Raw genomic sequence first — 50,519 nt, 5'->3', positions numbered from 1 at the left:
CCGCGATGTCATCGGCGCGCTGCGCCAGTCCGCGGAGAGCGCCACCGGCCTCGCAGCCCAGATGTCGGGCTATCGCGCCGGCCTGCTGGGCTCGATCGCGGCCGCCTGCACCGCGGCGTGGCGGGTCGCCCTGGCGCCACCACCGAAGGAGACCCCGTGACCTCGGTCGAGCCGACCCCGGATCGCGACCTGCCGTCCCGCCCCGCCGACGGCGCCGACGGGGCGCTCTACGCCGCGATCGCCACCGAACACGCGACGATCTACGGATACGGCCTGGTGTCGGCGCATTCCACGCCCGAGACGAACTGGCTGGTCTCGGCGTCGATCTCCGAACACCGGAAACGTCGGGAGGCCGCGATCGCGCTGCTGGAGCAGCGGCAGGTGTCCCCGCCGCTGCCGGCGGCCGGCTATCAGGTGCCGATGCCCGTCGACGATCCGCGCGAGGCCGCCAAGCTCGCGGTCCGGATGGAGGAGGACGGCGCCGCGGCGTGGCGGGCGGTCGTGGAACAGGCGACCGGCACCGAGGACCGGACCTTCGGGCTCACGGCGTTGACGGAGTCGGCGGTCGCGGCGGCGCGCTGGACGCAGATCGTGGGCACCGATCCGGTCACCGTCGCCTTCCCCGGCGGCAACGAGTAGCGCTACCGCACGGCGGCCAGGATCTCGGCCGCCGCGCCGTCGACGCCGATCTCGCGCTTCTCGCCGGTGAACCGGTCACGCAGCTCGACCACCCCGTCGCCCCAGCCGCGGCCCACCACGACGATCCACGGCACGCCGAGCAGTTCGGCGTCCTTGAACTTCACCCCCGGGGAGGACTTGCGGTCGTCGAGCAGCACCTCGAGTCCCAGCCGGTCGAGCTCGCCGGCCAGTTCGGTCGCGCCGGTGCGGGCGCCGTCGTCCTTGTTGGCGATCACGACGTGGACGTCGAACGGGGCGACCGCGGCGGGCCACCGCAGGCCCAGCTCGTCGTGCTGTTGTTCGGCGATCACGGCCACCAGGCGGGACACGCCGATGCCGTAGGACCCCATGGTCAACCGCACCGGCTTACCGTCCTCGCCGAGGACGTCGGCGCTGAACGCCTCGGTGTACTTGCGGCCCAACTGGAAGATGTGGCCGATCTCGATGCCCCGGGCACTGACCAGCGGGCCGGCCCCGTCCGGTGACGGATCACCGTCGCGCACCTCGGCGGCCTCGATGGTCCCGTCGGCCTGGAAATCGCGGCCCGCGAGCAGTCCGACGACGTGCTTGTTGGGCGCGTCGGCGCCGGTGATCCACGCCGTGCCGTCCACGATCCGCGGGTCGACGAGGTAGCGGACCCCGTTGTCCAGCAATGCTTTCGGGCCGACGTAACCCTTGACCAGGAACGGGTGCCTGGCGAAGTCGGCGTCGTCGAGCAGCGCGTACTCGGCCGGTTCCAGCGCCGCGCCGAGCCGCTTCTCGTCGACCTCGCGGTCCCCCGGCACCCCGACGGCCAGCAGTTCCCATTCGCCGCCCGGTTCGCGGACCTTGAGCAGGACGTTCTTCAGCGTGTCGGCGGCCGTGACCGCGCGCCCGGCGAAATCCGGCAGGTCGGCGCCGTTGGCCCAGTCGACGAGCGTCGCGATCGTCGGGGCGTCGGGGGTGTCGTGGACCACCGCCTCCGGCCGGCCCTCGATCGGCAGAGGTTCGGGAACGCGGGTCAGCACCGCCTCGACGTTGGCGGCGTAGCCGGACTCCAGGCAGCGGACGAAGGTGTCCTCGCCGACCTCGCTCTCGGCCAGGAACTCCTCGGATGCGCTGCCGCCCATGGCTCCCGACACCGCGGAGACGATCACGTACTGCACCCCGAGGCGCGCGAAGATCCGCTGGTACGCCTCACGGTGGAGGTGGTAGGCGGTTTTGAGACCGTCGTCGTCGACGTCGAAGGAGTACGAGTCCTTCATCACGAACTCGCGCCCGCGCAGGATGCCTGCGCGGGGCCGGGCCTCGTCGCGGTACTTGGTCTGGATCTGAAACAGGATCAGCGGGAAGTCCTTGTACGAGCTGTACTCCCCCTTCACCGTGAGCGTGAAGAGTTCCTCATGGGTGGGGCCGAGCAGATAGTCGTTGTCGCGGCGGTCCTTGAGCCGGAACAGCGTGTCGCCGTACTCCGTCCAGCGGTTGGTGGTCTCGTACGGCGCGCGCGGAAGCAGCGCGGGGAACAGGATCTCCTGGCCGCCGATCGCGGTCATCTCGTCACGGACGATCTGTTCGACCTTGCGGAACACGCGCAGCCCGAGCGGCAGCCAGGTGTAGAGGCCGGGGCCGACGGGGCGCACATAGCCGGCCCGGATGAGCAGCTTGTGACTGGGCACCTCCGCGTCGGCGGGATCGTCACGCAGGGTGCGCAGGAACAGCTCTGACATGCGGGTGATCACAGCGGACCACCTTAGCCGCCGGGCAGGTCACCGACGGCGGTCGGTCAGCTCAGAGCTCACCGGCGTCGAGCGCGTCCTTGACCTCCTGGGCGTGCGCGACCTGCTGGGAGGTGTACCCGATGAGCAGCGCCGCACCGCCGACGAGGACCGCCACGGCGGCCACCCACAGCAACCCGTAGGTGTAGCCGGCGTCGAGCGCGGCCATCTGCGTGCTGTCCATGTTCTTCACCGGCCCGGTGGTGCCGCCCAGGTACAGCGTGCGCGACGTGATCACGGCCTGGATGATGGCCAGCACGACCGGTCCGCCCAGGTTCTGCATCATCAGCGTGATCGCCGAGACCGGGCCGATCTGGTCGAACCCGACGCCCGCGATGGCCGACAGCATCAGCGCGACGAAGATGATCCCGATGCCGATGCCGCCGACCACCAGCGGCACGACCAGGTTCGGGAAGTACGGGATTCCCGCGTTGAGCGTCGAGCCGTAGATCATCGCGCCGAGCACCAGCACGCCGCCGGAGATCACCAGGACCCGCGGCGGGAAGACCGACACCAGCTGTGAGGACAGCGCCAGGCCGATACCCATCGCGATGGCGAACGGGATGAAGCCGATACCGGCACGGAGCGGGCTGTACCCGAGAATGTCCTGCACATAGAGGCCGATGAGCACCGACAGCGTGAACATCACCCCGCCCGCGAGGAAGACCGCGCCGAAGGTGGCGACGCGGTTGCGGTCGCGGAACAGGGAGAACGGGACCACCGGGTTCTCCGCCGTGCGCTCGACGAGGACGAACGCGATGAGGAAGACGCCGGCGGCGACGATCGAGCTGATGGTGATCGGCGACACCCAGCCCTTCTCAGGGCCCATGGAGAAACCGAACACCGCGGCCGTACATCCGAGCGTGGCCAGGATGGCCCCGGACGCGTCGAGCTTCATCCGCTCCTTGTGCGTTTCGCGGAGCGAGGTGTAGGCCAGGTAGAGGATGAGCAGGCCGATCGGGACGTTGACCAGGAAGGCCCACCGCCACGACAGCTCGGTGAGCGCTCCGCCGACCACCAGGCCCATGACCGAGCCGACGCCGGTCATCGCCGCGAACACCGCGGTGGCGGCGTTACGGGCCGGGCCTTTCGGGAAGGTCGTCGCCACGAGTGCCAGAGCGGTCGGCGAGGCGATCGCCGCGCCGATGCCCTGCAGCAGGCGGGCGATGACGAGGGTCGCCTCGTTCCAGGCGATGCCGCACAGCACCGAGGCGATGGTGAACAGCGCGACGCCGACGATGAACGTCCGCTTGCGGCCGATGGTGTCGCCGAGGCGGCCGCCCAACAGCATCAGTCCGCCGAACGTGAGCACGTAGGCGGTGATGACCCAGCTGCGGCCGGCGTCGGACAGGTTGAGCGCATCTTGGATCTTGGGGAGCGCGACGATGGCGATCGTGCCGTCCATCGTGGCCATGAGCTGCATGCCGGCGATCGCGATGACCGCGGCGAAGAACCGTCGCGACGGGGCCCACGTCGGTGTCTTGGCACGCCCGCCGGGCGTTTGTTCCGCACTCATCGGCTGCGCACGCTTCGACCGCCCTTCGGCGCCTCGGATCATGGCGGCGCGCTCCGCGTCGTTGAGAGCCGTCATAACGGGTTACCTTACAGTACTCTTAGAAATCTTTTATCCGCCGAAGGCTGCGACGGGCCCGATCACGATGATCGCGGGAGGTCGGATGCCCTCGGCACTCATCCGTTCCGGCGCGTCGGCGAGGGTGGCCCGCAAAGTGCGTTGCGCGGTCGTGGTGCCGTGCTGGACGACGAGAACAGGCGTTTCCGCAGGTCGGCCGCCGGCGATCAGCACCCTGGTGAACAACTCGATCCGTTCGACGGCCATCAGCAAAACGATGGTCCCGCTCAGTGCGGCGAGCGCATCCCAATTGACTAACGATTCGGGGTGATCCGGCGCAACATGCCCGCTGACCACCACGAACTCGTGCGTCACGTGCCGGTGGGTGACGGGCACACCGGCGAGCGCGGGAACGCCTATGGCGCTGGTCACACCCGGTACGACGGTGACCGGGATGCCGGCGTCGGCGCACGCGAGCACCTCTTCGTAACCGCGTGCGAAGACGAACGGGTCGCCGCCCTTGAGGCGCACCACGAACTTGCCCGCCGAGGCCCGGTCGATGAGCACCTGGTTGATCGCGTCCTGCGCCATCGCCCGGCCGTACGGGATCTTGGCGGCGTCGATCACCTCGACATGCGGCGGTAGCTCGGCGAGCAGTTCCTGTGGGGCCAACCGGTCGGCGACGACGACGTCGGCCTGGGCCAGCAGCCGGCGCCCCCGCACCGTGATGAGTTCCGGATCCCCGGGCCCACCGCCGACCAGGGCGACGCCCGTGGTCACCGTGACGGGGGCGTCCCCGGAGATCAGCCCGCCGGCGAGCGCCTCGTGGATGGCCGACCGGATTGCCGCCGAACGGCGATGCTCACCGCCGGCGAGCACTCCGACAGACAGACCCTCGTACTCGAAGGACGCGGGCGTGACGGCGGTGCCCTCGCGGGCGATGTCGGCGCGCACGCAGAAGATGTGGCGGCGTTCGGCTTCGGCGACGACGGCCGCGTTGACGTCGGGGTCGTCGGTCGCGGCGATGACGTACCAGGCGCCGTCGAGGTCGCCGACGCGGAAGTCGCGCAGTGTCAGTGTGATTCCGGTCATAGCCTCGACGGCCGGCGTGGCGGCGCGCGCGATGACGTGCACGTCGGCGCCGTTCGCGATCAACAGCGGCAGCCGGCGCTGCGCGACCGTGCCGCCACCGACGATGACGACCTTCCTGCCGGCGAGCCGCAGGCCGACGAGGTACGCGTTATCGGTCACCCGGCGAGCTTAGAGCGTGTGGCCGATGCGACGAAGCGGGCGATCGCCCGGGGGTGTGCGGCCGGGTGGGTGTGGAGGTAGCCCGCGTGCACGCCGGAGCGCACCGCCCCGTCGGTGACGGTGCCCGTCGGTCCGCCCGCGAAGTGCCAGGCCGCCTCGTACCGGTCGGTGAATGTGACGGCGGTGCGGTGGAACTCGTGGCCGGTGACCCGCTCCCCCACGCGGTGCAGCGACGAGTCGGTGACGGCGATGGCCTGCCGGTATCCGAGCGTGAGGCGGTCGGTGAACCGCGCCGAACCCGACAGCACCCCGCACATCGGCCGGCCGTCGAGGTCGTCGACGAGGTAGGTCAGCCCCGCGCACTCGGCGTGGATCGGGGCCCCGAGCGCGGCCAGCTTCGCGATCTGTTGCCGCACAGGCGCATTGGCGGACAGGTCGGCGGCGTGCTGTTCGGGGAATCCGCCGGGGATCACCAGCGCCGACGCGTCCGGGGGCAGTTCGTCGGTCATCGGGTCGAACTCGACGACCTCCGCGCCGGCCGCGCGCAGCAGTTCTGCGTGTTCGGGATAGCCGAAGGTGAAGGCCTTTCCGGCCGCCAGTGCGACGGTCACGGCGGGCGCCGCGGCCGCCGCGACGCCCGGGTCCCACGGCGCATCGGTCACGGCGGTGCGCGCGGCGCCGACGACGGCGTCGAGGTCGACATGTCGGGCGACCAACTCGGTCATCGCGGCGACCGCGTCGCGGGCCGCGCGTCCGTGTTCCACCGCGGTGACCAGGCCGAGGTGGCGGGACGGGACGGCCAGCGCCTCGGTGCGCGGGATCGATCCGAACACGGACAGCCCGGCGTGTTCACAGGCCTGCCGCAGCACCTCCTCGTGCCGTGGTGAGCCGACCCGGTTGAGGACGACGCCGGCGATGCGGGTGTGTGGGTCGAAGGTCGAGAAGCCGTGCAGCAGTGCGGCGATGCTGTGGCTCTGACCCCGGGCGTCGACGACGAGGACCACCGGTGCGCCCAGCAGACCCGCCACGTGTGCGGTCGAACCCGTTGCCGGGCCGGACATCTGATCGCCGATGCGCCCGTCGAACAGACCCATGACGCCCTCGACGACGGCGATGTCCGCGCCGGCGGTACCGTGCGCGTACAGCGGGCCGATCAGGTGTTCGCCGACCAGGACCGGGTCGAGGTTACGGCCGGGGCGACCGGTGGCGAGGGCGTGGTAACCGGGGTCGATGAAGTCCGGGCCGACCTTGAACGGCGCGACCGCGTGCCCGCCACGCCGCAGCGCTCCCATCAAACCCGTTGCGACCGTGGTCTTTCCGCTCCCGGAGGCGGGTGCGGCAATCACCACGGCGGGGACCGTCACCGCCCTCCCCTCTCATCGCGAGAGTGCGTGTCTGCACACGACATGCCGGGGATTCCCCGGCAGTCTGCGCACGCTCGCGGGGTGTCGAGGGGGACCGGAATCACCACTCGATGCCCTTCTGGCCCTTGCGGCCGGCGTCCATCGGGTGTTTGACCTTGGTCATCTCGGTGACCAGGTCGGCCGCGTCGATCAGCGGCTGGGGTGCGTCGCGGCCGGTGATCACGACGTGCTGCCTGCCCGGACGCGAACGCAGCACCTCGATGACTTCCCCGGTGTCGACCCAACCCCATTTGAGTGGATACGTGAACTCGTCGAGCACATAGAACTCGTGGCGCTCCTCGGCGAGCCGGCGGGCGATCTCGGCCCACCCGTCGGCCGCAGCGGCGGCGTGGTCGTCGTCGCTGCCCGGCTTGCGCGACCACGACCAGCCGGACCCCATCTTGTGCCATTCGACGGCGCCGCCCGCGCCGTTCTCGTCGTGCAGGCGGCCGAGCTCACGGAACACCGACTCCTCGCCGACCTTCCACTTCGCGCTCTTGACGAACTGGAACACCGCGATGTCGAAGCCCTGGTTCCACGCGCGCAGCGCCATGCCGAACGCGGCGGTCGACTTCCCCTTACCCGGGCCGGTGTGCACGGCGAGCAGTGGTGCGTTGCGCCGGGCGCGGGTGGTCAGCCCGTCGTCGGGGACGGTCGTGGGACGGCCCTGCGGCATGGGTTCCTCCGTTAGGCGGCGGTGCGGTCGGTCTGGGTGACCAGGCGGGTGAGATCGTCGGCGCGCAGGTGCGCCAGCCGGACCGCGGGCGCACGGAGCGCCGCGGCGAGTTCCTCGGCCAGACCCAGCCGCACGAACGACGTCTCGCAGTCGACGACCACGGCCGCGGCGCCTTCGGCCACCAGGCGGGCGGCGGCCTCGCGCGTGCGGCCCAGCGGATCCGGTCCCCCGGTGGCGCGGCCGTCGGTCAGCACGACGACCAGACAGCGCCGGGCGCGGTCACGGGCCTTCTCCCGGACGACGACGTCGCGGGCGGCGAGCAGACCCTCCGCGAGTGGCGTCTTGCCGCCGGTGTCGAACTGCGACAGCCGCCGGCTGGCGATGTACACCGACGTCGTGGGCGGCAGCAGCAGCCTGGCCTGCCGCTGCCGGAAGGTGATCACCGCGACCTTGTCGCGCCGCTGGTATGCGTCGCGCAGCAGGGACAGCGTGGCGCCGCCGACCGCGGCCATCCGGTCGCGGGCCGCCATCGAACCCGAGGCGTCGACGACGAAGATCACCAGATTGCCCTCGTGCCCCTCGCGTACGGCCCGGCGCACGTCCCGCACCCCGGGCCGGGGCCGGCCGGGCACGCGCTGGTTCTCCGCGGCGGCCAGCAGTGTCCCGAAGACGTGCAGGCCGTGTCCGGTCTCCGCGTCGGCGGTGGACGCCACGACGGTGCCGGTGCGGTTGCGGGCCCGGGACCGCCGGCCGGGGGCACCCTCCCCGACGCCGGGCACCACCAGGGTTCTCGTCTTGAAGACCGCGGACGGGGCGCCGCTGCTGCGCGTCCGTTCCGACGACGAACCCTCTTGCGGCCGAGTCGGTTCCGGCGATTCGCCGGGCGCGCCCCCACCGGGCGGGTCGGGCGGCGGGTCCGGGTCGGGATCCGTGTCGGCCGCGTCGGCGGATTCACCGGCCTGCTCCATCGCCTCGTCGAGGCGCTCGGGGTCCAGTCCGGGGTCGTCGAACGGGTCGCGCCTGCGCCGGTGCGGCAGCGCGAGTTCGGCGGCCACCCGGATGTCCTCTTCCCCGACGGTGACACCCCCCGTCACCCCGGTCTGCGCGGCGCGCCAGGCGGCGTGCGCGACCGCGGTGCGCGCGACCACCAGATCGGCTCGCATACCGTCCACGTCGAACGCCGCACACAGGGCGGCGATCCGCCGTAACTCGTTGTCCGGCAACGATACCGACGGCACGAGTGCACGCGCCTCGGCCACCCGCCGCGCCAGGTCGGCGTCTCGGCCGGCATGACGCTCGGCGAAGCCGGCCGGGTCCGCCTCGAACGCCATCCGTGCACGGATGACCTCGACGCGGACGTCGACGTCACGCGACGCCGCGACGTCCACGGTGAGCCCGAACCGGTCGAGCAGTTGCGGGCGCAGTTCGCCCTCTTCGGGATTCATCGTGCCGATCAGCACGAACCGCGCCTCGTGGGTGTGGGAGATGCCGTCGCGTTCGATGTGCACCCGGCCCATCGCGGCCGCGTCGAGCAGCACGTCGACCAGGTGGTCGTGCAGCAGGTTGACCTCGTCGACGTAGAGCACGCCACCGTGGGCCCGCGCGAGCAGGCCCGGCGAGAAGGCGTGTTCGCCGTCGCGCAGCACCTTCTGCAGATCCAGCGATCCGACGACGCGGTCCTCGGTCGCGCCGATCGGCAGCTCGACCAGCGCACCGCCGTCGACCCGGGACAGGATGTGCGCCAGCCCGCGCACGGCGGTCGATTTCGCGGTGCCCTTCTCCCCGCGGATCAGCACGCCGCCGATCTCGGGGCGCACCGCGCACAGCAGAAGGGCCAGCAGCAGCCGGTCGTGGCCGACGATGGCGCTGAACGGATACGTGGGCGTAGCGGCGGCGGTCACGGGTGGGCCGTTCCGGAGGCCGGGCGCAGCATCGGCACGTGCGGAATGCCGTCCTCGACGAATTCGTCACCGGCACGGACGAATCCGTGCCGGGCGTACATCTCCTCCAGATATGTCTGGGCGTCGATGCGGCACGGGTGGTCGCCGACGTCGGCGAGTGCGGCCTGCATCAACCGGGCGGTGTGGCCGTGGCCGCGCGCATCCCTGCGGGTGCAGACCCGGCCGATGCGGAAACCCTTGTGCCCGCCGGGATGTTCCTCCATCAGCCGCAGCGTGGAGACGACCTCACCGTCGGGACCCTCCAGCCAGAAATGACGGGTCTCGGCGAGCAGATCGCGGCCGTCGAGTTCCGGGTACGGGCAGGCCTGCTCGACGACGAACACCTCGACCCGCAGTTTGAGCAGTTCGTAGAGCGTCGCCGCGTCCAGGTCCTTGGCCCAGCTGCGGCGCAGCGCGACCGTCATCGTCGCACCACGTCAGGCGGTCACCGCGGTCGCGCGCGACGCATCGGACTCGTGCTCGGTGTCCGGGCCGGCGATCGGCAGACCCGAGGCCGGGCGGTCCAGTTGGAGGACCCGGGTGCCGTGCGCCCACACCTCGTCGAACAGCTTCGGCTCGTCGGAGAGCTTGACGCCCAGCGACGGCACGATCTCCTTGAGTTTGGGCAGCCAGGTGCCGTAGCGCTCGCCGAAGCAGCGCTCCATGACGTCGAGCATCGCGGGCACCGCCGTCGACGCCCCGGGTGAGGCGCCCAGCAGACCTGCGATGCTGCCGTCTTTGGCGGCCAGCACCGTGGTGCCGAACTCCAGCACCCCGCCCTTGCCCTTGCGACGGATCACCTGCACCCGCTGACCGGCGATGTCGAGCTCCCAGTCGGAGTCCCGTGCGCTGGGGGCGAAGTCGCGCAGCGTCTCCACCCGGTCGGCCTCGCTGAGCAGCAGCTGGCCGATGAGGTACTTGAGCAGGCCCATCTCGGTGAGGCCGACGCCGAGCATCGACGCCAGGTTGTTCGGCTTGACCGAGAACGGCAGGTCGGTGACCTTGCCCTGCTTGAGGAACTTCGGCGACCAGCCCGCGAACGGTCCGAACAACAGGAAGGACTTCCCGTTGATGACGCGGGTGTCGAGGTGTGGCACCGACATCGGCGGCGCACCCAGGGGCGGCATCCCGTAGACCTTGGCCTGATGCCGCGCCGTCAGCTCGGGATTGCCGGTGCGCAGCCACTGCCCGCCCACCGGGAAGCCGCCGAAGCCCCTGGCCTCCTCGATGCCGGCCTTCTGCAGCAGCGGCAGCGCGCCGCCGCCCGCGCCGACGAAGACGAACTTCGCGTTGAGCTTGCGCTTGGCGCCGGTGCGGCGGTTGAGCACCTTGACCGACCAGCTGCCGTCGGACTGCTTGTCGAGGTCGCGGACCTCGTGGCCGAACAGCGTCGTCATGCCGCGCTGGGCGGAGTAGCCGATCAGCTGACGCGACAGCGAGCCGAAATCGATGTCGGTGCCGTCCTGGGTCCAGTTCAGCGCGACCGGTTCGCGGAAGTCGCGCTTGTCCGCCATGAACGGCAACCGCCTGGTGAACTCATCGCGGTCGTCGATGTACTCCATCGTCGCGAACAGCGGGTTGGTGACCAGCGCGTCGTAACGGGCCCGCAGGTACTGCACGTTCCTCGCCCCGCTGACGAAGCTGACGTGCGGGATCGGGTTGATGAAGTTGCGCACGTCGGGCAGCACGCCGTTCTCCACGGCGTAGCTCCAGAACTGCCGCGAGACCTGGAACTGCTCGTTGATGTGCACCGCTTTGGTGATGTCGATGGACCCGCCGGGCCCCTCCGGCGTGTAATTCAGCTCGCACAGCGCGGAGTGGCCGGTGCCCGCGTTGTTCCACGCGTCGCTGCTCTCGGCCGCCGCGCCGTCGAGCCGCTCGATCAGCGTGATGGTCCAGTTGGGCTCGAGCAGCCTGAGCAGCACGCTCAGCGTGGCGCTCATGATGCCGGCACCGACCAGCACGACGTCGGTCTTGGCTACCTGTGCATCGGACACGGAATCAGACAACTCAACGGTCCTTTTCGTCGCGGCTGTGGGACGGCTTACCTGGTCAAGGTTATCCCGCTGAGGGGCGCGGCAACCGTGCGGCCACTGTGCCATCGCTCACCGCTGTGGCCTGCGCCTTCGCCGGGCCGCCTAAGGTGACATCCGTGAGCGCCCGGGGGCTGAGCTGGGAAGCGGACGTGCTGCCCGACTACCAGCGGCACACCCTCGCGCTGGGCCGTGATCCAGACGGGGAGGGTGACCTCGTCGCGACGATCGTGCGGCACGGCCGGCCGCAGCCGCGGGCACGCCACGCCGTGTTGCTGGTGCACGGGTTCACCGACTACTTCTTCCACACCGAACTCGCCGATCACCTGGCCGCCCGGGGGTTCGCCTTCTACGCGCTGGACCTGCACAAATGCGGGCGGTCACACCGGGACGGGCAGACGCCGCACTTCACGACCGACCTGGCGCGCTACGACCGTGAGCTCGAGCAGGGTCTGCGGATCATCGCGCAGGAGACCGACGGCGCCGCCGTGCTGGTGGTCGGCCACTCCGCGGGCGGGCTGATCGTGTCGCTGTGGCTGGACCGGCTGAGGCGGCAAGGGATGACCGCGCGTTTCGGTGTGACCGGCCTGGTGCTCAACAGCCCGTGGTTCGACCTGCAGGGGCCTGCCGTGCTGCGCTCTGCGGCCACCTCGGCCGCCCTCGGGGCGGTGTCGCGATTCGGCAAGCGCCGCGTCGTGCGGGCGCCGAACCCGGGCGGCGGCTACGGCGCCACCCTGCACCGGGACTTCGCGGGCGAGTTCGACTACAACCTCGACTGGAAACCGGTCGGCGGGTTCCCGGTCACGGCGGGCTGGATCAGCGCCGTCCGCCGCGGCCACGCGCGGCTCCACCGGGGTCTGGACGTCGGTGTGCCCAACCTGATCCTGCGGTCGGACCACAGCGTGCGCGAAGAGCCCGATCCAGACACGATGCAGCGCGGTGACGCGGTGCTCGACGTCGCGCACATCGCCCGCTGGGCGGGTTGTGTCGGCAATCGGAGCACGATCGTGCCGATCGCCGACGCCAAACACGACGTGTTCCTTTCACTCGCCGAGCCACGACGGACGGCCTACGGTGAACTGGATCGCTGGCTCGACTGGTATCTGGCCGAACACCCGGCTACGACGCGACGATCCGAACGGGGACTATAGATGGGGCGAGCGAAGCGACGGGGGATCTAGATGGCGCACTTCGATATCGCGATCATCGGAACGGGTTCGGGCAACACGATTCTCGACGAACGCTACGCCGACAAGCGGGTGGCCGTGTGCGAGGAGGGCCTCTTCGGCGGCACCTGCCTCAACGTCGGGTGCATCCCGACGAAGATGTTCGTCTACTCCGCGGGGATCGCCCAGAACGTCAGGGACGCAGCCCGTTTCGGCATCGACGCCCGTGTCGACGGGGTCCGCTGGAGTGACATCGTGTCGCGCGTGTTCGGGCGGATCGACCCGCTGGCCACCGGCGGTGAGCACTACCGGCGTGCCACACCCAACGTCGAGGTGTTCGCCGGCCACACCCGGTTCGCGGACACGTTGCCCGACGGCCGCTACCGGTTACGCACCGACGACGGTGACGAGTTCACCGCGGACCAGGTGGTGATCGCCGCGGGATCGCGCGCGACGGTGCCACCGGCGATCGCCGACTGCGGCGTGGAGTATCACACCAGCGACACCATCATGCGGCTGGCGGAGTTGCCCGAACACATCATCATCGCCGGCGGCGGCTACGTCGCCGCGGAGTTCGCGCACATCTTCTCCTCGCTGGGATCCCGGGTCACGATCGTCATCCGGGGCACGGCCATGCTGGCCCACGCCGACGACACGATCTGTGAGCGCTTCACCGACATCGCGGGCAAGAAGTGGGAGATCCGCAGCCGCCGCAACATCATCGGCGGCTCCACCGACGAATCCGGCGTCACGCTCAACCTCGACGACGGGTCCGCGCTGCACGGGGACGTGCTGCTGGTCGCCACCGGCCGGGTGCCCAACGGCGACCGGCTCGACGCGCACGTGGCGGGCGTGGCGGTCGAGGACGGTCTGGTCACCGTCGACGAGTATCAGCGGACCACCGCGCGCAACGTCTTCGCGCTCGGCGACGTCTGCTCGCGCTATCAGCTCAAGCATGTCGCCAATCACGAAGCACGAGTGGTGAGGAACAACCTGCTCGTCGACTGGGACGACACCGATACGCTGATGCCGGCCAACCACCGCAACGTGCCGTCGGCGGTCTTCACCGAACCGCAGATCGCCTCGGTCGGCCTCACCGAGAACGAGGCGCGCGCAAAGGGTTTCCGGATCAGGACCAAGGTCCAGGACTACGGTGACGTGGCCTACGGGTGGGCGATGGAGGACACCGAGGCCTTCGCCAAACTCATCGTCGACGACGACACCGGGCTGCTGCTCGGTGCGCACATCATGGGCCACCAGGCGTCCTCGATCATCCAGCCCCTCGTCCAGGCCATGGCGTTCGGACTGCCCGCCCAGGACATGGCGCGTGGCCAGTACTGGATCCATCCCGCACTGCCGGAGGTGGTGGAGAACGCGCTGCTGGCCCTGTGCGGTGAGCCGCCGTGGCCACCGGCCCGGCGGCACTGACCTCAGGGCCGCGGCACCACGAAACCCCACGGCAGCTCGAGCCGGTGGGCCGCCAGAAGTTGGGCGTCGGCGAGCAGGTCCGCGATCGGGCCGTCGGCCACCACCACACCGGCGTCGACGATGACGGCGCGCTCACACAGCTGCGCGGCGTAGGGCAGGTCGTGGGTGACGATGATCGTCGTGGCGCTGATGGTGCGCAGGGTCTCGGCGAGCTCGCGGCGCGCGACGGGGTCGAGGTTGGCAGACGGCTCGTCGAGCACCAGGACCTCGGGTTCACACGCCAGCACCGTGGCCAGCGCTGCGCGTCTGCGCTGACCGGCCGACAGGTGCGCGGGACTGCGGTCGGCCTCGCCGGTGAGTGAGACGGTCTCCAGCGCGCGGCGCACCCGCTCGGCCAGTTCGTCGCCGCGCACCCCGAAATTCGCGGGTCCGAACGCCACGTCCTGGGCGACGGTGGGCATGAACAGCTGGTCGTCGGGGTCCTGGAACACCAGGCCGACGCGCCTGCGGATCTCCGGAAGTGTTCTGCGCCCCACCGGGGTTTCGCCGATGTGCACGCGGCCCGCGGTGGCCTCGAGGACCCCGTTGAGGTGCAGCATGAGCGTCGTCTTGCCGGCGCCGTTGGGCCCGAGCACCGCGATCCGCTCGCCGGCGCCGATGGTCAGGTCCACGCCGGCGAGTGCGACGTGACCGTCGGGATAGACATGACGCAGTCGCTCGATGCGCACGGCGGGCGCGGTCATACGGCCACCCAGACCACCCACGCGGCCGCGGCCACCACGGCGGCGGCCGCCGCGGGCAGCAATGCGATGGCCCACTGCCCCCGGCGTGCCCTCGGCGGTGCGCCGACCGCCGCCAGATCTGGTGCGCGGCCGTCGAAACCCCTCGAGAGCATGGCCAGATGCACGCGCTCACCGCGTTCGTAGGACCGTAGGAACAGCGCGCCGACGCCGGTCGCGACGGCGCCTGCCTGGTGCAGCGCCCGCGGCGAATCGCCACGCGAGATGCGGGCGATCCGCATGCGGCCCGCCTCGGCCGCCAAGAGGTCGACGTAGCGGATCATCAGCACGAGCACCGAGGTCATGACGGCAGGCACCCGCAGCCGGCTCAGGGCGGCGGGCAGTTCGGCCGCCGGGGTGGTCGCGGCGACGGCCAGCGCGGCGGCGACGCCGAGGGTGCCCTTGGCGACGATGCCCCAGGCGGCGTAGAGGCCGGTGACCGAGAGCGACACTCCCGCAACGTCGGTCCGCTGCCCGCCTTCGGCGAACGGCAGCAGCACCGCGAGCACGACGAACGGCGCCTCGATCAGCATGCGGGGCAGCGCCCAGCGCGGTGGGACACCCGCGGCCCACCACACCGCGACGACGATCACCCCGAAGATCAGGTACGGCCACACCAGTTCGCGAGGGGTGGCGACGACGGCGAGCACGAACGCCACCAGGCACACGATCTTCGTCTCGGCCGGCATCCGGTGCACGGCCGAGTCGCCCGGCCGGTAGAGCGGATGCGCGCCGGCACCCATGACTATCTCCTGCTGCGGCGTGCGCGGGCGATGAACCAGAACAACGCCGTCCCTGCGGCGGCCGTCACGATCACACCGATGACACCGGCCAAGCCGTTGGTCTCGGGAACGCCGCCCACCGCGTAGTCCGCGAGCGGCGAGCCGGCCAGGGGATGCTCGTCGGCGTGCCGGGCGATGCAGTCCCCGCTCAGCGACTCCCCGTCCGCGGTTTCGACCACCTCACAGCCGCGCAGGGTCGTGGCGTCCAGGCCGTCCGGGCTGGCGCTGGCGAGGTAGGACAGACCCCCGGCCACGACGACGGTCACCGCGGCGAAGACGATCCAGAAGAGTCTGCTCACACCGCCACCTCGGCCCGCGTTCCGCGCAGGAGGTACACCAGGTCGGGGCGCACGCGTGCGACGGCCACCACGGTCAGGGCGGTGATGACGCCCTCCCCCACCCCGATCAGCGCGTGTGTGCCGCCCATGTAGGCGAGCACCGCTCCCATCGATGCGGGCGCTGCCCCACCGATGGCGTATTCGACCACGAATCCCATTGCCGCGCAGATGGTTCCGACCATCGCAGCGACGAACGCGACGACGCCGACCGCCGCCACCGGCACCGGATTCCTGCGTCTGGCGAATGCGTACAGCAGCACCGCGGTGCCATATCCGGCGGCGACGCCGATCACCGACATGTTCACGATGTTGGCGCCGAGAGCGGTGACGCCGCCGTCGGCGAACAGCAGCGCCTGTACCGTGAGCACCAGCGCGATACACAGGGCGCCGGTGAAGGGGCCGACGAGGATCGCGGCCAGCGCTCCGCCGAGCAGGTGCCCGCTGACACCGGGCAGGATCGGGAAGTTGACCATCTGCACGGCGAACACGAACGCCGCGACGAGCCCGGCCAGCGGCACCGCGCGCTCGTCGAGTTCGGTTCTGGCGCGAACGACGCAAAACCCCAGCGCCGCAACGGCTATCGCACCGAACAGCAGCGACGTCGGGGCGTTGACGATACCGTCGCTCATGTGCATGGCGACGTGGTCGACGTTCACTCTCCGAGCGTAGGACCGCCACGCACATCTGTCCAGGTGAACAGATGTGCAGGCGGGCTCAGCCGTGCCGGGCGCCGATCCAGTGCAGCAGGTCGTGCACGATCTCGTCGTCGAGGCGGTAGCTGACCGCCCGGCCCACGCGTGTCGAGCTCACCCAACCCTGCTGCCGCAGCACCCGCAGCGCCTGGGACACCGCGTTCTCCGAGCGGCCGAGCGCGGCCGCGAGGTCGCCGACGCAGATGCCGGGCGCCCGGTGCAGGCTCAGCAGGATCTCCAGCCGGTGCGGATCGGACAGCAGATCGAAGCGCTGCGTCCAGCCACCGGTGTCGACGTCGGCCAGTGCCGAGGTCGCCCGCTCGACCTGTCTGTGATCACCGGGTTGCTCCACTACCGACAATCTAATCGAGGAAGCCGTGCAGCAGCGCCGCAGATCCCGCGACGTGCGCCCGCATCGTCCGCTCCGCCGCATCGACGTCTGCGGCGAGGATGGCGATGACGATCTCATGGTGCTGCTCGTCGGAGTGGGCGATGTTGCGGGTCAGCAGCGGGATCTGGTCGAGCATCGCGTTGAGCCGCATCCGGTTCTCGGCCACCAGCGGGACCAGCGACGGCGAACCCGCGGCCTCGGCGATCGCGAGATGCAGCCGGGAGTCGAGCCTGCGGTAGTCCTCGGGCGCCGCGGCGCGGACATCGGCCAGCCGGGTCCACAGGTCCTCACGCTGCGCCGAGGAAAGCGTGCGTCCCGCCGCCATCCGGGCGGCGCCGACCTCGAGGATCTCCCGCAACCGCAGGGCGTCGTCGATCTCCTCGCGCGTCAGCCCGCGTTCGGCCCGGGTGTGCCGAGGCAGTTCCTCGGCGAGGAACGTGCCGCCGTAGCGGCCGCGGCGCGACACCAGGTAGCCGGCCTCGGCCAGCGATTTGATGGCCTCCCGGACGGTGTCCCGGCTGACGCCGAGGCGCGCGGCGAGTTCGCGTTCGGGCGGCAGTGACTCACCGGGTGCGAGAACACCGAGGCGGATGGTCTCCAGCAACCGGCCGACGGTGTCCTCGAACGCGTTTCCGAGCCGGACCGGCCGCAGGAGGGTCTCGCTGGCGGGCTGCGGTTCCGGTCCGGGACTCATCAGGACCTACAGCGGCGTGACGTAGTGGCCGCTGATGCCGCCGTCGACCAGGAAGCTCGACGCGGTGATGAACGAGGCGTCGTCGCTGGCGAGGAACGCCACCGCGGCGGCCAGTTCCTCGGGTTCGGCGAACCGTCCGACCGGAACGTGCACGAGCCGCCGCGCCGCGCGCTCGGGATCCTTGGCGAACAACTCCTGCAGCAGCGGGGTGTTCACCGGGCCGGGACACAGCGCGTTGACCCGGATGCCCTGCCGGGCGTACTGCACACCGAGTTCCCGCGACATCGCCAGCACCCCGCCCTTGGAGGCGGTGTAGGAGATCTGCGACGTGGCCGAGCCCATCACCGCGACGAACGACGCGGTGTTGACGATCGACCCCTTCTGCGCGGGCACCATGTGGCGCAGTGCGGCCTTGCAGCAGAAGAAGACCGACTTGAGGTTGATGTCCTGCACCCGCTGCCACGCGTCGATGCCGGTGTTCTCGATCAGGTCGTCCTCGGGCGGGCTGATGCCCGCGTTGTTGAAGGCGATGTCCACCGAACCGTGGGTCTCGGCGGCGGTGTCGAAGAGGGCGTCGACGGCCACCTGGTCGGACACGTCCACCTGGACGAAGGTCCCGTTGAGGTCGTCGGCGACGGTCTTGCCCGTGGCGGGGTCGATGTCACCGATGACGATGGTGGCGCCCTCGGCGCGCATGCGCTTGGCGGTGGCCAGGCCGATACCGCTGGCGCCGCCGGTGATGACGGCGACCTTGCCGGCCAGCCGCTGGGTCAGGTCCATCTAGCTCTCCTCCGATACGGCGTAGAACACGTTCTTGGTCTCGGTGAACGACAGCGGGGCGTCGGGGCCGAGTTCACGGCCCAGCCCGGATTGTTTGAAGCCGCCGAACGGGGTGTTGTACCGGACCGAGGAATGCGAATTGACCGACAGATTCCCCGCTTCCAGTGCGCGCGACACCCGCACCGCGCGGGACAGGTTCTCGGTCCAGATGGAACCCGACAACCCGTAGGGGGTGTCGTTGGCGAGTGCGATCGCGTCGGCCTCGTCGTCGAACGGCAGGACCGTCACCACCGGCCCGAAGATCTCCTCGGTGACGGTGCGGTCGGTCCGCTGCGGGGTGAGCACCGTCGGCGCGAACCAGTACCCGCGGCCCTCGGGAGCGGCTCCGCGGAAGGCGACCGGCGCGTCGTCGGACACGAAGGACGCGACCGATTCCCAGTGCTTCTTGCTCACCAACGGGCCCATCTCGGTGTCACGCGACGCCGGGTCGCCGACCCGAACCCCCTTGACCGCGGGTTCGAGCAGTTCCATGAACCGGTCGTAGACGTTGCGCTGCACCAGGATCCGGCTGCGCGCGCAGCAGTCCTGTCCGGCGTTGTCGAAGACCCCGTAGGGCGCGGTGGCGGCGGCCTTCTCCAGATCGCAGTCGTCGAAGACGATGTTGGCGCTCTTGCCGCCCAACTCCAGCGTGACCCGCTTGACCTGTGCGGCCGCACCGGCCATCACCCGGGTGCCCACCTCGGTGGAACCGGTGAACACGATCTTGCGGACGTCGGGATGGGTGACGAACCGCTCGCCGACCACCGAACCGCGACCGGGCAGAACCTGGAAGAGGTCGGCGGGCAGACCGGCCTCGACCGCCAGCTCCCCCAGCCGGATCGACGTCAGCGGCGTCCACTCGGCGGGTTTGAGCACCACGGCGTTGCCCGCGGCGAGCGCCGGCGCGAAACCCCACGCGGCGATGGTCATCGGGAAGTTCCACGGGGTGATCACGCCGATGACGCCGAGCGGCTCGTTGAACGTGACGTCCAGACCGCCGGCCACCGGGATCTGCTTGCCCGACAACCGTTCCGGGCTCGCTGAGTAGAACTGCAGGACGTCGCGGACGTGCCCGGCCTCCCATTCGGCGCTGCCGATGGGATGTCCGGAGTTGGCCACCTCGAGTGCGGCCAACTCGTCGACGTGCGCGTCGACCACCGCGGCGAACGAGCGCAGTGCGGCCGCGCGTTCGGCCGGCGCGAGCCGCGCCCACGTCCGCTGCGCCGACTTCGCCCGCGCCACCGCATCGTCGACGCCGTCGACGTCGAGCAGGTCGACGGTCCGCAGCACCTCCTCGGTCGCCGGGTTGATCACCTCACTGGAGGTCACGTCCTCACCCTTTCCATCGCATACTGGCTCGCGGCCTTGACCACCGCGGCGAACAGCCGCAGATCGTCGAGGCGCTCTTCGGGATGCCACTGCACCGCCACCACCCACCGGTCGGGATGGCGGCTCCGGTCCAGTTCGACCGCCTCGATCACCCCGTCGTCGTCACGGGCGCTGACGATCAGGCCGTCGCCGACCCGGTCGATCGCCTGGTGGTGGTAGCACTGCGCATCCGAGGTCTTCCCGATGAGCTCCGCCAGGCGGGTGCCGGGTTCGGTCCACACCGCCGAGGTGCCGAACACCGCGTTGCCCTTCTGGTGGTGGGTGTGACCGATCACGTCGGGCAGGTGCTGGAACAGCGTCCCGCCCAGCGCGACGTTGAGCACCTGCGCGCCGCGACAGATCCCCAGCACCGGAACACCGCGCCGCAGCGCCTCGTCGAGCAGCGCGAACTCCCATGCGTCGCGGACCCGGTCGGGTTCGTCGGTGGTGGGATGCGGCTCGTGGCCGTAGCGGGCGGGGTCGACGTCCTTACCGCCGGTCAGGATCAACCCGTCGAGTCCGTCGAGCACCCGGGCCGCCGCGCCGGAGTCGGCCGGCTGCGGGGGCAGCAGCACCGCGACGCCTCCGGCGAGGTTCACGCCCTGGAAGTAGATCGCGGGCAGGAAGCTCGCGTGGACATCCCAGACGCCGGTCTGTGCCTGCTGCAGATAGGTGGTCATCCCGAGTACGGGGCTGCGCTCAGAGCCGCTCAAAACCGCGCACCCTCTCCCAATCGGTCACCGCGGCGTTGAACGCGTTGAGTTCCACACGCGCGTAGTTGACATAGTGCTCGACGACGTCGTCACCGAAGGCGGCGCGCGCGACCTCGGAACGCTCGAACAGATCGGCCGCTTCCGACAGCGTCGTGGGCAGGCGTTCGGCGCCACTGGTGTAGGCGTTGCCCGTCACCGGGTCCGAAAGTTCGAGCTCGTTCTCGATGCCGTGGAGCCCGCCGGCGATGAGCGCCGACACCGCGAGGAACTGGTTGACGTCGCCGCCGGGCGCGCGGTTCTCCATACGCATCGCGGCGCCGTGGCCGACCACGCGCAGCGCGCACGTCCGGTTGTCGAACCCCCAGGCGATCGCCGTGGGCGCGAAGCTGCCCTCGGCGAATCGCTTGTAGGAGTTGATGTTCGGTGCGTAGCACAGCGACAGCTCGCGCATCGTCGCCAGTTGGCCGGCGATGAAGCTGCGGAACAGCGGCGACATCCCGTCCTCGGCGTCGTCGTCGGCGAATACGGCACTGCCGTCGGCGCCACGAAGCGAGATGTGGATGTGACAGCTGTTGCCTTCGCGCTCATCGAATTTCGCCATGAACGTCAGGCTCTTGCCGTGCTGATCGGCGATCTCTTTGGCGCCGTTCTTGTAGATCGTGTGGTTGTCACACGTCACCCGCGCGTGGTCGTAGCGGAACCCGATCTCCTGCTGCCCGAGGTTGCACTCGCCTTTGACGCCCTCGCAGTACAGGCCCGCACCCTCCATGCCGAGCCGGATGTCGCGCAGCAGCGGCTCCATCCGCGTCGACGCCAGCATCGCGTAGTCGATGTTGTAGTCGGTGGCCGGGGTGAGGCCCTTGTACCCGGCCGCCCACGCCGCCCGGAACGAGTCGTCGAACACCATGAACTCGAGTTCGGTGGCGGCATACGGCACCAGGTCCCGCTCGGCCAGCCGGTCGATCTGACGGTTGAGGATGCTGCGCGGAGCCTGCTTCACCGGACGGCCGTCGGTCCACGACAGGTCCGCCATCACCATCGCCGTGCCCGGCAGCCAGGGGATCAGCCGCAGCGTGTCGAAATCGGGGGTCATGACCATGTCGCCGTAGCCGGTCTCCCAGCTGGAGATCGCATATCCGTCGACGGTGTTGTTGTCGACGTCGACGGCCAGCAGGTAGTTGCAGCACTCGGCGCCGTGTGCGGCCACGTCGTCGACGAACAGCCGCGCCGAGATGCGTTTGCCGGTGAGCCTGCCCTGCATGTCGGTGAAGGCGACGATGACCGTGTCGATCTCCCGCTCGGACACCATGCGTTCGAGGTCGGCCTGCGCCAACATGCCGGTCTGGGTCCCCATGTGCGCACCTTTCCCATGGGCCCCGCCTGTGACGCGGAGCCGACCTTTGGCCAGCGATCTGCCGGACGTTCCCCCCGAAGGTTTACACGATCGGCACTCGCAAAGGTAGGACATCAGACCTTTGGCATCTTAGGCTCCGTTCTGCGGTCGCGCTGACCGGCCCCATACCGCGCTCGAGGGGCTCGGCGGTGCCATCGGGACGAGATCCTGCAGGGCCACACGGACTTGAGGCGGACCGCCACCGGCGATCACCGGCGTGGCGGGTGTGAGATGGGCCATGTCCAGCGCATATAGCGCAGGCAAGCGGGTATCAAGCGCGCGTGGGAACGAACGATCCGGCGGGAGTGATTCGCGGAGCCGCACCGCGCCCGGAACCCGGTCACGGTAGGGTCTAAGCGATGTGTGGAGCCACCGGCGAGGTACGCCTCGACGGCCGAAACCCAGACCTAGCCGCCGTCTCGGCGATGGCCGAGACGCTGTCACCGCGCGGCCCGGACGGCGCCGGCGCCTGGTCACAGGGCCGCGTCGCGCTGGGACACCGTCGCCTCAAGATCATCGACCTGTCCGAGGCGGGGGCGCAGCCGATGGTCGACTCCGACCTCGGCCTGGCCATCGCCTGGAACGGCTGCATCTACAACTATCAGCAGCTGCGCGACGAGTTGCGGGGTCACGGATACCGGTTCTTCTCGACCAGCGACACCGAGGTCCTGCTCAAGGCGTACCACCACTGGGGTGACCGGTTCGTCGACCGTCTCTATGGGATGTTCGCGTTCGCGATCGTAGAACGCGACAGCGGCCGGGTGCTGCTGGGCCGCGACCGGCTGGGCATCAAACCGCTCTACATCTCCGAGGACGCGCACCGCATCCGCTTCGCCTCGTCGTTGCCGGCCCTGGTCGCCGGCGGCGGCGTGGACACCCGCATCGATCCGGTCGCGCTGCACCACTACCTGTCCTTCCACTCGGTGGTGCCGCCACCACTGACGATCCTGCGCGGCGTCAAGAAGGTGCCGCCGGCGTCGCTGGTCGCCATCGAACCCGACGGCAGCCGCACCACCACGACGTACTGGACCCCGGATTTCACCAGGCACGGCGACCGCGCCGACTGGTCCGAGAAGGACTGGGAGGACGCGGTGCTGACGGCGCTGCGTCGTGCGGTCGAGCGCCGGTTGGTCGCCGACGTGCCGGTGGGTTGTCTGCTCTCGGGTGGCGTCGACTCCAGCTTGATCGTCGGCCTGCTCGCCGAGGCGGGTCAGACCGGCCTGCAGACGTTCTCGATCGGGTTCGAGTCGGTCAACGGCGTGGCCGGCGACGAGTTCAAGTACTCCGACATCGTCGCGCAGCGGTTCGGCACCGACCACCACCAGATCCGCATCGACACGGCGCGGATGCTGCCCGCCCTCGACGGCGCGATCGGCGCGATGAGCGAGCCGATGGTCAGCCACGACTGTGTGGCCTTCTACCTGCTCAGCCAGGAGGTGGCCAAGTACGTCAAGGTGGTGCAGTCGGGCCAGGGCGCCGACGAGGTGTTCGCCGGGTACCACTGGTACCCGCCGATGGCCGAACCCGGCGCCGCCTCGGTCGACGGTTCGGTGGCCAGTTACCGGGCGGCGTTCTTCGACCGCGACCCGGACGCCCTCAACAAGCTCGTCACCCCGCCGTACTTCGCCGACGGCGATCCCAGTGGCCGGTTCGTCACCGAGCACTTCGCCCGCGAAGGCGCCGCGACCGGCGTGGACCGGGCGCTGCGCCTCGACAGCATGGTCATGCTGGTCGACGACCCGGTGAAACGCGTCGACAACATGACGATGGCCTGGGGTCTGGAAGGCCGCGTGCCGTTCCTCGACCACGAACTGGTCGAACTGGCCGCCACCTGTCCCCCGGAGTACAAGACCGCCCAAGGCGGTAAGGGGGTGCTCAAGGAGGCGGCGCGCCGGGTGATCCCCGCCGACGTCATCGACCGGCCCAAGGGGTACTTCCCGGTGCCGGCACTCACCCACCTCGAGGGCCCCTACCTCGATCTGGTCCGCGACGCGCTGTCCGCGCCCGCCGCCAAGGAACGCGACCTGTTCCGGCCCGAGGCGGTCGACCGGCTGCTGGCCGATCCGAACGGCCGGCTCACCCCGCTGCGCGGCAACGAGTTGTGGCAGATCGCGCTGCTGGAGTTGTGGCTGCAGCGCCACGGCATCACGGGGCCCGCCGCATGACCAAACTCGACCCTCAGCTGGCCGAACACCTGGACCCCGACAGCGAGCACACCGAGGCCATCACCCTCAGCCTGCACGATGCGTCCCCGCAGCACCTGGTGGACGCTATGACCGACGACGTCGTGCTCGAACTGGGTTGGGGCCGGCTGATATTCGGCCAGACCTTCGCCGACCCGGAGAAGCTGGCGAAGGTGCTGCAGCACGAGGGCCCGGGCCGGCGCGACATCTGCATCTACGCCCGCGAATCGCACGTGCTGGTGGCGCGCTCGCCCTCGGAACTGTTCATCGACCCGAGCCACACCTACCGGTTGCGCTTCACCGAGGGCGAGGAGACGCCGGCCCCCACCCCGACGGGGTTCACGGTCCGGCCGTTGCGGAAGCAGTCCGACGCCGATGCGATGAACCGGGTGTACGTGCAGTGCGGGATGGTCCCCGCCCCGACGGACGTCATCTGGGAGAACAACAGCGACGCCGAATCGGTCGTCTACCTGGTCGCGGTGCGCGATGACGACGGCAGTGTCGTCGGCACGGTGACCGGCGTGGACCACAAGCTGTTGTTCAACGACCCCGAGGACGGATCGAGCCTGTGGACGCTGGCCGTCGACCCGACGTCCAGCCTCCCGGGGGTGGGCGCCGCGCTCACCCGCGCGCTGGCGAGGTTGTTCCGTGAGCGCGGGCGCGCGTACATGGACCTGTCGGTGGCCCACGACAACACCGCCGCGATCGCGCTCTACGAGAAGCTCGGATTCCACCGTGTCCCGGTGCTGGCGGTCAAGCGCAAGAACGCGATCAACGAACCGCTCTTCACGCACTCCCCCGAAACCGTCGACGATCTCAACCCGTATGCGCGCATCATCGCCGACGAGGCGATCCGACGCGGGATCTGGGTGGAGGTGCTCGACGCCGGCGCCGGAGAGATGCGTCTGAGCCACGGCGGGCGCAGCGTCATCACCCGGGAATCCCTGTCGGAGTTCACCTCCGCGGTGGCGATGGCGCGTTGCGACGACAAACGCCAAACCCGGCGGATCGTCTCCGGCGCCGGGATCACGGTGCCGAAGGGACGGCTGGCGACGTTCGACCAACAGGATCACGACTTCCTCGCCGAGGTGGGCGACGTCGTGGTCAAACCCACGCGCGGGGAGCAGGGCAAGGGGATCACCGTCGGCGTCGAGAGCGGCGAGGAACTCGACGCGGCCCTGGCGCGTGCCCGTGAACAGCACCCCGAGGTGTTGATCGAACAACGCGCGCCGGGCGACGATCTGCGCCTGGTGGTCATCGACGGCAAGGTGGTCGCGGCGGCGTTGCGCATGCCGGCGGAGATCGTCGGCACCGGCAAGCACACGATCCGCGAACTCATCGAGACCCAGAGTCGGCGGCGGGCGGCCGCGACCGGCGGTGAATCCCGGATCCCCATGGACAAGGTCACCGAGGGCACGGTCAGAGAGGCGGGCTGGTCGCTGGACGACGTGCTCCCCGAAGGCGAGCGGCTGCGGGTCCGCCGGACGGCCAACCTCCATCAGGGCGGCACCATCCACGACGTCACCGCGGACGTGAACCCCGAGCTGTGCCGGGTGGCGGTGGCCGCCGCGGAAGCCATCGGCATCCCCGTCACCGGGATCGACCTGTTGGTGCCCGACGTCACCGGTGTCGACTACGTGTTCGTCGAAGCCAACGAACGCCCAGGGCTGGCGAATCACGAACCACAGCCCACCGCAGCGGCTTTCGTGGACTTCCTGTTCCCCATGCAACCCGGGCTGCCGCAGGCGTGGACCCCGGAGGAAACGCCCTCGTAGTCACCAGGTGCTGGTGCGCAGCACGATCTCGGCGGCGAGTTGCGCCGTGGAGTCGGCGGCGTTGCGCCGGCCCAGCAGGTCGACCATGCGGTAGTCGCCGTAGACGAAACGCTGGCTGGCCTTGGCCACCGACCGCGAGGCCGGCGTGCTCACCAGTGCCGTGGTGTTCATCTCCACGGGCGGGCAGTGTTCGTCGCGGACGACACCGGCCGGGTCGGGAACGCGCGGATGGCCCCGGTCGATCACCACCAACCCGATGAAGCGGTCCAATCTGGTGGCGGCCAGCTCCCATGCGAGTTCGCCGCCGTGCCGGTCGCCCACCAGCAGCGCCCACCGGACGTCGATGGCGTCGAGGATGCCGACGACGGCCTTGGCCGTGAGCCGGGGATCGGCGCCGATCACGACGGTGCGCAGCGACGCGGTGTGCAGACGCTGACAGATCCCGTCGTAGGCCGCCGGCGAGTGCTGGGCCGCGCCGAGCAGCACCACCGCCGAGCCCTTCTCCGGGCCTGCCACATCCACCGGAACGGGGAAGCCGTCGACGGTGACCATGGAGGAGAGCACTCGGCCACGCTACCGGCTGCGCCGACCCGGCGGGTGCGAATCTGGCGTGTTGCGCCGGTCTCAGCCGGCGGCGACGCGCTCGGCCTGACGGGTGGCGATGTCCAGGAACGTCTGAGGGAGTGCGCCGTCGACCGGGATCTCAGGATTCGGTGTGGGAAAAGCGATTCCGAACACCGCCATCGTGCCGATGTTGTCGAAGCCGAAGTAGACGCTGCTGTCCACACCGGCAAGTGTCATCGTCTGCCGATATACCAACGCGTCGGGCCGCGCGCCGTCGATGCGGGTGGTGGTCATCGGGATGCCCGCGTCGGTGGGGTCGAAGAAGGTCTCGAACTCCGCGCACCGCTCGGCGGTCTCGGCGAGGCGGTCGAGGTCGAGCCGCCAGGTGAGCACGGTCATCACGACGCGCGCACCGTCGTAGGCGGCCACGTACTTCGCCGCACTGCCGGGTCCGCGTTGCGCGCTGCGCTCGATCACCCGGGTCAGCCCGTCGGAGCATCCCTCTGGGCGGGAGAGCATCGACGGCGGACCCTCGGCCGCCCCCGCCTGACCGGGTTGGTCGACGATCCGGTCGTACTGCACGCCCGGCGGGAAGTCCGCCTGGGTCAGGACCACCTTCTCCAGTCGGGCGCCGGGCCAGGTCGCGCTGCCCGACACGGTGGTGGTGCAGCCGGTGAGCGCTCCGAGCAGCAGCAGCGCACACGGCACCGCACGCCACCCGGTCATGTGCTCAGGCTAGCCCCGTCGAGATGGTTGGGCGTGGCGGCGGTCCGGCGCCGACGAGGTCACAGACGGCGTCGACGTCGAGGTGGTTCTCCAACAGATCGGCCATGACGTCGAACTGGGCGTCGCGGCGCGCGGACACGTCGATGTCGCCGGCCACGACGAACCCGGACCGGCCCGCCGCCGCGGCGGCGCGGGTGAGCCAGGCCCGCCGGAACTCGTCGTTGTCGAACACGCCGTGCCAGTGGGTGCCGAACACCGCACCGCGCCGGACCCCGATTCCGGCCCAGTCGTCGGCGCCGGAGCGGGTCACCTGCCCGTGGTGGATCTCGTAGCCCTGCAGCGGTGTCGTCCAGCGCCGCAACGTCTTCTCGGCGTCGAAGGCGATGTCGGCGTCGAGGAGCCCGAGACCCGTCACCCGCCCCGCCCGTGACTCGACGGGGTCGTCGATGTGACGGCACAGCATCTGGAACCCGCCGCAGATACCCAGCACCGGCCGGCCCGCCCGCGCGTGAGCGGCGATCGGCTCCGCCAATCCGCCGGCGCGCAACCACTGCAGGTCCGCGACGGTGGCCTTCGTACCCGGCAGCACCACGACGTCCGCGCCGGCCACGTCGGCCGGATCGGTCACCCAACGCACCACCACCCCGGGTTCGCACGCCAGCGCCTCGATGTCGGTCGAGTTGGAGATCCGTGGCAGCCGCACCGCCGCCACCCGGAGCCCCTCGGCGCCGCGCGGCGGTGCCGGGCGCCCGATGGTGCGGCCCGCGACGACCGACACCGAATCCTCAGTGTCCATCCAGAGTTCGTCGCTGTACGGGATCACCCCGTAGGTCGGGCGGCCCGTCAGCGCGCGTAATTGGTCGAGCCCGGGAGCGAGCAGCGTCGGATCGCCGCGGAACTTGTTGACCACGAAGCCCGCGATCAGCGCCTGATCGTCGGGATGGAGCACCGCGACGGTGCCGAACAGGTGGGCCAGCACCCCGCCGCGGTCGATGTCGCCCACCACGACCACCGGCAGGTGTGCGCGCCGCGCGAGCCCCATGTTGGCCAGGTCGGTGCCGCGCAGGTTGATCTCGGCGGGCGAGCCCGCACCCTCGCACAGCACGACGTCGAATTCCGTTCGCAGAGCGGCGAATTCGTCTGCGACAACGTCGGCGAGCCGGTCGCGGTGGGTGATGTAGTCGGTCGCGCTCACGGTGCCGGTGACCCGCCCGCGGACGACGAGTTGCGAGGTGCGGTCGCTGCCCGGTTTGAGCAGTACCGGGTTGAACCGCACACTCGGGTCCAGCCCCGCGGCGCGTGCCTGCACGGCCTGCGCGCGGCCGATCTCCCCGCCGTCGACGGTGACGGCCGAATTGTTCGACATGTTCTGCGCCTTGAACGGCGCGACCCGGACACCCTTGCGGGCCAGCAGCCGGCACAGCCCGGCCACCACCATGGATTTCCCGGCGTCCGACGTGGTGCCGGCGACGAGCAGCGCCCCGTTCATCGCGTCGAGCGTGCGCTCACTGCGACAATCCGACCGGAAGATCGCGCTGGGCGCACGTTCGGTGTGATGCTCACAGCTGGGTGAGGATCTCGGCGCCCGTGTCGGTGACCACCAGCGTGTGCTCGAACTGGGCGGTCCACTTGCGGTCCTTGGTGGCCACGGTCCAGCCGTCGTCCCAGATCTCGTAGTCGAGGCCGCCGAGGTTGATCATCGGTTCGATGGTGAACGTCATCCCCGGTTCGATGACGGTCTCGACGCTGGGCTGGTCGTAGTGCAGCACCACCAGTCCGTTGTGGAACGTCGTGCCGATGCCGTGTCCGGTGAAGTCGCGAACGACGTTGTAGCCGAACCGGTTCGCGTAGGCCTCGATGACCCGGCCGACCACCGACAGCGCACGGCCGGGTTTGACCGCCTTGATCGCCCGCATGGTCGCCTCGTGGGTGCGCTCGACGAGCAGCCGGTGCTCCTCGGCGACGTCGCCGGCGAGGAAGGTGGCGTTGGTGTCACCGTGGACGCCGTCGATGTAGGCGGTGACGTCGATGTTGACGATGTCGCCGTCCTCGATCACCGTCGAGTCGGGGATGCCGTGGCAGATGACCTCGTTGAGCGACGTGCAGCACGATTTGGGAAAGCCCTTGTAGCCCAGCGTCGACGGGTAGGCACCGTGGTCGACCATGTACTCGTGGGCGATGCGGTCGAGTTCGTCGGTGGTCACGCCGGGGGCGACGGCCCGGCCCGCCTCGGCCAGTGCGCCGGCGGCGATGCGCCCGGCCACGCGCATCTTCTCGATCACCTCGGGCGTCTGCACCCACGGTTCGTTGCCCTCGACGACGGTCGGCCGCCACGCGTACTCCGGGCGCGCGATCGATTTGGGCACCGGCAGCGTGGGTGACAGCTCGCCGGGACGGAGGGCGGTGCGCACAGACATGCACCTAGGATAGCTAGGAGAACGTCACTCTCTTCAGACGAGAATGCTAGGTTCTCCCTCATGCTCGGCGAGTCGACCCCGATGAGAACCACCCCTGACCACCTGCTCGGTCAGTTGGGCATCCACGACGTGCTCGAGAGCGATGAGCGGTTCGTCCTCGAGATGGAGAACCGGCCGGACCTCGCCAACACCCGCGGCGCCCTACAGGGTGGGCTGGTCGCCACACTCATCGACATCGCGGCGGGCCGGCTGGCCGAACGGCACGTCGCCGCCGGTCAGAGCGTGACGACGGCGGATATGACCGTGCACTTCCTCGCGCCCGTCGTGGTGGGCCCGGCGCGGGCCGAGGCGACCGTCGTGCGCGCGGGCAAGCGCATGATCGTGACGGCCGTCGACGTCACCGATGTGGGACGCGGCCGGCTCGCGGCGCGTTCCACGCTGAGTTTCGCGGTCCTCGACCCGCGGTAGTCAGCCGCGTTCGCCGAGGAACCGCGGTCGCCGCAACCACCCGGTCTGCGGGCCCCGGATGTCGACCGAACCCCACACGACCTTGCCGGTGAGCACCACGTGTGGGCGCCCCTCGGCGGGGACGTCCCTGCGGTGGTCGGTCGCGCTGCCGACGATGACCTCGACGTCGTCGATCGAGGCGCTGGCCCCGTCGGGAAGCCGGAGGTCGAGCCCGCCGAACTTGAGATCCAGCTCGATGACGACGATCGGGCCGGCGAACCGCGCGCGGGTCAGGTCGAGGTCGATCGACCCCATCCGGCGGTGCAGCGCCAGCCGCGTCGGAACGATCCACTCCCCCTGGCGCTTGAGCGATCCGAACACCCCGCGCAGTTCGACCCGGTCGGTCGCGGAGGTGACGATCGCCCCGGGTCCCGGAAGGTCGGTGACCAGGGCGTCGAGATCGGAGCGCAGCCGCGCCTGGGAGACCAGCGCCGAGCGCTCCTCGAACTCCTCGATGTCGATGAGGCCGAGTGCGACCGCGTTGTGCAGGCGCCGCAGCGTGCCGTTGCGGTCGGCGTCCGAGATGCGCATCGGCATCGGGCCGGACTGGGCGTCACCGTTGGGGGCCGGGGTGGTCATAGCCCCTCCAGGCTACTCAGGCGAGGTAGTCGGCGGGCAGTCCGTCGAGCATGCCGCGCAGCATCCGCACCGCGTACTCCGAACTGCCCCCGCCCACGATGAGCGCGGCGAAAGCCAGGTCACCGCGGTACCCGGCGAACCAGGAGTGCGACCCGCCGGCGAACTCGGCCTCACCGGTCTTGCCGCGCACGTCCCCGGCGCCGGCCAGATCTTTCGCTGTGCCGTTGGTCACCACCAGCCGCATCATGGGCCGCAGGGCCTCGACGACGTCGGGCCGGACAGGTCCGTGCTGGCCGGTGACGACGGTGTCGCGCCCCTCGATCAGCCGCGGCACCGGGGTCTGGCCGGCGGCGACCGTCGCGGCGACGAGCGCCATCCCGAACGGGCTCACCACCACCTTGCCCTGGCCGAATCCGTCCTCGGTGCGCTCCGCGAGGTTGACCGTGGGGGGCACCGAGCCGGAGACCGTGGGAATGCCCTCGACCACATAGTCCGGCCCGATGCCGTACTGGGCGGCCGCGGTGGTCAGGCCGCGCGGCGGCATCCGGCTGGCCAGTTCGGCGAACGTCGTGTTGCACGAACTGGCGAACGCCCGTGACAACGGCACGGTGCCGAGATCGAATCCGCCGTAGTTCGGCACCGTGCGGTGGCCGATGTCCATGTGCCCGGGGCAGCCGAGCAACGTGTTCGGCGTGGCCATGTCCCGTTCGATCGCAGCGCCCGCGGTGACGATCTTGAACGTCGACCCGGGCGGATACAGACCCATGGTGGCCAGCGGGCCCTCGGCGTCGGCGGCGGCGTTCTGCGCGACCGCGAGGATCTCACCGGTCGAGGCCTTGAGCGCGACGATCATCGCCTGCTTGCCGGTGAAGTTCACCGAGTTCTGCGCGGCGGTCTGCACGGCACGGTCGAGGCTGATGGTCACCGACGGGGCGGGGTCTCCGGGTACCTCGTTGAGGACGTCGACGTCGACGCCGTTCTGGTTGACGGTGACGACCCGCCACCCCGCGCGGCCGTCGAGTTCGTCGGAGACCTCCTTCTTGACCTCGTTGATGATCGCCGGTGCGAACTGGTTGTCGGTGGGCAGCATGTCGGGCTGGGGCGTGATCACCACACCCGGTCGCGGGCCGAGGATGCCGGCCACCCGGTCGTGGTCGGCCTGGTTCAGCATGATCAGGCTCATCGGCTCGGCCATCGACGACGCCTGCTCGGCCAGGCGCTGCGCGTCGATCGTCGGATTGAACGGGCGCAGCGCGTCGGCGACCACCCGGGAGGTGGCCATCAGTTCGGCGCCCGCGGCCTTCGCGTCGAGGGCTAGGTGGTACCGGTACCCGGGTACCAGTACCTCGGTGCCGCCCCGTTCGTTGACCGAGGCCCGCGGCGGCGGGTCGGCGCGCAGCGCGAACGACTGGTTCTCGCCCAGTCGTGGGTGCAGACCCGTTGTGGCCCAACGCACTTCCCAGCGACCTTCGTCGCGCACCATGTTGAGCTGACCGTCGTAGGTCCAGGTGCGGTCCTTCGGCAGATGCCAGGTGTAGCGGTAGGTGACGCTGCCGGTGTCCTCGGAGTACTTGGACCCGATGATCTGCGCGTCGAGGTGGGTGGCCTGCAGACCCGCCCACGCCTCGTTCAGCGCGGCGCGCGCATCGGCGGGGCGGTCGGCGAGTTCGGCGGCCGCCGCGGTGTCGCCGGTGGACAGCGCGGCGAAGAACTCCTCGGCCGCGGGTTCGGGGCCGTTGGGTTTGGGGGTGCAACCGGACAGGCCGAGGCTGCCGAGAACCGTGGCCACCGTGAGCAGACAGGTGACCCTTGTTACTGCTGAGGTTTTAGTTGCCATTGAGGCAGATGTTAGGGATGTGGCCACCGGATCGCGGGGAGGCGCACCGTCTGTCGCCCAAACGAACAAACGGGCGGGATTGTGCGAGTAGATCCCGCCATTTCGTCGATCTCGGCGAGGCAGCCGCTCAGGCGCCGGCGGCCGGGGCCCGCACGACGAGGGGCACCGCGGGAAAGTAGGCGGCCATCTCCGAACGCGAGGCCCGCAGCGCCGCGGTGCCGTATCCACGTTTGCGGTGCTCCGGGTGGATCCAGATGCGCACGTTGACCTCGCCGCCGGACAGTTCGCCGAACACCATGCCGATCTTGTCGGCGCCGACGGTGGCGACCAGCCAGACCGCTTCCTCGGCGTCGACCCGGCCGACGGCCGCGCTGATCTCGTCGTCCAGCGTGCCGGCGGGCGCCCCGGACCCGTCCCCGGCGGCGCGCACGTCCGCGGTGCGCGCCGCGAAGACGTCGCGATCGTCGGTGGCCGAGAAGGGCCGCAGCACAACCCGTTCCACTCGGCGCGACGACTGCTCACCCATCGTGAAGCTGAGCTGGTTGTTGAGGTCGTCGAGTTCGGCGGCGATCCGCCGCCGCGAGACCTTGGTCAACCGGTCGAACGACAGCCGCAGGACCGCCTCGCCACCGGCGGCCGACGTCCCGAGCAGCGCGGCGATCTCCTCGATCGCGGCGTCGTAGTCCTCGGAGGCCACGATCACGTCGAGCACCTCGTGGCGGCGCTCCAGTGCCCGCATCAGCGCGTCGGCGATCTCCCGGCGGACGACGCGGCGGTCACCGACGGCTTCGCTGTCGCGTCCGGGGTCGGCATCGGTCATGGCCGTCAGCGTAGCCGTCGCGGTCAGTCGAGCAGCACGGTGGCGAAGGTGCCGACCTGGCGAAAGCCGATGCGCGCGTAGGTCGCCCGGGCCACCGTGTTGTAGCTGTTGACGTAGAGGCTCGCGATCCGTCCGCCGCGCACGACCGCGGCGGCCAGCGCCGCGGTGCCTGCGGTGCCCAGGCCGCGGCCCCGCCAGTCGGGATGGACCCACACACCCTGGATCTGACCGACGGCGGGCGACTGCGAGCCGACCTCCGCCTTGAACACCACCTCACCGTGTTCGAACCGGGCCCAGGCGCGGCCCGAGGCGATCAGCCCGGCGACCCGGCGCCGGTAACCGCGGCCGCCGTCACCGGCCCGGGGGTCGATCCCGACCTCGCCGATGAACATGTCGATGGCCGCCACCAGGTAGGCGTCGAGTTCCTCGATCCGCACCGGCCGCACCGCCGGGTCGACGGGACTCTGCGGCGCGGTGTCGAGGGCCATCAGGGGTTGGTGGTCACGCACGTCCCTGGCGGGACCCCAGGCCCGTTCCAGCCGTCGCCACATCGGCATCACGAGCTCGGTGCGGCCCACCAGCGACGAACAGCGCCGGGCACTGCTGGTGGCCTTGTCGGCGAAGGCGTGCATGTCGGCGGGTTCGCCGCGCAGCGGGATGAGGTTCGCCCCGGCGTAGCAGAGGGAGTCGGTGGCGCGCCGGCGGGTCCACAGTTCGCCGCCGATCGCGCTGGGTTCGACACCGTGATCCGCCACCCGCGACGCGACCATGCAGGCACCGACCGGGTCGTCGTCCAGCACGCGCTGGACCGCGGCGACGTCGCGCACCACCGAGACTCGACGGTCGTCGGCGAGGCGGAATAGCGGCGGAGCCGACATCGCGATGCTGCTTTCTGCTGGACCGAGGCGGTGACACCACTCACCGCGTCGGTGTTCAGCTTACGGTCACAACCGGTGAACCGCTGGCACTTCCCTCGGGGCTGTCGCCGATCTCGGACGCGATGCGCATGGCCTCCTCGATCAGCGTCTCGACGATCTGCGCCTCGGGCACGGTCTTGATGACCTCACCCTTGACAAAGATCTGGCCCTTGCCGTTGCCGGAGGCCACGCCGAGATCGGCTTCACGCGCTTCGCCGGGACCGTTGACGACGCAGCCCATCACGGCGACGCGCAACGGCACCTCCATCCCCTCGAGGCCCGCGGTGACCTCGTTGGCCAGGGTGTACACGTCGACCTGGGCGCGACCGCACGACGGGCACGACACGATCTCCAGACCGCGCGGCCGCAGGTTGAGCGACTCGAGGATCTGGTTGCCGACCTTCACCTCTTCGGCGGGCGGCGCCGACAGCGACACCCGGATGGTGTCGCCGATGCCTTTGGAGAGCAGCGCGCCGAAGGCGACCGCGGACTTGATGGTGCCCTGGAAGGCGGGACCCGCCTCCGTGACGCCGAGGTGCAGCGGATGGTCGCTCTGGGCGGCCAGCAACTCGTAGGCGGCGACCATCACGACGGGGTCGTTGTGCTTGACGCTGATCTTGATGTCGCCGAAGCCGTGCTCCTCGAACAGCGAGGCCTCCCACAGCGCCGACTCGACGAGCGCCTCGGGGGTGGCCTTGCCGTATTTCTGCAGGAAGCGCTTGTCCAGCGATCCGGCGTTGACACCGATCCGGATCGGGATTCCGGCGTCACCGGCGGCCTTGGCCACCTCCTTGACCCGGCCGTCGAACTCCTTGATGTTGCCGGGGTTGACGCGCACCGCGGCACAGCCGGCGTCGATCGCGGCGAAGATGTACTTCGGCTGGAAGTGGATGTCGGCGATGACCGGGATCTGCGACTTCTTGGCGATCACGGGCAGTGCGTCGGCGTCCTCCTGCCGCGGGCACGCCACCCGGACGATGTCGCAGCCCGACGCCGTGAGTTCGGCGATCTGCTGCAGCGTCGAGTTGATGTCGTGGGTCTTGGTGGTGCACATCGACTGGACCGAGATCGGATGGTCACTGCCCACGCCGACGTCGCGCACCATCAGCTGACGGGTCCTGCGCCGCGGCGCCAGTACCGGCGGCGGTGCGGGCGGCATACCAAGCCCGATGACGGGGCCGGAAGTCATGAGGTCTCCTATTGGAACAACCTGATCGGGTTGACCAGGTCAGCGGTCACGGTCAGCAGCATGTAGCCGACCACCACCACCAACACTACGTAGGTGGCGGGCATGAGCTTGAGATAGTTCACCGGCGCCGCGGCCACCATGCCGCGCGCCGACCGGATCATGTTGCGGATCTTCTCGAACACGGCGATGGCGATGTGCCCGCCGTCGAACGGCAGCAGCGGCACCAGGTTCACCGCGCCGAGGACGAAGTTCAGCTGGGCCAGGAAGAACCAGAACGCCACCCACAGCCCGGCGTCGACGGTGTCGCCGCCGATGATGCTGGCGCCCACGACACTGATCGGGGTCTCCGGATCGCGCTCACCACCGCCGATGGACTCCACCAGCGCGCCCACCTTGGTGGGGATCTTGGCCAGCGACTTGCCCAGTTCGACGGCGAGGTCGCCGGTGAACGCGAACGTGGCGGGCACCGCCGACAGCGCGTTGTGCTGGGTGGGCCCGAACTGCGCGGCGGCGATGCCGATGGCGCCGACGGTCGTCGGCTGGTCCCCCTCGCCGGTGAAGCGCTGGGTCTGCGTGACGTCGACCACCTTGGTGAGTTCTTCACCGTCCCGCTCGATCACGATCGGGGTGGGGCCGGAGGACTTCTGCAGCGTCACCCTGGCCTCGTCGAAGGTGGCGACGTCGGTGTCGCCGACCCGGACGATCACATCGCCGGCCCGGATGCCGGCCTCCGCCGCGGGGCCGGGGCCGGTGCACTCACCGAGCTTGTCCTTGCTGAGTTGGGATGCGACACAGCCGGTTTCGCCGACGATGGCGGACGTCGGGGGGTTCAGGTTCGGCAGTCCCCAGATCACCGCGATGGCGTAGATCAACACCAGGCCGATGACGAAGTTCATCCCCGGACCGGCGAACAGCACGGCGACGCGCTTCCACACCTTCTGGCGGTACATCGCGTAGGGCCGGTCCTCGGGGGCGAGTTCCTCCACCGAGGTCATTCCGGCGATGTCGCAGAACCCGCCGAGCGGTACGGCCTTGACGCCGTACTCGGTGCTGCCGAGCCGGTTGGGCCGGCGGGTCGACCACAGGGTGGGACCGAAACCGACGAAGTACCGCCGCACCTTCATCCCCGTGGCGCGCGCAACCCACATGTGGCCGCATTCGTGCAGGGCGACCGACACCAGGATGGCCAGTGCGAAGAGCACGATGCCGAGAGCAAACATCATCTGGTGACTAACCCTTTATTCGGAGGTGTGGCGGCCTGCTCGACGGCGCGCCCGGCGCGGTCCCGAGCCCAGCGCTGGGCATCGAGGACCTCTTCCACGGTAGCCGGTTCGGCGGCCCACTGGTCGGCAGCGCGCAGGACCTCGGCCACGGTCTCGACGATCTGCGGGAACCGGATGCGCCCGTCGAGGAATGCGGCGGCCGCCTCCTCGTTGGCGGCGTTGTAGACGGCGGTGAGGCTGCCGCCGCGCCGGCCGGCCTCCCGGGCCAACCGCACCGCCGGGAACACCTCGTCGTCGAGCGGGAGGAACTCCCAGGTCGACGCGGTGGTGAAGTCGCAGGCGAGTGCGGCGCCGGGGATCCGGTCGGGCCAGCCCAGCGCGAGTGCGATGGGCAGCTTCATATCCGGTGGGCTGGCCTGAGCCAGCGTCGAGCCGTCGGTGAAGGTGGCCATCGAGTGCACGATCGACTGCGGGTGCACCACGACCTCGATGCGGTCGTAGTCGATGCCGAACAGCAGATGCGTCTCGATGAGCTCGAGCCCCTTGTTCACCAGGGTCGCCGAGTTCAGCGTGTTCATCGGCCCCATCGACCAGGTCGGGTGTTTACCCGCCTGCTCGGGCGTCACCGACTGCAGATCACCGGCCGACCAGCCGAGGAACGGGCCTCCCGACGCCGTGAGCACGAGCTTGGCGACCTCGTCGGCGCTGCCGCCGCGCAGGCACTGGGCCATCGCCGAGTGTTCGGAGTCCACCGGCACGATCTGACCCGGCGCGGCGGCCCGCAGCACCAGTGGCCCCCCGGCGACCAGCGACTCCTTGTTGGCCAGCGCGAGTCGCGCGCCGGTGGCCAGCGCGGCCAGCGTCGGCTCGAGCCCGAGCGCCCCGACGAGCGCGTTGAGCACCACGTCGGCCGGGGTGTTCTCGACCAACCGGGTCACCGCATCGGGTCCGGTGTAGGTGACATCGCCGATCCGCTCGGCCGCAGCGGGATCGGTGACGGCGATCGCGGTCGCGCCGGTCTCGGCGCGCTGACGGGCCAGCAGATCCGGGTTCGCCCCGCCTGCGGCGAGTCCGACGACCTCGAAGCGGTCGGGATTCGCGGCGATCACGTCCAGCGCCTGGGTGCCGATCGATCCGGTGCTGCCCAGGATCAGCACCCGAAGTCTTGTGCCCACCGGGCCATTGTGCCGCCTGTTGCCCCGACGGCCCTAGTCGTGCGGCGGGTGTGACGTGAATCTGACGCATCGCCCCGGCGGCCATCCGGAGGCGGGGCACGCCCGAATCACCCGCGTCAGACGTCGAGGCGGCCCCCACCGCTTCGAGGACGGCGGCACCCGGCCGCACCGGATGAAGGAGACAGTGTCGATGAAGACCACGTTCACGAGCAGGACCATGGCCGCCGCGGGGCTGAGCGCCCTGGCGATCTTCGGCGTCGCGGCGTGTTCGAGCGAAGAGGCCGGCGACACCGCCTCGTCCGCGTCGAGCAGCGCGTCGTCGGCCGTGGAGTCGGCCACCACGTCGGCGCCGACGTCGAGTGCGGCCGCCGATCCCGCCGCCAACCTCGTCGGGTCGGGCTGCGCGGCCTACGCCGAGCAGGTGCCCAGCGGGCCGGGTTCGGTCGCCGGCATGTCGCAGGAACCCGTGACGGTGGCGGCGTCGAACAACCCGATGCTCAAGACGCTGACGCAGGCGCTGTCCGGCCAGTTGAACCCGAACGTCAACCTGGTCTCCACCCTCGACGGCGGTGAGTTCACCGTGTTCGCTCCCACCGACGATGCGTTCGCCAAGCTCGACCCGGCCACCATCGAGACGCTGAAGACCGACTCGGACCTGCTCACCAGCATCCTGACCTACCACGTGGTGCCGGGTCAGGCCGCTCCCGACCAGGTGCCCGGTGACCACAAGACCGTCCAGGGCGCCAACGTCACCGTCTCCGGTGAGGGTGAGGCACTGAAGGTCAACGAGGCCGGTTTGGTCTGCGGCGGTGTGCAGACCGCCAACGCCACGGTCTACATGATCGACACCGTCCTGATGCCGCCGGCGAACTGACCCACCCCTTTCCCGCGAGCAGTAGATCCCAACCCACACACAAGGAGTGAGAACCGATGACCGTCAACATCAATCGCGTACTGGGTGCAGGCTTCGCGGCGGTCGCCGCCGCCGGGTTGTCCCTCGGAGCCGCCGCGACCGCCCAGGCGGATCCGGCGGCCGCCCTGGTCGGCCCCGGCTGCGCCGCCTACGCCCAGCAGGTGCCGCAGGGCCCCGGCTCGGTCGCGGGCATGGCGATGGATCCGGTCGCGACGGCCGCGTCCAACAACCCGCTGCTGACCACGCTCACGAAAGCGGTTTCGGGACAACTGAACCCGCAGGTGAACCTGGTCGAGACGCTGAACGGGGGCCAGTTCACGGTGTTCGCGCCCACCGATGAGGCGTTCGCGAAGATCGATCCCGCCACGATCGAGCGGCTCAAGACCGACGCGCCGCTGCTGACCAGCATCCTCACCTACCACGTGGTGCCCGGCCAGGCCGCGCCCGACGCCGTCGTCGGCACGCACAAGACGGTCCAGGGCGCGGACGTCAACGTCACCGGCCACGGTGCGGAGCTGAAGGTCAACGACGCCTCGGTGGTGTGCGGTGGTGTCAAGACGGCCAACGCCACGGTGTACCTCATCGACACGGTGCTGATGCCGCCGGCCAACTGACGGCCGCCGAGAGGGCAGCCCGTCCGCACCGGACGGGCTGCCTTTTCGGTTCTCAGCGGGGTGGGAGACGCGGACCGGTCATGGTTCCGTCACCGGCCCGGGGTTTCCCGGCACGGGCATCGGGGCAGATCCACCGTCATGCCCACGGTGCTGTGGTTCCGCCGCGATCTGCGGCTGCGCGATCTGCCTGCCCTCGTCGATGCGGCGCAGGGGGACGGCGAGGTGCTCGCCTGCTACGTGCTCGATCCGCGATTGCACAGGTCGGCGGGTCCACGGCGGCTGCAGTATCTGCACGACGCGCTGCGTGACCTGAGCGAACAACTCGACGGCAGGCTGCTGGTGACCCGGGGCCGTCCGGAGGAGCGGATTCCCGCGCTCGCGAAGCGCATCGACGCGTCGGCGGTGCACGTCTCGGACGACTTCACGCCGTTCGGCCGGCAACGGGACGACGCCGTCCGCGAGGCGCTCGGCGGCGTCGCCCTGCACGCGTCGGGTTCGCCGTATCTGGTGTCACCCGGGCGGGTGACCAAGGGGGACGGGACCCCGTACAAGGTGTTCAGCCCGTTCTTCGACGCCTGGCGCAAACACGGTTGGCGCGCGCCCGCCCAGAGCGGACCGCGCGCGGCGACGTGGATCGACCCGGCGAACCTGGGCGGCCGCGATCTGCGGGCCGAGATCCCGGACGACGGTGCCACCCTCGACATCCCCGCGGGTGAGCGCGCCGCGGTGCGGCACTGGCAGGAATTCGTCGAGGACGGCCTCGACGGTTACGCCGACGACCGCAACCGCCCGGACCTCGACGTCACCAGCCGGATGTCGGCTCACCTCAAGTTCGGCACGATCCATCCCCGCACCATGGCCGGCGACCTCGGGCGAGGCCAGGGCGCCCAGGCCTACCTGCGGGAATTGGCGTTCCGCGACTTCTACGCCGCGGTGCTCTACGAGTGGCCCCGCAGCGTGTGGTGGAACTGGAACACCGGCTTCGACGGCATCCGCGTCGACGAGGGTGCGGTGGCCGACCAGCGCTTCGACGCCTGGAAACGCGGCCGCACCGGATTCCCGATCGTCGACGCCGGGATGCGTCAACTCGCCGAGATCGGATGGATGCACAACCGGGTGCGGATGATCGTGGCGTCGTTCCTGGTCAAGGATCTGCACCTGCCGTGGCAGTGGGGGGCGCGCTGGTTCCTCGAGCAGTTGGTGGACGGCGACATGGCCAACAACCAGCACGGGTGGCAGTGGACGGCGGGCTGCGGCACGGACGCCGCCCCGTTCTTCCGGGTGTTCAACCCGTCGACGCAGGGGGCGAAGTTCGATCCGGACGGCACGTACGTGCGGCGGTGGGTGCCCGAACTGAAGGGGGTGGCCGACGTGCACAAGATGGGCGACCAGCGCCCCGCGGACTACCCCGCCCCGATCGTCGACCACGCCGCCGAACGGGCCGAGGCGCTGCGCCGCTACGCCGAGATCTCCTAGGGCACGCCGGTTACGACACACCGTCGTATGTCAGAATGTTCCCCAGTTTTCGATTCGACCGTGAGGAGCACCCTGTGGCCAGCACCGAGGTGGAACGTCACACCGGCGTCGACGTCGAGGACGTGCCGTCCGCGCGATGGGGTTGGAGCAAGGAGAACCCGCGGGTCATCCACATCTCGCTGCTGCTGGGCGCCGTGTTCCTGCTCACGATGCTCCGCGGCAACCACGTGGGCCACGTCGAGGACGCCTTCCTCATCGGCTTCGCCGCGCTCCTGGTCGGCTGGGTCGCGCGCGACTGGTGGATGCGCCGGCGCGGCTGGACCCGCTAGCGTCCCTCGTTCACCAGGTCGGAGTCGACGGGGCGGTAACCGCCGCACACCAGGGACTCGGTCGCGTCCACCCGGATCTGCGGGCAGTCCGCTGCCAGCAGCGCGTGCCGCTTGAAGCTCCGGGCAGCCGCGCTGAGCCGGTATCGCACCGGTTCGGCCCGTCCGCCGAACACGTCGGACCGGCGCCCGCCCCACAGCACCACCTCGGTGTGTCCGGACGTCACCACGCCGCGCACCTCGTCGCGGACGCGTCCGTCCGACTCCGCCAGGTTCGCCGACACCGCGAGCCCCCCGAGGAGCTCGTCACCGGTTCTGCACACGCCGGGTTCGAGCCGGTGACCCCGCACGCCCAGCACCTGCAGCGGGCGCAGGTCGGTCGCGTCGAGCAACCACGCGTCGACCCGCCAACCGGCCATCGCCCGGTCGAACATCCACCCGCCCGCGAACCTCACCAGATCGGCGACATCGGTACCCAGAACGTCGAGGCGGTACTCCAACCGGGTGGCCGTCGCACCGGCCACGCGCGCCGGGCGGTTCGGATCGTCGAGCGGAAGGGACTGGGTCACCACGGGCAGCTCCGTTCACCGTCGGATGATTGCCCCAGCGTGACACTATCGAGCGGATCTGTAAAGTCTCGATTCAGTCGCCGAACAGCACCGCAGGGTTGAGGTAGCCCGCCGGGTCGAGCGCAGACTTGATGGCGCGCATGACCGCGATATCGGTCGCGGTGCGGGACATCGCGAGGTAGTCGCGCTTGCGGGTGCCCACTCCGTGTTCGGAGCTGACGTTGCCGCCCCGCTCGTCGATCAGCGCCATCATCGCCGCGTACAGATCACGTTCGGCCTCGGGGGTGCAGCGTAGGACGTTCAGGTGCAGATTCCCCTCACCGACGTGGCCGAACAGCAGGGGGACGGCGTCCGCGGCATGTCGGCGCACCAGGGCCGCGGCATCCTCGGCGAACGCGTTGATCTGCGAAAGCGGAAGCGACACATCGAATTTGAGCGGGGGTCCGAACAGCCCGACGACGTCGGCGACCGCCTCACGCACCTGCCACAGCCGGCCGGCCGCGGCGGCGTCCACCCCCACGGCGGGCTCGCCGCACAGCGGGGCGTCGGCCAGCGCATCGGCGAGTAGCTCGGTGGGATCGACGTCGGCGGCCAGTTCGACCAGCAGCAGCCAATCACCCTCGACGGGTACCGGGGTGTCGAAGTGCTCGGCGGCCAGCGCGGCGGCACGGGCGTCGACGAGTTCGAGCGCGGCGATGCCCGACATGTCGCGGAAGGTCCGCCCGGCCGAGGCCAGCGCGTCGAGGTCGGAGAAACCGCAGAGGGCGGTGACGCGGTGGCGCGCGGGGGGATGCAGTCGCAGATCCACCTCCGTGATGACGCCGAGCGTCCCCTCGGCGCCGACGAGGAGCGCGGCGAGGTCGTAGCCGGTGTTGTCACGCCGAACGTCGCTGTGCCGCACCAACACCGATCCGTCCGGGAGCACCACCTCCAGGCCCAGAACCTGCTCGCCCATGTTGCCGTAGCGCACGGTGCGCAGACCGCCCGCGTTCGTCGACGCCATCCCGCCGATCGTCGCGGTGTCCCGCGCGGCGAGGTCGACGCCGAAGACCAGACCCACCGAGGCGGCCGCCCGCTGCACCGCCGCCAGCGTCGCCCCCGCTCCCGCGCGCATCCGTCGCTCGGTGGTGTCGACGTCGCCGAGGCGGGTCAGCCGCTCGGTCGACAACAGCACGTCACCGTGTTCGGGGACGGTGCCCGCCACCAGCGAGGTGCGACCGCCCTGCACCGTCACGCAGCGACCGGCGTCGCGGCAGGCGGTCAGCACCGCGGCCACCTCGTCGGTCGAGCCGGGCCGCACCAGCAGTGACCCGGTGCCGCGGTAGCGGCCGGTGTAGTCCACGCACCGTCCGGCCAGGACGTCGGGGTCCGCGCTGACGTGGGCGGCGCCCACCAGATCGGCCAGCCGGGCGCCCAGGTGGTCGGTCATGGCCGGGCGGCACCGGCCAGGGGCAGCGCGGCGGGCACGTCGGTCAGCGGCGCGCTGATCCCTGCGGCGGCACGGATCTCGGCGAAGGACCGCACCATCGCATCGGTCGCCTCGTGCGGGTCGTCGAGGGTCCGGTCGTCCGTGAGCACCGAGATGCTCAACTGGTCGACGTAGCTCCACACGGTGATGTTCATCCCGCTGCCCACCACCAGCGGCCCGACCGAATAGATCTCGTCGACCGACGCCCCGGCGACCAGCCCGAGCTCGCGCGGCCCCGGCACGTTGGAGACGGTCAGGTTCATGATCATGCTCGAGTCACGCCGTCGTGCCTGGTGCCGGAAGACCGGCGGGACCAGGCGGGGCGGCATGTAGTTGAGCCACGACGCGATGAGGGTGGGGCCGAGCAGATGGTGGTTCTCCTTCGCGATCCCGGTCGCCACCGAGGTCAACCGCACCCGCTCGAGCGGATCGTCGACGTGCACCGGCAGCGACGGGGTCATGTAGGAGAACTCGTTGCCCGACAACCGGTCCGGGGAGGTGTTGAACGCGATCGGCACCCCCGCGATCAGCGGCGCGTCGGCCCGTCCGTCGTAGCGCAGCAGCAGTTCGCGCAGCGCGCCGGAGGCGGTCGCCAGCACGATGTCGTTGAGCGTGACGCCCAGGGTGCGGGCGAGCTGTTTGGCGTCGGTGAGCGCCAACGGCGCGGTGGCGAAGCGGCGGGCCGGCGTGACGACGTGGTTGAGGAACGTGCGCGGCGGTGCGAAGTTGCGGGCCAGATCCGGATGTGCCCCGCGCTCTCTGCCCTTGCGGTACACCTGCGACACTCCTGCCGCGGTGTCGCGCATCAGCGCGGGCAGCCGGCCGATCTGGCGCAGGTGGTCCTCACCGGCCGCACGCAGCAGCCGGCTCGGGGTGTGGGCGGGATGGTGCGGCGAGTCGTCGCCGTCGACCTGCGGGCCCTGCGGTGAGATGGCCCGAGACATCTGGTTCGCCGACGCCACCCCGTCGGCCAGGACGTGGTGCACCTTGTGCACGATCGCGATGCGGTCGCCCACCAACCCCTCCACGATGTACATCTCCCACAGCGGTTTCGACCGGTCGAGCGGGGTGCTGGCGATCCGGCCGATCAGCTCGTCGAGTTCACGACGCCCGCCCGGAGCGGCGATCTCGACGTGGCGCAGGTGATAGTCGAAGTCGATGGTCGGGTTCTCCACCCACATCGGGTGGTGCAGGCGTCCCGGGATGTCCACCAGCTGTTGGCGCAGCGGGCGCAGCGCCTGCAGCCGTGGCGCCGCCACGGTCCGCACGAGCTCTCGGCTGTACCCGCCGGAGACCCCGGACACGTCGAGCACGCCGACCTTGAGCGTGTGCATGTGGATCTCGGGCGTCTCGCTGTAGAGCATCAACGCGTCGACGCCGTTGAGTCGCTTCACCGTCCACCCCGTTCGTCGCCCGTCCACTGTCACTGTGCCCAACCCGTGCGCGTCCCACACACTGTGTCACGTCGGCAGGCTCGCCGCCGCCACCCCGCGTGCCGGGTCTCGCGGTGAACGACGATGGCGGGGTAGTTTGTCGATCCACCGGACAACCGCCCGAGGAGCGCGATGACACTCACCGCCGGACGCGGTCCCCTCAGTGCCGACCCCGCCGGATGGTTCACGCCCGCCCTGGCTGACGGCGCGGTCTTCGCCGAACCGCATCCCCGGCGCGTGGTGGCGGTGGCCGCGGGCCGGACGGTGATCGACACCGAGGACGTGGTCATGGTGCACCGGCGCGACCACCCGCTCAGCTATGCCTTCCGGCCCGACGCCGTCGGGGGGCTGCCGTCCACACCCGTGCCCGAGGCGCCCGGGTACGTGTACGTGCCGTGGGATGCCGTGGACACCTGGTTCGAGGAGGGGCGCGAACTGGTCCACTACCCGCCGAACCCCTATCACCGGGTGGACTGCCGGCCGTCGCGCCGCGCGCTGCGCGTCACCGTCGGGGGCGCCGTGCTGGTGGACACCTCGGACACCGTGGTGGTGTTCGAGACGGCGCTGGCCCCGGTGCTCTACGTCGCTCCGGCGCACGTGCGCGTCGATCTGCTCCGGCCGAGCACCACCACCAGCTACTGCAACTACAAGGGCTGGGCGTCCTACTGGTCGGCGGTGGTCGACGGCACGGTCGTCGACGACGTCGCCTGGTCGTATGGCGAACCGTTCGACGAAACCCGTTCCATCGCAGGGTTTTTCGGCTTCGATCCGGAACACGCCGAGGTATCGGCCGAGCTGCCGCTCAGCGCTGCGCGATGACCTGCGTGCCGAACCGCTCGATCACCTCCCGCGCGTGGGCGAGGCTGTCGCCGGGGACGGTGACCTGGAGCCAGGTGACGCCCAGACGCTCGAGTGCCGCCGCTTTCTCGAGGTAGCGGTCGGGGTCGAAGTCGTCGCTGCCCGGATCGCCGCCGCCGAGGTTGGTGAACGTGACGTCCAGCGTGGCCGGATCGCGACCCGCGGCATCGCACCGGCGGCGCAGATCGTCGATCGCCCGGCCGAGTCGCTCCACCGAGTCGAGGGCCGCGGTACGTGCGGTCTGCGCCAGCACCGCGGGCGCCGGGAAGGGGCACCACCCGTCGCCGAACGTCACGGCCCGGTCGCGCGCCGCGGCGGTGTTGCCGCCGACCCAGATCGGCGGGTGCGGGGCACTGAGCGGCCGGGGGTGGGCGGTGATGCCCTTGGCGGTGAAGTGGCGGCCCTCGAACGACACGTCGTCGGACGTCCACACAGCGCGAATCACCGACAGCGCCTCGGTGAAGAGGTCGGCACGTTCGTCGTAGTCGACGCCGAGTGCGGCGAACTCACGTTTGAGGTACCCGACCCCGACGGCCAGGGTGAACCGCCCGCCGGACAACAGGTCCAGCGTCGCACCGGATTTCGCCACCACGAACGGATTGCGATACGGCAGCACCACGATGTTCGGGATCAGTCGCAGGGTGGTGGTGCGGGCCGCCGCGTAACCCATCGCGACGAAGGGGTCGAGCGCGTCGTGACCGCCGGCGTCGAGCCAGCGCTGGCTGGGCGCCGGGTGATCGGTGAACCCGAACCCGGCGAATCCGGCGGCCTCGGCCGCCACCGCGACCGCCGCCACCCCGTCACCGGTCACCAGTTCGGGGTTGTACGGATGGGTGTGCATCGGATGGGTGAACGTGAACTGCATGCTCATCGACGGTTGCGCTCCTCGCTCCTGCGGGCGGACCACCGGCATCGTTGTGCCGGCCCGATCATGAGAATACGATTCTCCGTGACGGCGAAGCTCACTTTCGCCGAGGTGGGAGTGTGCCGGTCATGTCGGAACTGGACATCGGTGTCTACGTGCCCCAGATCGGGTTCACCTACGAGGACATGCTGCACCGGGCGGTGCGCTGCGAGGCCCTCGGCATCGGATCGCTGTGGCTGTACGACCACCTCTACGGACCGGGCGCGCCGGAGTACCCGTCGCTGGAGGCCTGGACGCTGGCGACGGCGCTGCTCGCGCGCACGGAGCGCCTGCGGGTGGGACACATGGTGCTGTGCAACCAGTTCCGGCACCCGGCCCTGCTCGCCAAGATGGCGACCACCCTCGACCACATCTCCGCCGGACGGTTCTGGTTCGGCATCGGGAGCGGATCGATCGAGGACGAACACCGGCGGGCCGGTCTGGACTGGGGCTCGTTCGCCGAGCGGTCCGAACGGCTCGCCGAGACGCTGGACGTCATCACGCAGGCCTTCGATGGGGGCCGGATCAGTCTGCAGGGCAAGCACTGTCGCGTCCTCGACATGCCGGTGACACCGAGCCCGGCCGACGGCGTCCGGCCACCGATCGTCGTGGGCGGGGTCGGTGAGAAGTACACACTGCCGTTGGTCGCCCGCTACGCCGACGTGTGGAACGTGCCGACGTACGCACTCGGCGACCTGCGGCACAAGGCCGAGGTGCTGCGCGGTGTCTGCGCCGACGTCGGCCGCGACCCCGACACGATCGTGATGTCGGTCGAGCTGGTGATGGCACTCGCCCCGGACGACGCGTCGCTGCCCGAGGTACGCCGGGTTGCCGAGAAACGGTTCGGTGGGCCCGGATTCGGCCTGCACGAGGGCGGACTGATCGGCACCGCACCGGCGATCGTCGACCGGCTGCGCGAACTCGCGGACCTCGGCTTCGGCCAGGTGGTGCTCTTCACCCATGACCGGGCCTCCGACCAGACCCTCGACCTGCTGGCCGAGCAGGTGATCGCGCGCCTGTGACGTCAGCGCGGCGGCGAGTAGGCGGGCCGGCCGAGACCGAGCGCGTGCTGAGCGATCATGTTGCGGAACACCTCGAGTGTGCCGCCGTAGATGCCGGTGGGCCCGGCGAGCCGGAAGACGTATTCCGCTCCGCCGCCGGCGGCTGCTCCCGCGGCGTCGGGCGGTAACCCGCCGGCCGCGCCCAGGATGTCCATCAGGTCCGGGGACACCTCGCGCATCGTCTGGGCGTTCGCCACCCGGCCGAACATCTCGGGGGTGCTCATGGCCGCCTCCATGCGGGCGATGCCGCGGCCCAACCGGTAGGCCACGGAGCGGTCGTCTACGGGCCGGCGGCCTGTCGCATCGGGCGTGGCGACCGCGGCCGCGACCGCGTCCACCGCTTCGGCCATCAACGTGATGTGCTCGGTCATCACCGCGATCTTCTGCAGGCCGTCGTCGTCGCGCTCCACCGTGCCGTGTTCGACGTCGAGGGCGCCCCGGAGCACGGACCACCCGGCGTTGACGTCGCCGACGCGGTACCGGTCGCTGATTCGGACGTCGCTGTAGTAGGTGATGTTCGTCCGGTCGCCGTCAACGGTGCGCAGAGCCTGGATCTCGACGCCCGGGGCGTCGAGCGGGACGAGGAACATGGTGAGGCTGCGGTGTTTCGGCGCCGCCGGGTCGGTGTTGGTGATGAGGAAGACGTAGTGCGCGTTGTGGGCGTTGGAGGTGAACATCTTCGAGCCGTTGACAATCCAACTCGATCCATCCGCTTCGCGTACCGCCCTGGTCTTGCAGGTGGCCACATCGGAACCGCCTTCGGGTTCGGTGTAGCCCAGGCACAACCGCAACCGGCCGGACAGGACGCCGGGCAGCACCTCGTCCCTGAGTTCCGGCGAGGCGAACCGTTCGACCGTGTGGGCCACCATCGCGGTGGTGCCCCAGTGGAACCAGGGCGTGTGCGCCCGGCCGATCTCCAGCTCCCAGATCCGCCTGCGTACCGCCGTGAACCCGCCGTCGGCCTCCCCGCGGTAGTCCGCGGCGAGATACCCCGCCTCACCCAAGGCCAGGTGCACCCCCTCGTCGAAGTTCTCGCCCGTCTCCCGGTCGCGCGCGAGCACCTCCTCGGTCACGACGGCGCTCAGGAACTCTCGGAGTTCGCGTTGGAAGGCGCGGTCCTCGTCGGACAGTTCGACAACGGAGAAGTCCATCTCCGAAGCGTGACATTCGCTCGTCGATCTGTAAAGGTGATCCCACCGCGCCGGTGTGGGCGCCGCACAGGGAGGCAGGCCGTTGGGCATCGTCACCACCAGTTCGGACACCGCGTACAGCCATGCGCCCGAGGTGATCTACGACTTCGTCACCAACCCCGCGAACTGGACCAAGACCTACCCCGGCAGCAGCTACGTCGGCCGGCTCGAGAACCTCCCCCTTCAGGTCGGCGACACGTGGGAGGAGGGCGGACCCGACAGCGACCGGATCTTCACCTGGCAGCTCGCCATGGCCGTCCGCCCGCGCCAATGGGTGTTCACCTCGGTGGGGCGCCTCGGCCACGACCGCGACGGCAACGGCGGGATGGACGGCCGGATCACCGTCGAGTACCAGTTCTCCCGCCCCGGTGTGGACGTCACGCTGTTCCGCCGGACGATGACGATCGAGGCGCCGAAGGACGCCCCGATGCCCGACGGGTTCTTCCGTATCGTCAACCCCGCCAACATCGATCGGTACCACGCCGCGGTCGCGCGGGAACTCAGCGGTGCAGCGCCCGCCGCAGGGCCGCCCCCTGGAGCGCGAACAACTGTCGGCTGAGCTCCCAGTCCGGCAGCAGCGAGTCGAAACCGTGGCAAGTGCCTGCGGACACGTGCAGCTCGGTCGCCACGCCGGCGCCGAGCAGTCGCTGCGCGTAGTCCAGCGCTTCGTCGCGTAGCGGGTCGAGTTCCGAGCAGCTGATGAAGGCCGACGCCAACCCGGTGAGGTCGAATCTGCGGGCGGGTGCCACCGTCGCGGGATCCGCGCCGACTGGGACGTAGTGCCGCCACATCTGCTCGACCGCGGGACCGTCGAACCCCGGGGTGGTGGCGAACTCCCGCCGCGACGCCGTGGGACGGTCGTCGAGCACCGGCTGGTGCAGCAGCTGGAACACCACGGGCGGCGCGGCGCCCGCCGCCGAAGCCTGCGCCAGCAGCGCGGCCAGCGCTCCCCCGGCGCTGCTGCCGGCGACGGCGATCCGTAACGGATCCACCTGCAGCCCGATGGCTTCGGTGGCCACCCAGCGCAGCGCCGTCAGCACGTCGTCGAAGGCGGCGGGATGCCGATATTCGGGTGCTAGCCGGTAGTCGACCGAGATCACGGTGCACTCCGCGCGCCGCGCGAACTCGACGCACTGCCGATGGTCGGTGTCGAGATTGCCCAGCACGAACGCGCCGGAGTGGCAGTACACCACCGCGGGCGCCGGGGACGGCCCGCCGCGGTAAATCCTGACCCCGACCGACGCCCGCCCGAATCGTGCTGTCGCCCCGCTGATGTCGACACCGGTCGTGTCGAGTGCTGCCGCCGCTTCGGCGCGCCGGCTGTCGAGGGACTGCCGCACGGCGGGCAGCATCTCCGGTGACAGGTCGGTGCGCGCGGCGGCGAACCGCCGCAGCGCGGGGTCGAGGCGGGCCGCGGCCTCGAGGGCCGTCATGTCAGCGTGAGCCGCCCCGGCCCGCGCCGGACAGCGCGTACGCCGCGGCCGCACCGAACGTCGACGCGGTGACCGCGGTGGTGATCCGGGATCGGCGGTCCAGGGCGGGCGAACCCAGACCGGTGATCACCTCGACCGCGGTGAGGCCGACCGTGGCCGCCAGCGCCGGCTTGGCGCCCCCACCGCTGAGCAGGATCGCGCCCAGTGCTGCTTCCCGCATGGCGTACATCTGGGTCAGGTGGTTGCGCTCGGCGGCGCCCGCGCGGTCGCCCTTCCGCGGGGCGGACGTGTTGCTCAGGCGTTGGGGTGACACCGTGCCGACGATGCCGACGATCAGCATGAGAAACCCCATGACGCCCTGGATGCGGCGTGAGGTGTGGGCGCTGGCGGTGGTGGTCATCGGTGGTGTGCTCCTCGGGTGGTCGGTCATCGGTCTGCCATCGTGTGCGTCCGCACGGCGATGGCCGGGACGTGTGCGGGTGGGTCGAAGGTGT

At 70.3% G+C, this 50,519-nt stretch carries 50 protein-coding genes and 1 pseudogene (1 of these 51 running past the window's edge); 14 read left to right on the top strand and 37 right to left on the bottom strand.

Features of this window, described 5'->3' with window-relative positions; translation table 11 throughout:
• Both AU195_RS26490 and AU195_RS18125 read left to right on the top strand, forming a co-directional pair.
• Positions 1 to 160: pseudogene (locus tag AU195_RS26490) on the top strand (hypothetical protein); the annotation flags it as partial.
• On the top strand, positions 157 to 639 hold the full coding sequence (locus AU195_RS18125; RefSeq protein WP_059160428.1) for a ferritin-like domain-containing protein: 483 nt from the start codon (positions 157 to 159) through the stop codon (positions 637 to 639). The pseudogene AU195_RS26490 and the gene AU195_RS18125, both read left to right, overlap by 4 nt.
• Positions 640 to 641: 2 nt before the next feature.
• On the opposite strand, the gene AU195_RS18120 is transcribed toward AU195_RS18125, so the two are convergent.
• The 8 genes from AU195_RS18120 to mqo form a co-directional block, all read right to left on the bottom strand.
• Complete coding sequence (locus AU195_RS18120; RefSeq protein WP_059160427.1) at positions 642 to 2,396, bottom strand: proline--tRNA ligase; 1,755 nt, start codon at positions 2,394 to 2,396, stop codon at positions 642 to 644.
• Between the two features lie 49 nt (positions 2,397 to 2,445).
• On the bottom strand, positions 2,446 to 4,023 hold the full coding sequence (locus tag AU195_RS18115; RefSeq protein WP_059160426.1) for an MFS transporter: 1,578 nt from the start codon (positions 4,021 to 4,023) through the stop codon (positions 2,446 to 2,448).
• 33 nt (positions 4,024 to 4,056) lie between these two features.
• Positions 4,057 to 5,253 (bottom strand): uroporphyrinogen-III C-methyltransferase, encoded by a 1,197-nt coding sequence (gene cobA / locus AU195_RS18110; RefSeq protein WP_059160425.1) that lies wholly within the window; start codon positions 5,251 to 5,253, stop codon positions 4,057 to 4,059.
• Positions 5,250 to 6,617 (bottom strand): cobyrinic acid a,c-diamide synthase CobB, encoded by a 1,368-nt coding sequence (locus AU195_RS18105; protein ID WP_059160424.1) that lies wholly within the window; start codon positions 6,615 to 6,617, stop codon positions 5,250 to 5,252. Before AU195_RS18105 ends, cobA begins: the two co-directional genes overlap by 4 nt.
• 100 nt (positions 6,618 to 6,717) lie before the next feature.
• Complete coding sequence (gene cobO / locus AU195_RS18100; RefSeq protein ID WP_059160423.1) at positions 6,718 to 7,332, bottom strand: cob(I)yrinic acid a,c-diamide adenosyltransferase; 615 nt, start codon at positions 7,330 to 7,332, stop codon at positions 6,718 to 6,720.
• A gap of 11 nt (positions 7,333 to 7,343) precedes the next feature.
• Entirely contained in the window at positions 7,344 to 9,233 is a 1,890-nt protein-coding gene (locus tag AU195_RS18095; RefSeq protein ID WP_059160422.1) for a VWA domain-containing protein, read from the bottom strand.
• Positions 9,230 to 9,697, bottom strand: a complete 468-nt coding sequence (locus AU195_RS18090) for a GNAT family N-acetyltransferase (RefSeq protein ID WP_059160421.1) — start codon at positions 9,695 to 9,697, stop codon at positions 9,230 to 9,232. The genes AU195_RS18095 and AU195_RS18090 overlap by 4 nt, the downstream gene beginning before the upstream one ends.
• 12 nt (positions 9,698 to 9,709) lie before the next feature.
• Positions 9,710 to 11,269, bottom strand: a complete 1,560-nt coding sequence (gene mqo, locus AU195_RS18085; RefSeq protein WP_059160420.1) for a malate dehydrogenase (quinone) — start codon at positions 11,267 to 11,269, stop codon at positions 9,710 to 9,712.
• Between the two features lie 155 nt (positions 11,270 to 11,424).
• On the opposite strand from mqo, the gene AU195_RS18080 reads away from it, so the two are divergent.
• Both AU195_RS18080 and mtr read left to right on the top strand, forming a co-directional pair.
• Positions 11,425 to 12,456, top strand: a complete 1,032-nt coding sequence (locus tag AU195_RS18080) for an alpha/beta hydrolase (protein WP_059160419.1) — start codon at positions 11,425 to 11,427, stop codon at positions 12,454 to 12,456.
• Between the two features lie 30 nt (positions 12,457 to 12,486).
• Positions 12,487 to 13,899 carry a mycothione reductase gene (gene mtr, locus AU195_RS18075; RefSeq protein WP_059160418.1) on the top strand — a complete coding sequence of 471 codons (1,413 nt, stop codon included), beginning with the start codon at positions 12,487 to 12,489 and terminating at the stop codon, positions 13,897 to 13,899.
• 2 nt (positions 13,900 to 13,901) lie between these two features.
• On the opposite strand, the gene AU195_RS18070 is transcribed toward mtr, so the two are convergent.
• From AU195_RS18070 to AU195_RS18025, 10 genes are read right to left on the bottom strand one after another with little or no spacing between them, the layout of a single operon-like run.
• Complete coding sequence (locus AU195_RS18070) at positions 13,902 to 14,642, bottom strand: energy-coupling factor ABC transporter ATP-binding protein (protein ID WP_059160417.1); 741 nt, start codon at positions 14,640 to 14,642, stop codon at positions 13,902 to 13,904.
• Positions 14,639 to 15,421, bottom strand: coding sequence for a cobalt ECF transporter T component CbiQ (gene cbiQ / locus AU195_RS18065; protein ID WP_059160416.1), 783 nt, complete (start codon positions 15,419 to 15,421; stop codon positions 14,639 to 14,641). The genes AU195_RS18070 and cbiQ overlap by 4 nt, the downstream gene beginning before the upstream one ends.
• 2 nt (positions 15,422 to 15,423) lie before the next feature.
• On the bottom strand, positions 15,424 to 15,759 hold the full coding sequence (locus AU195_RS18060) for a PDGLE domain-containing protein (protein WP_059160415.1): 336 nt from the start codon (positions 15,757 to 15,759) through the stop codon (positions 15,424 to 15,426).
• A complete protein-coding gene (locus AU195_RS18055; protein ID WP_059160414.1) occupies positions 15,756 to 16,454 on the bottom strand; it encodes an energy-coupling factor ABC transporter permease in 699 nt (232 codons plus the stop codon). Before AU195_RS18055 ends, AU195_RS18060 begins: the two co-directional genes overlap by 4 nt.
• Positions 16,455 to 16,512: 58 nt before the next feature.
• Positions 16,513 to 16,842, bottom strand: a complete 330-nt coding sequence (locus tag AU195_RS18050; protein WP_172800621.1) for an ArsR/SmtB family transcription factor — start codon at positions 16,840 to 16,842, stop codon at positions 16,513 to 16,515.
• Between the two features lie 10 nt (positions 16,843 to 16,852).
• A complete protein-coding gene (locus AU195_RS18045) occupies positions 16,853 to 17,575 on the bottom strand; it encodes a FadR/GntR family transcriptional regulator (protein WP_059160413.1) in 723 nt (240 codons plus the stop codon).
• A gap of 6 nt (positions 17,576 to 17,581) precedes the next feature.
• Complete coding sequence (locus AU195_RS18040) at positions 17,582 to 18,355, bottom strand: 3-oxoacyl-ACP reductase (RefSeq protein WP_059160412.1); 774 nt, start codon at positions 18,353 to 18,355, stop codon at positions 17,582 to 17,584.
• Entirely contained in the window at positions 18,356 to 19,723 is a 1,368-nt protein-coding gene (locus AU195_RS18035) for an aldehyde dehydrogenase family protein (RefSeq protein WP_059160411.1), read from the bottom strand.
• Positions 19,720 to 20,442, bottom strand: coding sequence for a gamma-glutamyl-gamma-aminobutyrate hydrolase family protein (locus tag AU195_RS18030; RefSeq protein WP_059160410.1), 723 nt, complete (start codon positions 20,440 to 20,442; stop codon positions 19,720 to 19,722). The genes AU195_RS18035 and AU195_RS18030 overlap by 4 nt, the downstream gene beginning before the upstream one ends.
• Before the next feature lie 19 nt (positions 20,443 to 20,461).
• Positions 20,462 to 21,829 carry a glutamine synthetase family protein gene (locus AU195_RS18025; protein ID WP_059160409.1) on the bottom strand — a complete coding sequence of 456 codons (1,368 nt, stop codon included), beginning with the start codon at positions 21,827 to 21,829 and terminating at the stop codon, positions 20,462 to 20,464.
• A gap of 398 nt (positions 21,830 to 22,227) precedes the next feature.
• On the opposite strand from AU195_RS18025, the gene AU195_RS18020 reads away from it, so the two are divergent.
• Both AU195_RS18020 and ngg read left to right on the top strand, forming a co-directional pair.
• On the top strand, positions 22,228 to 24,033 hold the full coding sequence (locus AU195_RS18020) for an N-acetylglutaminylglutamine amidotransferase (RefSeq protein ID WP_059160408.1): 1,806 nt from the start codon (positions 22,228 to 22,230) through the stop codon (positions 24,031 to 24,033).
• Positions 24,030 to 25,826: an N-acetylglutaminylglutamine synthetase gene (gene ngg / locus AU195_RS18015; protein ID WP_059160407.1), complete on the top strand. Its 1,797-nt coding sequence runs from the start codon at positions 24,030 to 24,032 to the stop codon at positions 25,824 to 25,826. Before AU195_RS18020 ends, ngg begins: the two co-directional genes overlap by 4 nt.
• On the opposite strand, the gene AU195_RS18010 is transcribed toward ngg, so the two are convergent.
• From AU195_RS18010 to map, 4 genes are all read right to left on the bottom strand, one after another.
• Positions 25,827 to 26,378, bottom strand: a complete 552-nt coding sequence (locus AU195_RS18010) for an alpha/beta fold hydrolase (protein ID WP_059096861.1) — start codon at positions 26,376 to 26,378, stop codon at positions 25,827 to 25,829.
• Positions 26,379 to 26,450: 72 nt separating this feature from the next.
• On the bottom strand, positions 26,451 to 27,116 hold the full coding sequence (locus AU195_RS18005; protein ID WP_059160406.1) for a hypothetical protein: 666 nt from the start codon (positions 27,114 to 27,116) through the stop codon (positions 26,451 to 26,453).
• Positions 27,117 to 27,120: 4 nt separating this feature from the next.
• The gene (locus AU195_RS18000; RefSeq protein ID WP_059160405.1) at positions 27,121 to 28,605 is read right to left on the bottom strand and encodes a cobyric acid synthase; all 1,485 of its coding nucleotides are present in this window, start codon (positions 28,603 to 28,605) and stop codon (positions 27,121 to 27,123) included.
• Between the two features lie 70 nt (positions 28,606 to 28,675).
• A complete protein-coding gene (gene map, locus AU195_RS17995) occupies positions 28,676 to 29,533 on the bottom strand; it encodes a type I methionyl aminopeptidase (protein WP_059160404.1) in 858 nt (285 codons plus the stop codon).
• A gap of 81 nt (positions 29,534 to 29,614) precedes the next feature.
• Between map and AU195_RS17990 the strand changes: the two genes are divergently transcribed.
• On the top strand, positions 29,615 to 30,001 hold the full coding sequence (locus AU195_RS17990; protein WP_059160450.1) for a PaaI family thioesterase: 387 nt from the start codon (positions 29,615 to 29,617) through the stop codon (positions 29,999 to 30,001).
• Here the strand turns inward: AU195_RS17990 and AU195_RS17985 are convergent, their stop codons facing one another.
• The 7 genes from AU195_RS17985 to dxr all read right to left on the bottom strand — a co-directional run bounded on the left by AU195_RS17985 (position 30,002) and on the right by dxr (position 37,780).
• The gene (locus AU195_RS17985) at positions 30,002 to 30,619 is read right to left on the bottom strand and encodes a DUF1707 SHOCT-like domain-containing protein (protein ID WP_059160403.1); all 618 of its coding nucleotides are present in this window, start codon (positions 30,617 to 30,619) and stop codon (positions 30,002 to 30,004) included. It lies immediately after the preceding gene.
• 16 nt (positions 30,620 to 30,635) lie between these two features.
• Positions 30,636 to 32,456, bottom strand: coding sequence for a penicillin-binding transpeptidase domain-containing protein (locus AU195_RS17980; protein WP_059160402.1), 1,821 nt, complete (start codon positions 32,454 to 32,456; stop codon positions 30,636 to 30,638).
• A gap of 127 nt (positions 32,457 to 32,583) precedes the next feature.
• Positions 32,584 to 33,276: a GNAT family N-acetyltransferase gene (locus AU195_RS17975; protein ID WP_059160401.1), complete on the bottom strand. Its 693-nt coding sequence runs from the start codon at positions 33,274 to 33,276 to the stop codon at positions 32,584 to 32,586.
• A gap of 23 nt (positions 33,277 to 33,299) precedes the next feature.
• Positions 33,300 to 34,154, bottom strand: coding sequence for a GNAT family N-acetyltransferase (locus tag AU195_RS17970; protein ID WP_059160400.1), 855 nt, complete (start codon positions 34,152 to 34,154; stop codon positions 33,300 to 33,302).
• A 55-nt stretch (positions 34,155 to 34,209) separates the two neighbouring features.
• Positions 34,210 to 35,382, bottom strand: a complete 1,173-nt coding sequence (gene ispG / locus AU195_RS17965) for a flavodoxin-dependent (E)-4-hydroxy-3-methylbut-2-enyl-diphosphate synthase (protein WP_059160399.1) — start codon at positions 35,380 to 35,382, stop codon at positions 34,210 to 34,212.
• An 8-nt stretch (positions 35,383 to 35,390) separates the two neighbouring features.
• Positions 35,391 to 36,605, bottom strand: coding sequence for a M50 family metallopeptidase (locus tag AU195_RS17960; protein WP_059160398.1), 1,215 nt, complete (start codon positions 36,603 to 36,605; stop codon positions 35,391 to 35,393).
• A complete protein-coding gene (dxr, locus tag AU195_RS17955; RefSeq protein ID WP_059160397.1) occupies positions 36,602 to 37,780 on the bottom strand; it encodes a 1-deoxy-D-xylulose-5-phosphate reductoisomerase in 1,179 nt (392 codons plus the stop codon). Before dxr ends, AU195_RS17960 begins: the two co-directional genes overlap by 4 nt.
• Before the next feature lie 190 nt (positions 37,781 to 37,970).
• Here dxr and AU195_RS17950 point away from each other — a divergent pair, with 190 nt between their 5' ends.
• The 4 genes from AU195_RS17950 to AU195_RS17935 all read left to right on the top strand — a co-directional run bounded on the left by AU195_RS17950 (position 37,971) and on the right by AU195_RS17935 (position 41,112).
• Positions 37,971 to 38,654 carry a fasciclin domain-containing protein gene (locus AU195_RS17950; RefSeq protein ID WP_059160449.1) on the top strand — a complete coding sequence of 228 codons (684 nt, stop codon included), beginning with the start codon at positions 37,971 to 37,973 and terminating at the stop codon, positions 38,652 to 38,654.
• 56 nt (positions 38,655 to 38,710) lie between these two features.
• Positions 38,711 to 39,307 carry a fasciclin domain-containing protein gene (locus AU195_RS17945; RefSeq protein WP_059160396.1) on the top strand — a complete coding sequence of 199 codons (597 nt, stop codon included), beginning with the start codon at positions 38,711 to 38,713 and terminating at the stop codon, positions 39,305 to 39,307.
• Between the two features lie 138 nt (positions 39,308 to 39,445).
• Positions 39,446 to 40,783 carry a cryptochrome/photolyase family protein gene (locus AU195_RS17940; protein WP_059160395.1) on the top strand — a complete coding sequence of 446 codons (1,338 nt, stop codon included), beginning with the start codon at positions 39,446 to 39,448 and terminating at the stop codon, positions 40,781 to 40,783.
• A gap of 74 nt (positions 40,784 to 40,857) precedes the next feature.
• On the top strand, positions 40,858 to 41,112 hold the full coding sequence (locus tag AU195_RS17935) for a DUF2631 domain-containing protein (protein WP_059160394.1): 255 nt from the start codon (positions 40,858 to 40,860) through the stop codon (positions 41,110 to 41,112).
• Here AU195_RS17935 and AU195_RS17930 read toward each other — a convergent pair.
• The 3 genes from AU195_RS17930 to AU195_RS17920 form a co-directional block, all read right to left on the bottom strand.
• Positions 41,109 to 41,681, bottom strand: coding sequence for a hypothetical protein (locus AU195_RS17930; RefSeq protein WP_059160393.1), 573 nt, complete (start codon positions 41,679 to 41,681; stop codon positions 41,109 to 41,111). The genes AU195_RS17935 and AU195_RS17930 overlap by 4 nt on opposite strands.
• Positions 41,682 to 41,751: 70 nt before the next feature.
• Entirely contained in the window at positions 41,752 to 43,107 is a 1,356-nt protein-coding gene (locus tag AU195_RS17925; RefSeq protein ID WP_059160392.1) for an FAD-binding oxidoreductase, read from the bottom strand.
• The gene (locus AU195_RS17920) at positions 43,104 to 44,540 is read right to left on the bottom strand and encodes a WS/DGAT/MGAT family O-acyltransferase (protein WP_059160391.1); all 1,437 of its coding nucleotides are present in this window, start codon (positions 44,538 to 44,540) and stop codon (positions 43,104 to 43,106) included. Before AU195_RS17920 ends, AU195_RS17925 begins: the two co-directional genes overlap by 4 nt.
• A gap of 171 nt (positions 44,541 to 44,711) precedes the next feature.
• On the opposite strand from AU195_RS17920, the gene AU195_RS17915 reads away from it, so the two are divergent.
• Positions 44,712 to 45,398: a DUF427 domain-containing protein gene (locus AU195_RS17915; RefSeq protein WP_059160390.1), complete on the top strand. Its 687-nt coding sequence runs from the start codon at positions 44,712 to 44,714 to the stop codon at positions 45,396 to 45,398.
• Here AU195_RS17915 and AU195_RS17910 read toward each other — a convergent pair.
• On the bottom strand, positions 45,382 to 46,302 hold the full coding sequence (locus AU195_RS17910; protein ID WP_059160389.1) for an LLM class F420-dependent oxidoreductase: 921 nt from the start codon (positions 46,300 to 46,302) through the stop codon (positions 45,382 to 45,384). The genes AU195_RS17915 and AU195_RS17910 overlap by 17 nt on opposite strands.
• A 128-nt stretch (positions 46,303 to 46,430) precedes the next feature.
• Here AU195_RS17910 and AU195_RS17905 point away from each other — a divergent pair, with 128 nt between their 5' ends.
• Positions 46,431 to 47,363, top strand: coding sequence for an LLM class flavin-dependent oxidoreductase (locus AU195_RS17905; protein WP_172800626.1), 933 nt, complete (start codon positions 46,431 to 46,433; stop codon positions 47,361 to 47,363).
• A gap of 2 nt (positions 47,364 to 47,365) precedes the next feature.
• Here AU195_RS17905 and AU195_RS17900 read toward each other — a convergent pair whose 3' ends face one another.
• The gene (locus AU195_RS17900) at positions 47,366 to 48,553 is read right to left on the bottom strand and encodes an acyl-CoA dehydrogenase family protein (RefSeq protein WP_059160387.1); all 1,188 of its coding nucleotides are present in this window, start codon (positions 48,551 to 48,553) and stop codon (positions 47,366 to 47,368) included.
• Positions 48,554 to 48,635: 82 nt separating this feature from the next.
• Between AU195_RS17900 and AU195_RS17895 the strand changes: the two genes are divergently transcribed.
• On the top strand, positions 48,636 to 49,151 hold the full coding sequence (locus AU195_RS17895) for a polyketide cyclase (protein ID WP_059160448.1): 516 nt from the start codon (positions 48,636 to 48,638) through the stop codon (positions 49,149 to 49,151).
• Here AU195_RS17895 and AU195_RS17890 read toward each other — a convergent pair.
• The 3 genes in view from AU195_RS17890 to AU195_RS17880 are tightly spaced (at most 26 nt apart) and all read right to left on the bottom strand, a layout consistent with a single transcriptional unit that may run on beyond the window.
• Positions 49,093 to 50,025: an alpha/beta hydrolase gene (locus AU195_RS17890; RefSeq protein ID WP_059160386.1), complete on the bottom strand. Its 933-nt coding sequence runs from the start codon at positions 50,023 to 50,025 to the stop codon at positions 49,093 to 49,095. The genes AU195_RS17895 and AU195_RS17890 overlap by 59 nt on opposite strands.
• A 1-nt stretch (position 50,026) precedes the next feature.
• Positions 50,027 to 50,425 (bottom strand): hypothetical protein, encoded by a 399-nt coding sequence (locus AU195_RS17885; protein WP_059160385.1) that lies wholly within the window; start codon positions 50,423 to 50,425, stop codon positions 50,027 to 50,029.
• A gap of 26 nt (positions 50,426 to 50,451) precedes the next feature.
• Positions 50,452 to 50,519, bottom strand: the end of a protein-coding gene (locus AU195_RS17880) for a flavin-containing monooxygenase (protein WP_059160384.1). It continues 1,447 nt past the right edge of the window; 68 of the gene's 1,515 nt are visible here — the last part of the coding sequence; its start codon lies beyond the right edge, outside the window; the stop codon is at positions 50,452 to 50,454.

Source organism: Mycobacterium sp. IS-1496, assembly GCF_001499995.1.
In the GTDB taxonomy this organism is placed as follows: domain Bacteria; phylum Actinomycetota; class Actinomycetes; order Mycobacteriales; family Mycobacteriaceae; genus Mycobacterium.
The sequence above is the reverse complement of the archived record's forward strand: the minus strand, read 5'-3'. Positions and strand labels throughout refer to the sequence as shown.

What these genes read in the sequence shown, in the direction of transcription:
- AU195_RS18115 (WP_059160426.1), bottom strand. Translation starts at nt 4,023, where the DNA reads ATGACGGCTCTCAACGACGCGGAGCGCGCCGCCATGATCCGAGGCGCC.
- cobO (WP_059160423.1), bottom strand. Translation starts at nt 7,332, where the DNA reads ATGCCGCAGGGCCGTCCCACGACCGTCCCCGACGACGGGCTGACCACC.
- AU195_RS18090 (WP_059160421.1), bottom strand. Translation starts at nt 9,697, where the DNA reads ATGACGGTCGCGCTGCGCCGCAGCTGGGCCAAGGACCTGGACGCGGCG.
- mtr (WP_059160418.1), top strand. Translation starts at nt 12,487, where the DNA reads ATGGCGCACTTCGATATCGCGATCATCGGAACGGGTTCGGGCAACACG.
- AU195_RS18070 (WP_059160417.1), bottom strand. Translation starts at nt 14,642, where the DNA reads ATGACCGCGCCCGCCGTGCGCATCGAGCGACTGCGTCATGTCTATCCC.
- cbiQ (WP_059160416.1), bottom strand. Translation starts at nt 15,421, where the DNA reads ATGGGTGCCGGCGCGCATCCGCTCTACCGGCCGGGCGACTCGGCCGTG.
- AU195_RS18045 (WP_059160413.1), bottom strand. Translation starts at nt 17,575, where the DNA reads ATGAGTCCCGGACCGGAACCGCAGCCCGCCAGCGAGACCCTCCTGCGG.
- AU195_RS18040 (WP_059160412.1), bottom strand. Translation starts at nt 18,355, where the DNA reads ATGGACCTGACCCAGCGGCTGGCCGGCAAGGTCGCCGTCATCACCGGC.
- AU195_RS18030 (WP_059160410.1), bottom strand. Translation starts at nt 20,442, where the DNA reads ATGACCACCTATCTGCAGCAGGCACAGACCGGCGTCTGGGATGTCCAC.
- AU195_RS18025 (WP_059160409.1), bottom strand. Translation starts at nt 21,829, where the DNA reads ATGGGGACCCAGACCGGCATGTTGGCGCAGGCCGACCTCGAACGCATG.
- AU195_RS18020 (WP_059160408.1), top strand. Translation starts at nt 22,228, where the DNA reads ATGTGTGGAGCCACCGGCGAGGTACGCCTCGACGGCCGAAACCCAGAC.
- ngg (WP_059160407.1), top strand. Translation starts at nt 24,030, where the DNA reads ATGACCAAACTCGACCCTCAGCTGGCCGAACACCTGGACCCCGACAGC.
- AU195_RS18010 (WP_059096861.1), bottom strand. Translation starts at nt 26,378, where the DNA reads ATGGTCACCGTCGACGGCTTCCCCGTTCCGGTGGATGTGGCAGGCCCG.
- AU195_RS18005 (WP_059160406.1), bottom strand. Translation starts at nt 27,116, where the DNA reads ATGACCGGGTGGCGTGCGGTGCCGTGTGCGCTGCTGCTGCTCGGAGCG.
- AU195_RS18000 (WP_059160405.1), bottom strand. Translation starts at nt 28,605, where the DNA reads ATGAACGGGGCGCTGCTCGTCGCCGGCACCACGTCGGACGCCGGGAAA.
- map (WP_059160404.1), bottom strand. Translation starts at nt 29,533, where the DNA reads ATGTCTGTGCGCACCGCCCTCCGTCCCGGCGAGCTGTCACCCACGCTG.
- AU195_RS17990 (WP_059160450.1), top strand. Translation starts at nt 29,615, where the DNA reads ATGAGAACCACCCCTGACCACCTGCTCGGTCAGTTGGGCATCCACGAC.
- AU195_RS17985 (WP_059160403.1), bottom strand. Translation starts at nt 30,619, where the DNA reads ATGACCACCCCGGCCCCCAACGGTGACGCCCAGTCCGGCCCGATGCCG.
- AU195_RS17980 (WP_059160402.1), bottom strand. Translation starts at nt 32,456, where the DNA reads ATGGCAACTAAAACCTCAGCAGTAACAAGGGTCACCTGTCTGCTCACG.
- AU195_RS17975 (WP_059160401.1), bottom strand. Translation starts at nt 33,276, where the DNA reads ATGACCGATGCCGACCCCGGACGCGACAGCGAAGCCGTCGGTGACCGC.
- AU195_RS17970 (WP_059160400.1), bottom strand. Translation starts at nt 34,154, where the DNA reads ATGTCGGCTCCGCCGCTATTCCGCCTCGCCGACGACCGTCGAGTCTCG.
- ispG (WP_059160399.1), bottom strand. Translation starts at nt 35,382, where the DNA reads ATGACTTCCGGCCCCGTCATCGGGCTTGGTATGCCGCCCGCACCGCCG.
- AU195_RS17960 (WP_059160398.1), bottom strand. Translation starts at nt 36,605, where the DNA reads ATGATGTTTGCTCTCGGCATCGTGCTCTTCGCACTGGCCATCCTGGTG.
- AU195_RS17950 (WP_059160449.1), top strand. Translation starts at nt 37,971, where the DNA reads ATGAAGACCACGTTCACGAGCAGGACCATGGCCGCCGCGGGGCTGAGC.
- AU195_RS17945 (WP_059160396.1), top strand. Translation starts at nt 38,711, where the DNA reads ATGACCGTCAACATCAATCGCGTACTGGGTGCAGGCTTCGCGGCGGTC.
- AU195_RS17940 (WP_059160395.1), top strand. Translation starts at nt 39,446, where the DNA reads ATGCCCACGGTGCTGTGGTTCCGCCGCGATCTGCGGCTGCGCGATCTG.
- AU195_RS17925 (WP_059160392.1), bottom strand. Translation starts at nt 43,107, where the DNA reads ATGACCGACCACCTGGGCGCCCGGCTGGCCGATCTGGTGGGCGCCGCC.
- AU195_RS17915 (WP_059160390.1), top strand. Translation starts at nt 44,712, where the DNA reads ATGACACTCACCGCCGGACGCGGTCCCCTCAGTGCCGACCCCGCCGGA.
- AU195_RS17910 (WP_059160389.1), bottom strand. Translation starts at nt 46,302, where the DNA reads ATGCAGTTCACGTTCACCCATCCGATGCACACCCATCCGTACAACCCC.
- AU195_RS17905 (WP_172800626.1), top strand. Translation starts at nt 46,431, where the DNA reads ATGTCGGAACTGGACATCGGTGTCTACGTGCCCCAGATCGGGTTCACC.
- AU195_RS17900 (WP_059160387.1), bottom strand. Translation starts at nt 48,553, where the DNA reads ATGGACTTCTCCGTTGTCGAACTGTCCGACGAGGACCGCGCCTTCCAA.
- AU195_RS17890 (WP_059160386.1), bottom strand. Translation starts at nt 50,025, where the DNA reads ATGACGGCCCTCGAGGCCGCGGCCCGCCTCGACCCCGCGCTGCGGCGG.
- AU195_RS17885 (WP_059160385.1), bottom strand. Translation starts at nt 50,425, where the DNA reads ATGACCACCACCGCCAGCGCCCACACCTCACGCCGCATCCAGGGCGTC.